Origin of the sequence: Frigoribacterium sp. 9N (assembly GCF_902506305.1) — a bacterium.
In the GTDB taxonomy this organism is placed as follows: domain Bacteria; phylum Actinomycetota; class Actinomycetes; order Actinomycetales; family Microbacteriaceae; genus Frigoribacterium.
This window is the reverse complement of the sequence record NZ_LR733390.1, coordinates 65,321-121,530: the sequence shown is the minus strand read 5'-3', so window position 1 is coordinate 121,530 and position 56,210 is coordinate 65,321. Positions and strand designations below refer to the sequence as shown.

The window sequence follows — 56,210 nt, the reverse complement described above, 5'->3', positions numbered from 1 at the left end:
GCACGACCCGCCCAGCCCCGAGGAGTCACCGTGAACACCACCGCCACGACCGCCCGCACCGCCGCCACCCCGCTCGGCGGCCGCTACGTCAGCAGCACCGCCGCCTCGACGGTCGGCAGCTACGTCGGTTCGCTCGCCGCCGACGTCGCGCCCGGCTCGTACGTGAGCACCTCGGCACGCCGCGACCTGTCGATCGGTCGCTACACCGCCAGCGCACGGCGTCGCCTCTCGGCCGCCACGGCGTCCGTCCGGACGGCCACGGGCTCGATCCACACCGCCACCGGCTCGATCCGCACCGCGTAGTCGGTGCCGGTCGGGGGCACCCCTCCCCGACCGACCCGGACGGGCCGCCCCACCAGACCCGGGCCCGCCGCGCGACCTGAATCCGCGCGGCGGACCCGTTCCTCTGGGCGATGTCACGACCTACCCGGTCCGCCCACCTCGCCCAGGAGACACGACGTGCCGCTCACCCCCGAAGGTGAGCGGCACGTCGTGTCTCCGGGACGACCGGGCCCGAGCCCGGCACGTCGGACTAGAGGGTCGCGGCGGAAGGGTCCCAGCTCTCGTCGAGCGGCACCGGCTGCTGCACGGCGGACTCGACGGAGACCGGCGCACCCTGCTCGGCGGCCGACGAGATCGCCAGCAGGACGTCGAGAACGTGCGAGGCCACGGCCCCGCTGGCACGCTCGGCGTCGCCACCGCGGATGGCCCGCGCCAGGTCGAGCACGCCCGAACCGCGTCCGTAGGTCGAGCCCGCGGCGGTGAGCGTCTCGGGCTCGTCCCGGCCGAACCGCCAGAGGCTCGAGTCGCCCTCGAAGGTGTTGGGGTCGGGCAGCACGAGGGTGCCCTCGGTGCCGCTGATCTCGACGAAGCCCATGCGGGGCAGCGCGTTCTGGAACGAGAACGTCGACTGGGCCGACTGCCCGCCCGCGAACTCGATGAGCGCCGCGTGGTGCGTCGGCACCTCGACCGGGAAGGTCTCGCCGGCCCGGGGACCGCTGCCGATGGTGCGGGTGTCGAACGACTTCGACGAGACCGCGCTGACGCGACTGGCCGAGCCGAACGCGTGCACGAGGGTCGTCACGTAGTACGGCCCCATGTCGAAGAGCGGACCGGCCCCGAGCGCGAACAGGAAGTCGGGGTTCGGGTGCCACGACTCGGGCCCGGGCACGTGGAACATCGTGGTCGCCGTGAGGGGCTGACCGATGTCGCCCCGGGCGATGGCGCGCATCGCGGTCTGGATGCCGGCACCGAGCACGGTGTCGGGGGCACACGCGACGCGGACGCCGGCCGCCTCGGCGGCGGCGAGCAGGTCGCGGGCCGACTCGTGGTCGAGCGCGAGGGGCTTCTCGCTCCAGACGTTCTTGCCGGCGGCGATGATCTGACGGCCGACCTCGGCGTGCACGGCCGGGATCGTGAGGTTGACGACGATCTCGATCTCGTCGATCGCGAGCAGCTCGTCGACCGTGCCGTGACCCGGGATGCCGTACGCCTCGGCCTGCGCCTGGGCGCGGTCGAGGTCGAGGTCGGCGACGAAGAGCACCTCGAGGTCGGCGAACTGCGTCATGTTCTCGAGGTAGGTGCCGCTGATGACGCCCGCGCCGATGACGCCGACGCCCACGCGTCCCGTGCGGCCGGCGGTCGTGTCGACGCCGCTCACTTGTCGTTCTCCTGCAGCCAGGCGAAGGACTCGGCGACGCCGTCGAAGACGTCCTTCGCGTAGTCGTCGAACTCGACGACGCGCAGCGCGTGCGGCGCGGCGGCGAGGACGGCGGCGACGTCCACGTCGCCCTGACCGGCCGGGGTCTGGTTCTTGAAGGCGGCGGCGAGCGCGTCGGGCACCTCGAGGGCGCTCTCGCTGCTGGGCAGGGCGGTCGCGATGTCGCCGGAGATCTTGCCGTCCTTGACGTGCAGGAACTGCACGCGGTCACCCAATGAGCGCAGCAGCGCCGGGGTGTCCATGCCGCCGACGGTCGACCAGAAGGTGTCGATCTCGAGGACGACGTCGTCGTTCAGTCGCTCGAGGAAGAAGTCGTAGACGGGGCGGCCGTCGACCTTGTTCGCGAACTCCCACTGGTGGTTGTGGTAGCCGAACTTCAGGCCCGACGCGGCGGCCAGCACCTGCAGCTCGTTGACGCGGTCGGCGATCTTCGCGGCGTCGTCGGCGGTCTGCCAGCGGTCGCTCGGGATGAACGGGTCGATCACGGTGCCGATGCCGAGCTGGGCGGCGGCGGCGAAGGCGCGCTCGGGCTCGTCGGAGTCGATGACCGGGGCGTGGCCCGAGGGCGCGGTGACGCCGGAGGCGGCGAAGGCCTTCTCGAACTCGTCGGCACGCTCGACGAACGAGTAGGGCTCGACCTTGGTGAAGCCGATCTCGGCGATGCGGGCGACGGCGCCCTGCAGGTCGGCCGAGACGGCGTCTCGGACCGTGTAGAGCTGCACGGAGGGTGACGAGGTCATGGGAGTGACTCCTTTGTCGTGAGGGGTTCAGGTGGTCTGAGCCCAACTCTGCCACTTATGTCGACCGATGACAAAAGTTCGTCCCGAATCGACACCAGAAAACTGGGCAGGACAGCCACGAGAGAAAACATAAACGGGACATTTTTCATTGAAGATGCCATAGTTCCTGCAGGGGGATTCACCCCCGATCGGGCCCACGGTTCGACCCAACGCAGCAATCGGATCCTGGAAGATCCGAGAGCTTGCCACGAATATGAAAGTGATCTATGTCAATGAAGACGACCAGGAAACTCGTTGCTAGTGGTGTTGCGAGCGCTTTGCTCGCGGCAGGGCTGACCTTCGGCGGAGCATCTTCGGCACAAGCCGCCAGCAAGCCTTTCTACGGCTCGCCAACTTGTGGTGGAGCGAGCACGCAATTGAAGTACGCACCTCCCGGGGTCGCATATTGGCTCTGGCACAAAAAAGGTAGGAACTTCGTTGGTCAGTACTGGGTCTGGCAAGCACGGTTCGGTTACGTGCAAGCAGGAAACACCTATAACTTCTCCTGCTAGCGCAAGCCTTCGCCCCAGCAACACTGGGTCGAGCAACGAGACAGCGGTGCTCTGAGCTGTAGGAGGTGCGGCTCACCAGAGTCGCGCCTCCTGCGTTCTCGAGTGGCCTGGCTCGTCGCCGGGTCGGCCTGCGGGCGCACCGCAGTGCGACGGCCTACCGTCGCACACGTCATGACGCCCCCGACCGACCCCCCACCGCCTCCCCCCTGACTCCCCCGATGCTCCTCGGGCACCTCCCGACGCATCCCCACGCCGCGCCCGTCGAGGTGCACCTGCCCCGCTCGCGGTTCCCCGTGGCGATCAGCTTCGAGTCGTCGGACACGTGGTCGATCGCCGAGCGCTTCGGCGAGCAGCTCGTCAGCCACGGGCGACTGGCCTACCGCGCCGGCGCGTTCGTCGTCCGCACCGCGGCCGGCACCACCCGTTACGGCCACTCGTGGCAGGCCGCAGTCACCGCCCACCTGCTCCGCCGCGGCTGACCACGGCCGTCGTGATGTTCCGCCCGGGGAGCCCCGGCGGATCACCCGGGTGTTGGCGATCGGATCGGCCCCGTCCGCCCCGGCGGCCGACCATCACCACCCGGTTCAGCCCAACGTCAGCTGCCCGTCGGCCTCGAGCCACTCGAGGCCCTCGACGACGGCCTGGACCGAGGTGTAGCGCGGCGAGTAGCCCAGCAGACGGCGCGCCTTGGCGATGCTCATCGAGTGGCTGCGCGACGCGTGCTGCCAGGACGCGTCCGCGTTCTCGTCGGACGTCTGGTCTCGGAACTCGGCCCACGAGACGAACCGCAGCCGCGCCTCCTGACCGTGGTGCCGAGCGATCGCCTCGGCGAGACCGCGCAGCGTGATCGCCCGCTCGCTGACGACGTGGAAGGCCTCACCGACCACCTGCGAGTGCCGCTCGGCCGCGAGCTGGAACGCCTGCGCGACGTCGTCGGCGTGGACGTGGTGGACGGTCTCGAGCCCGAGGCCCGGCATCGCGATCTCGCGCCCGCCGGCGAGGGCCTCCCAGACGGAGAGGTCGAGGTTGCCGACCGCGTTGATCATCGGCCACCCCGGGCCGGTGATGTGCCCGGGGTGCAGCACGATGCTCTGCACTCCGCCCGGGCGCCGTGACTCGCGGAGCAGCAACTCTTCGATGGCGGCCTTCTGCGTGCCGTACTCGCCGAACGGGGTGCGCTCGTCCTCTTCGGTGATCGGCACCTCACGCGACGGACCGTGCACCCAGACCGTGCCGCAGTGCACCAGCACGGTGCCCGTGCCCTGCAAGGCGTCGACCATCTGCCGCGCCGACGCGACCGTGAAGCAGATCATGTCGATCACGACGTCGGCCCCGAGCCCGGCGATCTCGCCCGCGAACGTGCCGTCGGCGTCGCCCGCCTCGCGGTCGAGCAGGAGGCGCGTCACGCGTGACCACGCCGCGTGCGACCGGTAGGGCTCGGACTCCCCCCGGCTGACGGCGACCACCTCGTGGCCGGCCTCGACGAGTCGCGGGACGAGGAATCCGCCCACGTGGCCGGTGGACCCGATGACGACGATCTTCACGACGCGACCCCCGACACGATCGAGAGGGCCGGGAACGGACGGCGGGGACGAAGGGTGGCAGCTCTGCGCACGGCATCGGAGGACATGGCTCGACGCTACCCGGCGCCCCCGACAGCGGTGTACCCCGCATGGGGGTCACGCGGCGTCCCCTCAAGTGCCCACTGCGCCGTGGCCCCGGATTCTTCAGACTTCCTCTGAGGAGCACGGCGGCTCGTCGGATCATCGGGCACGGCCCGCGACGAGCCATCCGCTCCGCGCGTCCCATCCGGCACGCGCGACCCGACGAGGAGAACCATGACCTTCACCGACCCCCGCGCCCGCGGCACCCGCCGCCGCGTCACGACCGTCTGTCTCGCGGCGTCCCTGACCCTGGGACTCGTCGCCGTGGGCTCCGGCGCCGCCGTCGCCGCGCCTCCCACGGCCGCGCCCGGTGCACCCGCCGCACCCGGCAAGCCGGGTCCCGCCCCGACGCTGCCGGTCGTCGAGGGGCCGGTGATGAACTACGTCGTCAACGCGGGCAAGGCCAACCCCGGCGCGACCAAGCAGGTCGAGCGGGCGGTCGCCGCGGCCGGCGGCAGCGTCATCGCCGCGTACGCCGAGCTCGGCGTGGTCGTCGCGCAGTCGAGCAACGCGAACTTCGCCCCCTCGGTGCGGAGCGACAAGGCCGTCTCGTCGGCCGGTGCCACCCGCACCGCCGCGGTCGCCGAGACCGACCCGACCTACGGCGTCGGCACGACCGCCCCGGGCCCGGGCAAGCCCGTCAGGCCCGGCCACCCGGGCGGTCCAGGCAAGCCCGGTGGTCCCGGACACCCCGGCAAGCCGAAGGCCGCGACCTCGCCCGAGCAGCGGCTCGAAGAGGCCACGACCGTCGTCGCCGACCCCCTCGAGGCGCAGCAGTGGGACCTCACGGCCATCGGGGCCGACCAGGCGCACCAGGTCACCGACGGCAGCCGCGACGTGCTCGTGGCCGTGCTCGACTCGGGCATCGAGGGCGACCACCCCGACCTGCAGCCGAACATCGACGTGGCCGCCTCGGCGAGCTGCCTGACCGGGACGCCCGACTCGAGCTACGCCGCCTGGCAGCCCACGACGAGCGACCACGGCACCCACGTGGCCGGCACGATCGCCGCGGCCCGCAACGGCGTCGGCATCGTGGGCGTCGCCCCGGGCGTGACGATGTCGGCCGTCAAGGTCGTCAGCGACGACGGCTTCATCTACCCCGAGGCCGCGATCTGCGGCTTCATGCAGGCCGCTGCGACCGGTGCCGACATCACGAACAACAGCTACTACGTCGACCCGTGGCAGTTCTGGTGCGGCTCGGACGTCGACCAGGCGGCCGTGCTGGCCGCCGTCGACCGCGCCGTGCAGTTCACCCAGAAGAAGGGCATCGTCAACGTCGCGGCGGCCGGCAACTCGTCGATCGACCTCGCGAACAAGACGGTCGACACGGACAGCCCGAACGACACCACGCCGACGACCCGCCCGATCGACTCACGCTGCCTCGACATCCCGACCGAGCTCGACGGCGTGGTCACCGTGTCGTCGACCACCTCGGCCGGGGCGAAGTCGGGCTTCTCGAACTACGGCGAGGGCGTCGTCGACGTCGCGGCCCCCGGTTCGGCCATCCTCTCGACCGTGACCGGCGGGGGCTACGGGACCAAGTCGGGCACCTCGATGGCCTCGCCGCACGTCGCCGGCGTGCTGGCCCTGCTGAAGTCGACCCACCCGCGTCTCGGCGGCACGGACCTCGTCGGGTTGCTCGAGCGACAGGCGACCGACACCCCGTGCCCGACCGGCACGACCACCTGCACCGGCACGCCGGCCGACAACGGCTGGTTCGGTGAGGGGATCGTCGACGCCCTCGCCGCCGTGACGAAGTAGCCGACCCAGCAGGAGGAGCACCACAGAGCGAGCACCGCCCCGTCCTCGCGCGGACGGGGCGCCCGTTCGCCCCTAGGCTGAGCGAGTCCCAATCGGAGGTTCGATGCACACCTGGCCCGGCAACCCCTACCCCCTCGGCGCGACCTACGACGGCAGCGGCACCAACTTCGCGATCTTCAGCGAAGCCGCCAGCAAGGTCGAGTTGTGCCTGTTCGACGACGACGGCACCGAGACGAGGGTCGAGTTCACCGAGGTCGACGCCTACGTCTGGCACGCCTACCTGCCCACCGTGCAACCCGGTCAGCGCTACGGCTACCGCGTGCACGGCGAGTACGACCCCGCGAACGGCTCGCGTGCCAACCCGAACAAGCTCCTCCTCGACCCCTACGCCAAGGCCACCTGCGGCGAGATCGACTGGGACGAGGCGCTGTTCGCCTACACGTTCGGCGACCCCGACTCGCGCAACGACAAGGACAGCGGCCCGCACATGATGCTGGGCGTCGTCATCAACCCGTTCTTCGACTGGCAGGGCGACCGCGCCCCCAAGTACAGCTACGACGAGACCGTCATCTACGAGGCGCACGTCAAGGGCCTCACCGAGACGCACCCCGACATCCCCGAGGAAGAACGCGGCACGTACGCCGGCGTCGCGAACCCGGCGATCATCGACCACCTGAAGAAGCTCGGCATCACGACCCTCGAGCTGATGCCCGTGCACCAGTTCGTGCAGGACAACACCCTGCTCGAGAAGGGCCTCAGCAACTACTGGGGCTACAACACCATCGGGTTCTTCGCCCCGCACGCCGCCTACTCGGCCACCGGCGACATCGGCCAGCAGGTGCAGGAGTTCAAGACGATGGTGCGGGTGCTGCACGACGCCGGCATCGAGGTCATCATCGACGTCGTGTACAACCACACGGCCGAGGGCAACCACCTGGGTCCGACCCTCTCGTTCAAGGGCATCGACAACGCAGCCTACTACCGGCTGATGGACGGCGACCAGCAGCACTACATGGACTACACGGGCACCGGCAACAGCCTGAACGTCCGTCACCCGCACTCGCTGCAGCTCATCATGGACAGCCTGCGCTACTGGGTCACCGAGATGCACGTCGACGGCTTCCGCTTCGACCTCGCCGCGTCGCTCGCCCGCGAGTTCTACGAGGTCGACCGTCTCTCGACCTTCTTCGAGCTCGTGCAGCAGGACCCGATCGTCTCGCAGGTCAAGCTGATCGCCGAGCCCTGGGACGTCGGCCCCGGTGGCTACCAGGTCGGCAACTTCCCGCCCCAGTGGACCGAGTGGAACGGCAAGTACCGCGACACCGTCCGCGACTTCTGGCGCGGCGAGCCCTCGACGCTCGGCGAGTTCGCCAGCCGGATCACCGGCTCCGCCGACCTGTACGAACGCGACGGGCGACGCCCGGTCGCGAGCATCAACTTCGTCACCGCTCACGACGGCTTCACGATGCGCGACCTCGTCAGCTACAACGACAAGCGCAACGACGCCAACGGCGAGAACGGCAACGACGGCGAGAGCCACAACCGTTCGTGGAACTCCGGGGTCGAGGGCGAGACCGACGACGGAGAGATCCGCGCCCTGCGCGAGCAGCGTCAGCGCAGCTTCCTCGCCACCTTGCTGCTCAGCCAGGGCGTGCCGATGCTGCTGCACGGCGACGAGCTCGGTCGCACGCAGGGCGGCAACAACAACACGTACGCACAGGACAACCAGATCAGCTGGATCGACTGGCCCAACGCCGACCGCGAGCTGATCGAGTTCGTCGCCGAGGTCATCAAGCTCCGCCACGACCACCCGACCTTCCGCCGCCAGCGGTACTTCAACGGCCGTCCCGTCACCCGTGGCGAGGGCGAGCCCCTGCCCGACATCGTCTGGTTGACGACCGAGGGCGACGCCATGCAAGAGGGCGAGTGGAACGAGTCCTACGCCAAGGCGATCGGCATGTTCCTCAACGGCAACGGCATCCGTGGCCGTGACGCCCGAGGCGGTCGCATCACCGACGTCAACTTCGTCCTGTACTTCAACGCCAGCGCCGAGACGGTCACCTTCGTCCTCCCGCCCGACGAGTACGCCCAGGGCTGGGAGGTCGTCGTCGACAGCACCGTGACGGCGCCTCCGCCGCCCGCCAGCGCCGCCCCCCGCACCCCGACGGGTCACGGGCGGGGAAGTGCGAGACGGCGCCGGGGATGGCCACGCTGCCGAACCGTCCCACGGCGGGGAGGTCGGCGGGGGCCTTCCAGGCCGACCAGAGGGTCGGGTCGAAATCCGTCGAGCCGGGCGCCGCGGACGGAGGCGCGGCGGCGGTCGCCGGGAGGGCGGGCACCTCGTCCCGACCGAGCGCCTGGGACAGGTTCTGGTAGACGCTGCCGTCCCGGTTCAGGGCGAGGCCCCCGGCCAGGGCGAAGACCAGGACGGCCAGGACGGCCACGAGCTTCCGCCACCACCGGGTGCGGAACAGGTTGACGACGACGACAGCGACGCCGGCGACCACGGCGGCGACCCAGAGGCGATCCACCCAGGTGGGTGACAGGCCCAGCACGTCGCGTACGTCGCCGAGCCACCAGGTCGCGAGGGCGCCGAGGCCGGCCCCGAGCAGGACCGCGAGGGCGATCCACCGCCACCACGTGCGTCGGGTCCGCGGGCGGACGAGGAGCCCGACGGCGACGAGGGCGGCGACGACGTCCACCGTCAGCAGCATCGTCGTGGACAAGAGCGGAACCGACAGCAACCAGTCCATGCGAGAGCTTCTTTCGGCGGAGGATCGGGGTGATGGCCACCCAGGTGACACTCTGCCGCCTCGGAGTCTCTCGACACGAGCCGTGCCGCCCGGTCTCAGCAGCCTCATCAGGTGTGATCAGCCACCACACGGCACCGACACGTCGCACCGGGGCGCCCCGTCGGCGACGGCCGTGGCAGCCCGCTCCAGCCGAACTACTCGGCGAGCCCGTGTTCGTACGCGTAGACCACCAGTTGCACCCGGTCGCGCAGGGACAACTTCGACAGGACCCGACTGATGTGGGTCTTGACCGTCGCCTCGCTGAGGAACTCCCGCGACGCGATCTCGGCGTTGCTGAGGCCCCGCGCCGCGAGGTCGAAGATGTCACGTTCCCGGGTGGTCAGGGTGCCGAACGACGCGGGCACGGCCCGGGCGCGTGAGGCCCGGCCGTCGAAGTGCTCGAAGAGTTCACGCGTGGCCGACGCCGCGATGACGGCGTTGCCCGCGTGCACGGTGCGGATCGCGGCGAGCAGGAACTCGGGGTCGGCGTCCTTGAGGACGAAGCCGCTCGCGCCTCCCCGGATGGCGCGGGTGGCGGCCTCGTCGAGGTCGAAGGTCGTCAGCACGATGATGCGCGGCGGGCGACGGGAGGCCGTCTCGGCCTGCGCCAGGACGGCGGTGGTGGCCGCGATGCCGTCCATCACCGGCATGCGGATGTCCATGAGGACGACGTCGGGAGCGGTGCGCCCGACCATCGCCACGCCCTCCTCGCCGTTGCTGGCCTCGCCGACGAACTCGAGGTCGGGCTGCGAGCCGACGAGCATCTTGATTCCCGCACGGAACAGGGCCTGGTCGTCGACCAGGGCGACGCGGATGGGTGCCGTCGAACGGCCGGGCATGTCGATCATCGGATGCGTACCTCTTGGGTCAGTGCCAGGGTCGGCACGATGGCGTGGACGACGAAGCGTCCGTCGGCGTTCTGGGTGGTGAGCGAGCCGCCCGCCAGGGTGGCGCGCTCCCGCATGCCGTCGAGCCCGTGGCCGCCCCGTCGCTCGTCGCCGGACGTGTCGAGCGGACGCGTCGGCGGCCGCACGACGTTGGAGATCACGAGGTGCAACGCCTCGTAGCGCCAGTCGAAGTGGAGGCCGACGGGCTGGTCGACGGCACCGTGCCGCAGGACGTTGGTCAGGCTCTCCTGCACGATGCGGAACACGGCGAGCTGCCGGTTGGTCCCGAGGACCTGTGGTTCGCCGGTCACGAGCAGGTCGACCGTGAGACCCGACCCGCGCATCTGGTCGAGCAGACGGTCGAGATCGCCGAGGGCGGGCTGGGGCGCCTCGCCCTGGCTGTGCCGCAGTTGACCCAGCAGCACCCGGACGTCGCCAAGGGCCTCCCGAGCCGTCGTGGCGATCGTCGTGAGCGCCCCGTCGACCGAGGTCGGGTCGACCCGGGCGGCGTACCGGGCCCCGTCGGCCTGGGCGATGACGACGGCCAGCGAGTGGGCGACCACGTCGTGCATGTCCCGGGCGATCCGGTTGCGTTCCTGCTCGACGGCGATGTCCCGCTCGGCCCGGGCGGCCTCGCGTTCGGCCCGCGCGGCGTCGTTCTCGGCCCGGGCGGTCTCGCGCTCGGCGATGAGCCGCGCCTCACGGCTGAGCCGCTCGGACCATCGCGCCCGGGCCAGCAGTCCCCCGGCCCAGGGCAGACCGAGCAGGGCGAGGAATCCGAGGAGGCTGATCCCCAGCTGCAGGAGGATGCGGACGACGTCGGTCACCGCATAGATGTCGTAGTCGACGCCGAACAGGCTCTGCTGCACGAACGAGAGGTAGAAGGTGCCCAGGAGGGCACCCACGCCCACGGAGACCAGGCCCGACCACTTCACCCGGTTCGTCCCGTACGCCGCCGTGGAGTACAGCACCGCGCAGATCGCGAGGTTCGTGACACCGGGCGTGCTGCCCGTGATCATCTGGGACGCGGCGACCAGCCAGGCGAGGGTCAGGGCGAGCCCCGGCGACAGGCGGCGCAGGGCGAACGTGACCGTCATGCCCAGCACGACGAACGGAGTCGTCACGACGCCGTCGGACAACACCAGGCCGACCACGCCGAGCAGGAACGCCGCCGACAGGTCGACGGCGACCTGGTAGGGCGCGAGGCGTCGGAAGATCACCCGACCACCGTACGACCTACGGCGGCCGGTCCGGGGCGGCCGCCGTGCGCGAACGACCTCGGGACCACCACGATCATCCGCAGGGACGAGGACGACCCTCCTGCCCGGGACGGGCCCGGACGACCGGGAGGGGGCGTCAGAACCCCAGTCGACCGAGCTGCTTCGGGTCGCGTTGCCAGTCCTTGGCGACCTTCACCCGGATCGAGAGGAACACCTGCTTGCCGACGAGCGGCTCGATCTGCGCGCGGGCACGCTCGCCCACCTCGCGCAGGCGCTGACCGCCCTTGCCGATGACGATGGCCTTCTGGCTGTCCCGCTCGACGAAGAGGTTGGCGTAGATCTCGAGGAGGTCCTTGTCGTCACGCTCGACCATGTCGTCGATGGTCACCGCGAGCGAGTGCGGCAGCTCGTCCTGCACGCCCTCGAGCGCGGCCTCGCGGACGTACTCGGCCACGCGGTCGGTCAGGCCTTCTTCGGTGACCGCATCGGACGGGTAGAGGGGCTGGGACAGCGGCATGAGCTTGATCAGCTCGGCCGTGAGGACGTCGAGCTGCACGTCGCTGACCGCGGACAGCGGGATGATGGCCTCCCAGTCGCGCAGACGGCTGACCGCGAGCAACTGCTCGGCGACGGCCGGCCGCGACGTGGCGTCGGTCTTGGTGACGATCGCGACCTTCTTGGCCCGCGGGTACTGGTCGAGCTGCTCGTTGATGAACCGGTCCCCCGGCCCGAGCTTCTCGTCGGCCGGCACGCAGAACCCGATCACGTCGACGTCGCCGAGGGTGGTCTGGACGATGTCGTTGAGCCTCTCGCCGAGCAGCGTGCGCGGACGGTGCATGCCCGGGGTGTCGACCAGGACGAGCTGGCCGGTCGCCTGGTGCACGATGCCGCGGATCGCTCGTCGAGTCGTCTGCGGCTTCGACGAGGTGATGGCCACCTTCTGCCCCACGAGGGCGTTGGTCAGCGTCGACTTGCCGACGTTGGGCCGCCCGACGAACGAGACGAACCCCGCGCGGTAGGTCGACCCCCGAGGAGGCGCGGCCGAGGGGGTGAGGTCGTCTCCGGTGGTCGACATGGGGGCCTTTCGTGAACGTGCGGGAACGGGTGGGAGGTGGAGGGTCGCGACGACCGGACGCTCAGTCGTCGCGAGCGGCGTCGGCGAACGCGGCCTGGGCGTCCGCGAGGTCGGGATCGCGCTCGACGAGCACGGTCTGCAGGTCGTGCCGACGCCCCTCGGTGCGGTCGGCCGTGAGGACGAGGCCCGACACGCGGACGACCGAGCCCTGCTCGGGCAGGCGTCCCAGGACCTTGGTGAGCAGCCCTCCCACCGAGTCCACGTCGTCGTCGTCGAGTTCGAGGCCGAAGAGATCGCCGAGCTCGTCGACGGGGAGACGGGCACTCACCCGGAAGACCCCCGCGGAGACCTCGCGTTGCGGGGCGACCTCGCGGTCGTACTCGTCGCTGATGTCGCCGACGAGTTCTTCGATGAGGTCCTCGAGCGTGACCAGGCCGGCGATGCCGCCGTACTCGTCCACGACCATCGCGAGATGGTTCTTGTCGAGCTGCATCTGCCGGAGGGCGTCGTCGGCCTTCTTGGACTCGGGCACGAAGACGGCCGGGCGGGCGAGCGTCGTCACCGGGGCCGAGTCGTCGCCGCTGTGCTCGTGCAACCGCCGGGCGAGGTCGCGCAGGTAGACGATCCCGACGACGTCGTCGGAGTCGCGACCGACGACCGGGACCCGGGACACGCCCCGACCGAGGAAGAGGCTCATCGCCGAACCGACCGACGCCGTGGCGTCGAGGGTGACCATGTCGGTGCGGGGCACCATCACCTCGCGGACCACCGTGTCGCTGAACTCGAAGATCGAGTGGATGAGCTCGCGGTCGTCCTCTTCGAGGACGTCGAGCTCGGTGGCTTCGTCGACCATGCTGAGCAACTGCTCCTCGGAGGAGAACGACGCGCTGCGCGGACGTCCGGGGGTCACCCGGTTGCCGACCGCCACCAGGGCGTCGGCCAGGGGCCCGAGCACGACCCGGACGAACCGCACGAGACCCGAGGTCAGACGCACGAGGCCGCGGGCGTGGGCCCGACCGACGCTGCGCGGGCTGGAGCCCACGAGGACGAACGACACGACCGTCATGATGAGAGCCGAGAGCAGCAGGGCCAGCCACCACGGCTCGACCGAGAAGGCGAACGACAGCGACACGAGGACGGCCGCCGACGTCTCGGCGAGGATGCGCACGAAGTTGACGGCGTTGACGTGCGCCCCGACGTCGGCGGCGATGGCGGTCAACGCCGTCGCGTGACGCGGATCGTCGTCCGCCTCGTCGAGGAGGTCCTGGCGGCTGAGGACGCCTAGTGCGGAGTCGGCGGCGGCCAGGAGGCCGCCGAAGACCACCAGGAAGACCGCCACGACGACGAAGACCGTGACCATCACGGCGTCACCGACTCGTGTCGGACGCGGCGAAGGCCGCGAGGATCTCGCGCTGCAGACCGAACATCTCACGCTCGTCGTCGGGTTCGGCGTGGTCGAACCCCAGGAGGTGCAGGATGCCGTGGCAGGTGAGGAGCAGCATCTCGTCGAGCGGGCTGTGCCCCGCCGTGGCGGCCTGGGCCACGGCCACCTGCGGACACACGACGATGTCGCCGAGCAGGCCGGCCGGCGTGGGTTCGTCTTCGGTGCCGGGGCGCAGTTCGTCCATCGGGAAGCTCAGCACGTCGGTCGGACCGGGTTCGTCCATCCACTGGACGTGGAGCTGCTCCATCGCCGCCTCGTCGACGAACACGATCGCGAGTTCGGCCTCGGGGTGCACGTGCATCTGGTCGAGCGCGAAGGTGGCCAGACGTTGGATCGTGGCCTCGTCGACCTCGACGGCGGATTCGTTGGCGACCTCGATGCTCACCGGGTTCCCTTCTTCGGCAGGCGGTCGCGAGCGTCGGCCTGCTGGTCCGCCGCCTCGAGACGGCGGTGCTGCTGGGCCTGACGCTCGGCGTCGTAGGTCGTGTACGCGTCGACGATGCGGCCCACGAGCGTGTGCCGCACCACGTCGTCGCTGGTGAGACGGGCGAAGTGGATGTCGTCGATGTCGTCGAGCACCGTCGTGACGAGCTGGAGGCCGCTGGCACCGGTGGGCAGGTCGACCTGGGTGACGTCGCCCGTCACGACCATGCGCGAGCCGAATCCGAGACGGGTGAGGAACATCTTCATCTGCTCGGGCGTGGTGTTCTGCGCCTCGTCGAGCACGACGAACGCGTCGTTGAGGGTGCGACCGCGCATGTACGCGAGAGGGGCGACCTCGACGGTGCCGGCCGCGAGCAGCTTGGGCACGATCTCGGGGTCCATCATCTCGTTCAGGGCGTCGTAGAGCGGCCGGAGGTACGGATCGATCTTGTCGGTCAGCGTGCCGGGCAGGAAGCCCAACCGCTCGCCGGCCTCGACCGCGGGGCGCGTCAGGATGATGCGCTGGACCTCGCGGCGCTGCAACGCCTGGACGGCCTTGGCCATCGCCAGGTAGGTCTTGCCGGTGCCGGCCGGGCCGATGCCGAAGGTGATGGTGTGCTGGTCGATCGCGTCGACGTAGTCCTTCTGGCCCCGAGTCTTCGCCCGGACCCCCTTGCCGCGGCTGGTGACGATCGGCTGCCCGAAGACCTCGGACGGGCTGCCCTGCCCCGAGTCGAGCAGACGGGCCGACGTCGCGACCTCGGCCGGGCCGAGGTCGTGACCGCCGCGGACCATCGAGACGAGCTCGTCGACGAGGCCCTCGGCCCGGCCGACGGCCGACGAGGGCCCCTCGAGGGTGACCTCGTTGCCGCGGACGAGCACGCGCACGTCGGGGTACTGCTTCTCGACCGCACGCAGCAGGCGGTCTTGCGGGCCCAGGAGCTGGACCATGGCGACGCCGTCGACGGTCACGTCGACGCGACGGACGTCGTCACCCGTCGTCGGTGTCGAGGGGCCGGTGGCGTTCGTGTCGCTAGTGGGCAAGGGTGCCTTCCTCCAGGGGTCCACCGAGCACATGGGCGTGCACGTGGAACACGGTCTGCCCGGCGGATGCGCCGGTGTTGAAGATCAAACGGAACTCGGACCCGGAGTGTTCCCCGAACGCTGCCGGGTCGGCCGCGAGCCGGGAGGCGGTCGCCACCAGTTCGGCGAGCAACGCCGGGTCGCCCGCGGCGAGTTCGACGACGTCGCGGTACGCCTGGGTCTTGGGCACCACGAGCAGGTGGACGGGTGCCCGGGGCGCGATGTCGCGGAAGGCGACGACCGCGTCGCTCTCGAAGACGATGTCGGCGGGGATCTCGCGCGCGACGATGCGGCTGAAGACGGTGGGCTCGTCGGAGGTCTCGGACATGCTGCCCATCGTAGCGACGACCGCCGACACGGCCCCGGGGGGCGTCGAGGTCACCAGCGACCGAGTCGCGCGCTCAGCACGGACAGCGCGGCGGGCCCGGCCGTGGAGGTCCGCAGGACGGCGTCCCCGAGGCGCACGGCGCGGGCACCCGCCTCGGCGAGCTGGTGCAGCTCGGCGGGCGACACCCCGCCCTCGGGACCGACGACCACGACGACGCGGCCGGGCACCGCGCCTCCTGCGGTCAGGTCGACCGCCGTGAGCGCCTGCTCGGCCGACGGCTCGAGCACGAGGACGAGATCGCGGGAGGCGCGCTCGGCCAGCTGCCGCGTCGTCGCGAGCCCCGAGACCTCGGGCGACCAGGGACGGATCGACTGCTTGGTCGCCTCGCGCACGATCGACGACCAGCGGGTGAGGCCCTTGGCGACCTTGGGGCCCTCCCAGCGGGAGATGCTGCGCGCCGCGGCCCACGGGACGATCTCGTCGACGCCGAGCTCGGTCGCGGCCTGCACGGCGAGTTCGTCGCGGTCGCCCTTGGCCAGCGCCTGGGCGAGGACCAGCCGCGTCGTCGGCGGTTCGTGCCGGACGACCCGGGTCGCGAGCAGCACCAGCCGCTCGGGGGCCGCCTCGGACACCTCGCCCTGGACCACCAGCCCCCGTCCGTTGCCGAGGGTCAGCGGCTCGCCCACCCGCACCCGGCTGACCGTGACCGCGTGTCGGGCCTCGGAACCGGTCAGCTCGACGCTCGAGCCGACCTCGGCGGCGGCCAGGTCGTCGACCAGGTAGAAGTGCGCCACGATCAGAAGTTCAGGAAGCGGTCGCGCAACTTGCCGAAGAGACCCTGCTGGAAGTGCGACAGCTCGGGCGCCGGGGAGCGGCGACCCGAGGCGAACTTCTCGATCAGCTCGCGCTCCTTGTGGCTGAGCTTGGTCGGGGTGACCACCTGGACGCCGATCTTGAGGTCGCCGCGACCCGTCCCGCGCAGCCTGGTGATGCCGCGGTCCTTCACGGTGAGGATGTCGGCACTCTGGGTGCCGGGCTTGATCTCGACCTCGATCTCGCCGTCGAGCCCGGTGAGCGTCGTCGACGTGCCGAGGATGGCGTCGGCCATCTGCACCTCGAGCGTGGCCAGCAGGTCGTCGCCGTTGCGGCTGTAGGTGTCGTGGTGACGCACCTTGACCTCGAGGTACAGGTCGCCGTTCGGGCCACCGGCCTGGCCGACCTCGCCCTGACCGGGCAGCTGGAGCCGGAGCCCGGTGTCGACGCCCGCGGGGATGTCGATGGGGATCGAACGTCGCGCCCGGACGCGCCCCTGGCCCTGGCACGTCGGGCAGGGGTTGGGGATGACGGTGCCGTAGCCACGGCAGGTCCCGCACGGGCTCGACGTCATGACGTTGCCGAGCAGCGAGCGCACGGTGCGCTGGATCTGGCCGGAGCCACCGCAGATGTCGCAGGTCTGGGGCGAGGTGCCGGGTGCGCAGCACGAGCCGCTGCACGTGTCGCAGAGGACGGCCGTGTCGACCTCGATGTCGCGCTGCGTGCCGAAGACGATGTCCTCGAGGTCGACCTCGAGGCGCAGGAGCGCGTCCTGCCCGCGTTCCCGCCGGGACCGCGGACCCTGACGCTGGCCCTGGCCACCGCCGCCGAAGAACGCGTCGAAGATGTCGCCGAAGCCGGCGGCCCCGCCTCCGCCGCCGCCACCGAAGCCGGGCTGGGGGCCGAGGTCGTAGCGTTCGCGCTGCTGCGGGTCGCTGAGCACGTCGTAGGCGTGCGTGACGTCCTTGAACCGTTCGGACGCGTCGGGGCTGGGATTGACGTCGGGGTGAAGCTCGCGGGCGAGCTTGCGGTACGCCTTCTTGATCTCTTCCGGGGTCGCCTGACGGTCGACTCCGAGGACGTCGTAATGATCTGCCACTGGTTCTCGTCTGCCTCTGGTGTGGTGTGGTGGTCTTCCCGGCGGGGCCGGGCCCGGCGGACCGGGACGGGGATTGGGGGTCGTGGGACGGCCGGGGCCGTGGTGGTCGGCTACCGCTCGGTGAGCAGCGACGACAGGTACCGCGCGACGGCACGGACCGCCGCCATGTTGGTCGAGTAGTCCATGCGCATGGGCCCGAGCACGCCGAGCCTCGCGATCTCGCTGCCCTGCGTCGAGTACCCGCTGGCCAGCACGGACGCCTGGGACAACCCGAACGACGCGTTCTCGCGGCCGATGCTCGCGGCCACGTCGACGGCGTCGAGTTGCATCTCGCCGAAGAGCCGCAAGAGGGCCACCTGCTCTTCGATCGCCTCGAGCACGGGGAAGAGGTCGCCGCTGAAGTCGTCGCCCGTGCGCACCAGGTTCGCCGCACCGGCCATGACGAGGCGGTCCTGACGTCCGGCGGCGATCTGCTCGGTGAGACTCGCGACGACCACGCCGACGACCGCCGCGAGGTCGGGACGGAACCGCGCCGGCAGGTCGGTGAGGGCGGTGGAGGCCTCACCCAGGGGTCGACCGCCGACCGCGGCGTTGATGGCGGCCCGCAACTCGGACAGGAAGGACTCGTCGACGGCGGTGCGGATGTCGACGACCCGCTGCTCGACCTGGCCGCTGTCGGTGATCAGCACCGTCATGACGCGACCGTCGCCCAGGCTGACCAGCTCGACGTGACGCACGCGGGCCCGGGAGAAGGTGGGGTACTGCACCAGGGCCACCTGGTTGGTGAGTTGCGACAGGAGCCGGACCGTCCGACCGAGCACCTCGTCGAGGTCGGTGGAGTCGCCCAGGAACGTCTCGATGGCCTGACGCTGGGCCGCGCTGAGCGGGCGCAGGTCGGCGAGCTGGTTGACGAAGAGCCGGTAGCCCTTGTCGGTCGGCACGCGTCCCGACGAGGTGTGCGGTGCCGCGATGAGCTCTTCTTCTTCGAGCAGCGCCATGTCGTTGCGGATGGTCGCCGCCGAGACGCCGAACTGGTGTCGCTCGACGATGGACTTCGACCCGACCGGCTCACGGGACGCGACGTAGTCGTGCACGATGACGCGAAGCACTTCGAGACCGCGTTCGGAGACCATGACGCACCTCTCTTCGCTCGACGTCCCCCGGGTCGTCCGCACGCCGGGCGACCGGGCCTGGCACTCGACGTGCCGGACTGCCAATCGTACGACACCTCCGTCGCGAGGCCTACTCGGGCCGCACCCGGCTGCCCTAGGGTGGCGGGGACATCCGCAGGACACTCACGAACAGGTGCAGCCATGACCGAGAACCCTCCCGCCCAGCCGAACGGCCCGCAGAACGGCCAGCCCGGCCAGAACGGTCAGCCCGGCCAGCCGTACGGGCAGGGTCTGCCCGGCCAGGGTCAGCCCGGCCAGGGCCAGCAGTCCGGCCCCGGCTTCGGCCAGCAGCCCGGCTACCAGCCGCAGCCCGTCCAGCCGATGCGCCCCGAGGACGAGAAGCTCTGGTCGACGCTCATCCACCTCGGCGGGATCCTCTTCGCGTTCGTCCCCGCCCTCGTCGGTTACCTCGTGTTGAAGGACCGCGGCCCGTTCATCCGGGAGCACACCAGGACCGCGCTGAACTTCCAGATCACGGTGGCCATCGTCTACGTGATCTCGGCGATCCTGTCGATCATCGTCATCGGAGGGGTGCTCGCCCTCGTCGCCGGCATCCTCGTGATCATCTTCTCGATCATCGCCGCCGTCGCGGCCAACAAGGGCGAGTGGTATAAGTACCCGCTGACCATCGAGTTCGTCAAGTAGACGGTCGACCGGCCCGGACGGGCACCACGCGAGGCGCGACTCCCCCGGGAGCCGCGCCTCCTGCGTTCCGGGCCCGCGCCTCCTGGTCGCCACCGCGGGGCGCGGCGGCGATCAGGACGATCGGGACGATCGGGACGCTCAGTCGGGCAGCAGACGCCGCACGACGGCGTCGGCCATGAGCCGCCCCTCGCGCGTGAGCACGACGCGACCCTGCAGGGCCGGACGCCCCTCGACCCAGCCGTCGGCGATGAGGCCACCGACGGCCCGGCGTCCGTCGTCGTCGAGCTCGGAGGTGGGCAGCCCCTCGCGGATGCGCACCCCGAGCAGGACGCGCTCGACCCGACGGGTCTCGTCGTCGAGGGTCTCGCGCCCGGCGGCCGGCGACTCGCCCGCGGCCATGCGCTGCTGGTAGGCGGCCGGGTGCTTGACGTTCCACCAGCGGACGCCACCGACGTGACTGTGCGCGCCCGGGCCGACGCCCCACCAGTCGTGGCCCTGCCAGTACGCCAGGTTGTGGCGGGAACGGTGCTCGACGCCACGCGACCAGTTGCTGACCTCGTACCAGTCGTAGCCCGCGCCGGCGAGCCGGTCGTCCGCGATCTCGTACATGTCGGCCGCGGTGTCGTCGTCGGGCATCGGGACCTCGCCCCGCTTGATCTGGCGGGCGAGCTTCGTGCCGTCCTCGACGATCAGCGAGTACGCGGAGAGGTGGTCGGGCTCCTGCTCGAGGGCGACGTCGAGCGAACGCCTCCAGTCGTCGAGGGTCTCGCCGGGTGTGCCGTAGATGAGGTCGAGGCTGACGTCGAGCCCCGCGTCACGGGCCCAGCGCACCACGAACGGGATGCGCTCGGGGTCGTGCGTGCGCTCCAGGGTGGCGAGAACGCTCGGGACGGCCGACTGCATGCCGAAGCTGACGCGCGTGAAGCCGGCGTCGGCGAGCTGCTGCAGGTACGCGGCGTCGACCGAGTCGGGGTTCGCCTCGGTCGTCACCTCGGCGCCGGGCTCGAGACCCCAGGTGTCGACCATCGCGTGGAGCATCGACGTGAGGTCGCTCGACGGCAGCATCGTCGGGGTGCCCCCGCCGAAGAACACCGAGGAGGCGCGGCGCGGCGGGAGCCCCGCCTCGCGCAGCACCCGGCCCCCGAGCTCGATCTCGGTGACGGCCTGCCCGGCGTAGTCGTCGCGACGAGCGCCTCGCAGCTCGTCGCCCGTGTAGGTGTTGAAGTCGCAGTACCCGCAGCGCACGCGGCAGAACGGGACGTGCAGGTAGACCCCGAAGTTGCGGTCGTCCGCGCCGACGGCGACGGTCTCGGGCAGGCGTCCGTCGACGGGGGCAGGATCGCCGAGGGGAAGGGCTCCGGGCACCGTCAGGCGCCGGTTCCCGCGGCGTCGCCGCGCAGGCCGGTCGGGGGGCGCTCGTCACCGCGGGGGTCGCCGACGCCGGCCTCGGTGTCTTCGACGACGACGACCTCGTCGGTCTGCTCGCCCTTCTCGTTGAGGCTCAGTGCCCTCAGGTACCGCTTCGTGTACTGCGCCTGCGTGCGTCGCAGGAACGGTGCCACGAGGCGCCACTTCGCGCTCGACGGCTTCGAGAACGACCGGATGGAGAGCCACACCGAACCGTCGTCGGTCTGGTCGACGATCCAGGACTCCTCGCCGCTCTCGGGGTGGCCGTCGAGGGTTCCATACGCGAAACCCTTGCGCTTCGGTTCGTCGATCACGTAGACGACGCGCACCGGGGCCTCGACCGTGCGCCCGTAGGCCTCGATGCTCAGCGTGGCCGTCGTGCCCGCCGTGAGGAAGGGCGTGCCGTCGGGCGAGTAGCGCGACTCGTCACGCGCGGTCGCCCATTCGGCGGCGTCGACCGGTTGCCCGTGCTCGTCGAACTGGACGGGCGTGTACTCGCTCTCGTCGGCCGGCGGCACGGTGTCGACCCGGACGCGGATGCCGCTGCGCTCCTGGATCTGCCAGGTCATGGTGGCGATCCAGGCCGCGGCGAAGCGGGCGTCGCCGTGGCCGACGCGGGCCCGGTACTCGGCCGGCTTGAACCCCTTCGGCGGGTACTGCATGAGGTCGGGGGCCTGCGTCGCCCCGACCTCGCCGTAGGTCGTGCGGGTCTCGGTGTGGGTGGCTCGACGCATGGACCCTACTTCTTGTCTTTCTTCTCGACGTCGCCGCTGAGGGCGGCGATGAAGGCCTCTTGGGGCACGTCGACCCGACCGATGGTCTTCATGCGCTTCTTGCCCTCCTTCTGCTTCTCGAGGAGTTTGCGCTTGCGCGAGATGTCGCCGCCGTAGCACTTGGCCAGGACGTCCTTGCGCATGGCCCGGATGCTCTCGCGGGCGATGATCCGGGCACCGATGGCGGCCTGGATGGGCACCTCGAACTGCTGCCTCGGGATGAGTTCGCGCAGCCGGCCCGTCATGAGCACCCCGTAGGCGTAGGCCTTGTCGCGGTGCACGATCGCGCTGAAGGCGTCGACCTGCTCACCCTGCAACAGGATGTCGACCTTGACCAGGTCGGCCTCTTGATCGCCGATGGGCTCGTAGTCGAGGCTGGCGTAGCCCGCCGTCTTCGACTTGAGGCTGTCGAAGAAGTCGAACACGATCTCGCCGAGGGGCATCGCGTAACGGATCTCGACCCGGTCCTCGCCGAGGTACTCCATGCCCAGCAGGGTGCCGCGGCGCTGCTGGCAGAGCTCCATGATCACGCCGACGTAGTCCTTGGGCGCGAGGATGCCCGCCTTGACCATGGGCTCGCTGACGCTCGCGATCTTGCCGCCCGGGAACTCGCTCGGGTTGGTGACCGTGACGGTCTTCTTGTCTTCGGTGGTGACCTCGTAGATGACGCTCGGGGCCGTCGTGATGAGGTCGAGGCCGAACTCGCGGTCGAGTCGTTCGGTGACGATCTCGAGGTGGAGCAGGCCGAGGAACCCACAGCGGAAGCCGAAGCCGAGGGCCACCGAGGTCTCGGGCTCGTAGACCAGCGCGGCGTCGGACAGCTTGAGCTTGTCGAGGGCCTCGCGGAGGAGGGGGTAGTCGCTGCCGTCGATCGGGTAGAGCCCCGAGAACACCATCGGCAGCGGTTCGGTGTACCCGCTGAGGGCCTCGGTCGCGGGCTTGGCCGACGTCGTGACGGTGTCGCCCACCTTCGACAGGCGGACGTCCTTCACGCCGGTGATGAGGTAGCCGACCTCGCCGACCGACAGCCCCTGGCTCGGGACGGGCTCGGGTGACGACACGCCGATCTCGAGGATGTCGTGGGTCGACTTCGTCGACATCATCTGCACCTTCTCGCGAGGGTGCAGGGTGCCGTCGATCATGCGGATGTACGTCACCACGCCGCGGTAGCTGTCGTAGACCGAGTCGAAGATCATCGCGCGGGGCGGTGCGTCCTTGACGCCGACGGGAGAGGGAATGCGGTCGACGACACGGTCGAGGAGCTCTTCGACGCCCATTCCGGTCTTGCCGCTGACCCGCAGCACGTCGGCGGGGTCGCCGCCGATCAGGCCCGCCAGCTCGGCGGCGTACTTGTCGGGGTCGGCCGCCGGGAGGTCGATCTTGTTGAGCACCGGGATGATCTCGAGGTCGTTCTCGAGCGCCAGGTAGAGGTTCGCCAGGGTCTGCGCCTCGATGCCCTGGGCCGCGTCGACCAGCAGGATCGCCCCCTCGCACGCGGCCAGCGAGCGGGAGACCTCGTAGCTGAAGTCCACGTGGCCGGGGGTGTCGATCATGTTGAGCGCGAAGGTCTCGCCGTTGCGCTCCCACGGCATGCGCACCGCCTGGCTCTTGATCGTGATGCCGCGCTCGCGCTCGATGTCCATGCGGTCGAGGTACTGGGCACGCATCGCACGCGACTCGACCACGCCGGTGATGCCGAGCATGCGGTCGGCGAGGGTCGACTTGCCGTGGTCGATGTGCGCGATGATGCAGAAGTTGCGGAGGGACTCGGGCTCGGTCGACGCCGGCTCGAGTGCGCGGGTTGCTTGGGGACTCACACGATCCTCTGGGGGTGGTGGGCGGGGGTACCGCACGATTCTCCCACGCCGGGGCGACGGATCGGGCGTCGGCCCGCGCAGGGCCGCCCGTCGGCAACTCCTGCCCGGTGTCGCGACCGGCACCGCGCCTCCCCGGTCGACGGCTCGTGCCGTGACGGCGGGCAGGACTTGCCCATACCGTGGCCGCACCGGATGCCGTGCGCGCGGGACGCCGCGGTGCGGGCGAGCGGGTGGGCCGGTCGGCGGGTGGGCCAGAGGGGGGCGCGAGCCAGCGGGGCGGTGCGGGCAACTCCTGGCCGGTGCCGCTCGGGCGGTCGGACTCCCCGGCGTCGCGACGGGCGTGCGACGGCAGGCAGGAGTTGCCGACGCGAGCCGGACCGCGAGATGAGCGCGGGACGAGCGCGAGCGCGGGAGGCGCGAGCCGGAACGCGGGACGGGACCGCCGGGCGGGACTGCCGGGCCGAGGGTCAGGCCGCGGTGCCGGGAAGGAGCGCGAGGACGCCGGCGCCCCCGACGACGGCGAGGCCGATCGCCAGGGCGATCAGCGTGCCCACGAGCATGACGGCGGACGAGACGATGCCGACGAGCGCCATGGTGCGACCCTGGGGCTCACGGCGGCGGGACAGGATGCCGAGGACGAGGCCGGCGATCGGGACGACGAAGGTGAAGCCGAAGCCGATCGAGGCGAGGCCGAGGACGAGGCTCCAGACGGCGAGGGGCGAACGGACGCCGGTGCTGGAGGCGGAGAAGGTCGTGTGTACGGGTTGGTTCGTCATGCTCCGAGCCTAGGAAGCCCCTCGCGTCGACCCCAGGGGGCTGACCCCCGGATCTCAGCGGGGGTCGCCCGGCGCCGGCAGTTTGCCGAGCCCCCGGGTGATCACCTCGGGTGACGACGCGAGGCAGACGCGGATCCACCCCTCGCCGCTCCGGCCGAACGCACTGCCCGGCGCGACCGCGACGCGCTCCGACAGCAGGAACCGCTCGGCCCACGCCGCCACGTCGCCCTGCGACGCGTGGCTGACGTCGATCCAGAGGTAGAAGGCGCCGGTGGGCTCGAGGTACCGGATGCCCCGCTCGTCGAGCAGCGTCGTGGCGAGGTCGAGGTTGCTCCGATAGTGCTCGCGGGCGTCGGCCACGGGCTGGTGGTCCCCCACGACGGCGGCGAGGGCGGCGTGCTGGTCGGGCTCGGCGACGCAGCTGATGGCCGCCTCCTGGACCGTGCGCATCGTCTCCGCGAGGCCCTTGGGCGTCACGAGGTAGCCGACTCGCACGCCCGTCATGGCGTAGGTCTTGCTCATCGAGAAGACGCTGAACACCCGGTCGTCGCCGTCGAGCGACGCCAGGCTGACGTGCTTCGGCCCGTAGGTGAAGTACTCGTAGACCTCGTCGCTGATGACCCAGAGGTCGTGCCGGCGGGCGAAGTCCAGCAGGCGCCGCAGCGTCTCCTCCGGATAGACGACGCCGAGCGGGTTCGACGGGCTGTTCACGATGAGGGCACGGGTGCGGTCGCCGACGAGGTTCTCGAGTTCGTCGAGGTCGGGGTGGAAGCCGAGCTCGGGGGCCAACGTGTAGGGCACGGGCACGGCGTCGAGCATGTGGGCGTTCATCGTGAACGTCGTGTAACCGGGGTCCGGCACCAGCACCTCGTCACCGGCCGCGAGCAGCAGTCCCATCGTCTGGTGCAGGGCCTGCGTCCCCCCGACGGTGACCCAGACCTGCTCGAGGTCCACGTGCACGTCGTTCTCCCGGGCGAGTTTGTCCACGAGCGCCTCGCGCAGGGCCGGGATGCCGCCGTTCGGCGTGTAGTCGGTGCGGTCGTCGGCCCAGGCGCGGCGTGCGGCGTCGGCGATGTGGCGGGCGACGGGCACGTCGGGTTCGCCCACCACGAGCATGTCGACGCCGTCGAGCTGCGCCGCGAGCTCGTAGACCCGACGGATTCCGGAAGCGGGCACGGTGGTCATGTGGGGTGCGAGCTGAGGCATGATGGCACGGTACCCCGCACGACACGGCACGCCGACCGCTCGACGTTCGTTGAGAGTCGGGCTCGCTGCTGGTAACGTTGCCTGTTGGCTTGCGCGTTACGTCTGCAGTGGCGGAACGCGATCGCAGCCGAGAGCCGCTCCGGTGGCCATCACCGGCGGCAGCACCGGGTCGACCGATTCACGTCGGTCGGACGCTCGGCTGGCGCACATCGTCCGATACTCAGAATCCAGAAAGTAGTTCACGTGGCAAACATCAAGTCGCAGATCAAGCGCATCGGCACCAACAAGAAGGCCCAGGACCGCAACCGCGCCGTCAAGAGCGAGCTCAAGACCGCCGTCCGCGCCACCCGCGAGGCCATCGCCGCCGGCGACAAGGACAAGGCCACCTCGGCTCTGCTCCTCGCGTCGAAGAAGCTCGACAAGGCCGCCAGCAAGGGCGTCATCCACCAGAACCAGGCCGCGAACCGCAAGTCGTCCATCGCGAAGCAGGTCGGCGCCCTCTAGGCTCCCCTCCCCCGAGCCCCCGGGCTCGACGACGAAGGCCCCGTCTCGATCGAGACGGGGCCTTCGTCGTCCCCGTTCGCCCGCAGGACAGGCGACCGGACGGTCAGGAGGCGCGACTCACGACAGCAGCGAACCGCGCGTCGAGATCATGGTCACCATCCGCTCGAGCGCGTACACCGGATCGCGCTCGGCGCCCTTGACGGCCGCGTCGGTCTCGGCGAGCAGCTCGATGCACCGGCCCAGCCCGTCCTCGGTCCAGCCCCGGAGGTCTCGTTGTGCCCGTTCGACCTGCCACGGGGCGAGTCCGAAGCGCGAGGCGAGTTGACCCGAGCCGCCGTAGGAGCCCTGCACCTTGGCCATGGTGCGGATCTTCATCGCGAACGCCGCCACCACGGGCACGGGATCGGCCCCGGTCGACAACGCGTGGCGGAGCAGGACCAGAGCCTCGCCCTGCTGACCTGCGATGGCCGCGTCGGCCACCTTGAAGGCGTTGGTCTCGACCCGACCCGAGTAGTACTTCTCGACCGTGGCCTCGGTGATCTCGGCCGCGGCGTCGCTGATCAGCTGCTGGCACGCGCTGGCGAGCTCGGCCAGGTCGTCGTTGAAGGCCGTCACGAGCGCCCGGAGGGCCCCCTGCGAGATGCGACGCCGTTCGGCGGCGAACTCGGCGGCCGCGAACTCGAGCTTCTCGGTGTCTTTCTTGAGTTCGGCGCAGACGACCTCGAGCCCGCCGCCGGTGCCGCCCCGGACGGCGTCGAGCAGCTTCTTGCCGCGGACCCCGCCTCCGTGGCGCAACACGAGGGTCGTGTCGTCGGCGGGCGTGTCGAGGTAGCGCAGCGTCTCGGTGAGGAAGGCGTCGGTGCACTTCTCGACGTTCGAGACGCGGATGAGACGTGGCTCGGCGAAGAGCGACGGGCTCGCCAGCGTCACGAGCTCGCCGGGCTGGTAATGGTCGGCCTCGAGGTCGTGCACCTCGAGGCTGGGGTCTTCGGCGACGAGCTGGTCGCGCAGCTGGCGGGAGGCACGGTCGGCGAGGAACTGCTCGGGCCCGCTCACCAGCACCACGGCCGCGGGACGGATCTTGTCCCACCCGACCTGGTCGATCGCGACCGAGGCCTTCTTCGCCGTCTTGCCACTCGCTCGCGCTGCCATGCTGCCTCTCGGACGTCGTCCCACGGACGCGGGGCCCGCCGCGCCTCCTCCGATGCTAGAGGACGCCACCGACGTGTCGGACGCGCGATCTCGACCCGCGGACCCCGCGTGCTCCCGCCAGATCCGCAGGCCGACGTCGCCGCCGTCACGGCCGACGGGCGTGACCGCGGCCTGACCGGCCTCGTCGCTGCGGACCACGACTCCCCCGCCGTCCCGGACCAGGTCGAGCGCGACGTCGGTGGGGTGTCCGTAGGAGTTCTCTGCCCCCACGCCGACCAGGCCGACGCGGGCCGACACCCGCTCGTACAACTCGGCGTGCTGGTCCGCCGACCCGTGGTGCGACACCTTCAGGACGTCGACCCGCCCGAGCCCCTCCTCGCCGTCGGGTGACGAGGCCAGACGGCGTTGGGCGGTCTCACCGAGATCGCCGAGGGCCAGCAGGGAGAGGCACCCGACCCGGCAGGACCCGCCCGGGTCGAGGCGCACCACGAGGCTGGCGTCGTTGCCCGCCGGGGTCGCGGAGGGCGGCCAGAGGAGCCGCCACGTGTGGTCGCCGAGGCGTCCCCGGGTGCCGACCCGCGCCTCCTGGACCTCGGCGCCACCGCCGCGCAGGGCGGTCACGACCTCGGCGTCGTCCGAACGCCCCACGGGCCCGACGAGGGCCGTGCCGACCCGGCCGACGACCGAGCCGATCGCCCCGACGTGGTCACGGTCGAAATGGGTGAGCACGAGCAGGTCGACGTGGCGCACGCCGAACGTCGAGAGGCAGCGGTCGACGGCGGCCTCGTCGTCACCCACGTCGATCAGGGCGACGGCCCGCGCGCTGCGGACGAGCACGGCGTCGCCCTGCCCCACGTCGCACTGGGCGACGACCCAGTCGTCGGGAACGGAGGCGCGGGTCACCACGGTGCGCCCGCCCACCACCCCGACGGTGGCCACCAGCACGCCCACCAGCAGCGTCGTGACGACGGCCCGCAGGCGGCCCCGGGCCCGGGCCACCACGGCGACCACGACGAGGGCCGTCACGCCGACCAGGGAGGCGACGCCGAGCGCCGAGGCGTCCCACCCGACTCGCGTGCCCGGCCAGGTCGACGCCGACCGGGCGACGGCCGCGACCCAGGACGACGGCAGCCACGAGGCCCACGCGACGGTCGCCGCCGTCGCGGGCGCCCAGGGCGCGAGCACGCAGACGACGAGCCCACCCACGGTCGCCACCGGAGCCGCCGGGCCGGCCAGCACGTTCGCGACGACGCCGTGCAGGGCGATGCTCGGTTCGAGGGCGAGCAAGACGGGCTGGCAGGCGAGCTGCGCGGCCGTGGGGACGGCAAGGGCCGCCGCCACGGGTTCGGGCACGAGGCGCGCCAGCAGGGCGGTCAGCGGCCCTCCGAGCACGACCAGCCCCGACGTCGCGAGGACCGACAGGACGAAGGCGAGGTCACGGGCCAACCACGGGTCCGCGAACAGCAGCCCGGCGACCGCCAGCGCGATCACGGGCACACCGGCGATCGGCCGGGCGACGGCGAGGTGCACGAGGACGAGCACCGCCATGACGGTGGCCCGGACGATGCTCGGCTCGGGCGTGACGAGCACGACGAAAGCGACGAGCACGACGACGGCCATCGCGAGCCGCAGCAACCGCGGGACCCTCAGCACCGACCCGACGAGCACCACGAGGGCGACCAGCACGGCGCAGTTCGAGCCCGACACGGCCGTCAGGTGGCTGAGCGACGCCTGCGTCATGTCGTCGTCGAGGTCGTCGGGCACTCCCGACGTGTCGCCGATCGCGAGCCCGGGCAGCAGGGCCCCGCCGTCACCGGGCAGGTCTGCGGCCACGGCGCGGAAGGCCGATCGCAGCCCGTTCGACCAGGCCGACGCCCGCCCGGGCTCGGCGCGGACGCCGAGCGGCTCGACCGCCCGCCCCTCGAACGCGACCGACTCGCCGTACCTCACCGGGCCCAGGACGAGCCGGGCCGACACCCGGGCCCCGATCTCGGCCGACCGGCGACCGTCGAGGCGCGCCCCGAACACCCGCACCGGGACGCGGTCCCCGAGGGCCACGGTCCCCGAGCCGACGTCGAGTCGGTCGACCGACATCGTCAGGACGTCGGCCCGCGCCTCGACCCGGTCGAGCAGGCGCCCCTCGACGGTGACCGCGTGCCCCACCGACGTCGTGAGCCCCGACGGGTGACGACGGTCGTCGCGCACCGCCGCCTGGCCCGTGAGCCCGGCGCACGCCCCGGCGCTCAGGGCCACCACCAGCAGGACCTGCCCGGCCGCGAGGGAGCCCACCCGCGCCACGAGCACGAGGCCGACCGCGACGACGCAGACGACGAGGGCGACGGCGGCCACGACGGGCGACAGCCCCGGCCGGGTCGAGCCCACGGCGAGCCCGACCCACGCCACGGCCACGGGCACCCCGAGCCGCAGGTCGAGGACGCGACCGGGCGTCACACCCGCACCCGGTCGCGCAGCGTCTCGAGCGTCTTCGGACCGATGCCCGGCACCCCGAGCAGGTCGTCGACGCTGCGGAAGCGGCCGTTCTCGTCACGCCAGGACAGGATCGCCGCGGCGGTCGCCGGCCCCACCCCGGGCAGCGTCTGCAACGCGGCGTCGTCCGCGAGGTTGAGGTCGACCGTCCCGCCACCGCCTGCCACCCCGTCGTCCGCGGTCTCACCGACGGCCGGCACCCGCAGCTGCTCGCCGTCGACCAGCACCCGCGCGAGGTTGACCGCTGCCTGGTCGGCCTCGTCCGTGAACCCGCCGGCCGCCGCGACCACGTCGACGACGCGGGCGCCGTGCGGCAGTTCGTACAGGCCGGGCGCCGCCACCCGGCCGTGCACGTGCACGAAGACGACCGAGGCACCCGCGGGAGGTGCGGTGCCGGCCCCTGCCCCGGCCTCGGCCCCGGTGCCCGGCTCGACGGTCACGAGCTCGTCCGCCGCGCCTCCTCGGGTGGCGAAGGCCGACACGGCGACGCTCACCGCCAGCACGACGAAGAGCAGGACGACGACCGCCCCGACCCCCACGCGCCACCGCGGACCACCCGGCTCGGACGGGTCGACGGCGGTGCGGAAGCTGACGGTCATGACCCGTCACGGTACGAGCGGGTGTCCGCCCGCACGGACGACGACGGCCGCCCTGGGGAGCCAGGGCGGCCGTCGACGAGTGGGGACGAGACGCCCCGAGTGACCTACTTCACCGCGATGTTCACCAGGCGCGGCGCCCGCACGATGACGTTGACGATCTGCTTGTCGCCGATCGCGCGCTGCACGGCCGCCGAGTCGCGGGCCATCGCCTCGAGCTCGTCGGAGGCGATCTTGGGCGACACCTCGAGCCGGTCGCGCACCTTGCCGTTGACCTGGACGACCGCGGTGACGCTCGTCTCGACGAGCAGCGTCGGGTCGGCCTTCCGCCAGCCGTACGTGGCGAGGGCACCGCCGTCGTAGCCGAGCTTCTCCCACATCTCGGAAGCCGTGTAGGGAGCGAACAGCGACAGCCCCAGCGCGACGGTCTCGGTCGCCTCGCGCACCGCCGGGTCGGACGCGCCGGGACCCGAGTCGATCGCCTTGCGGACGGCGTTGGTGAGCTCCATCAGGCGAGCGACGACGACGTTGTACTTGAACGCCTCGCTCAGCCCCGGGGCCTCGGCGAGGAACCGGTGGGTGACCCGGCGCAGGGCCTGGTCGCCGTCGGCCCACACCACGTCGCGCGAGCTGTCGACGTCGCTCGCGAGACGGAACGCCCGGGCCAGGAACTTGGCCGAACCGGCGGGCGAGACGTCGGCCCAGTCGATGTCGTCCTCGGGCGGGCCGGCGAAGGCCATCGTCAGGCGGATGGCGTCGACGCCGTGCTTCTCGATCTCGTCGGAGAGGCTGACGACGTTGCCCTTGCTCTTGCTCATCTTGGCGCCGTCCTGCAGCACCATGCCCTGGTTCAGCAGCGCGCTGAAGGGCTCGGTGAAGTCGACGTGGCCGAGGTCGAAGAGCACCTTGGTGATGAAGCGCGCGTAGAGCAGGTGCAGGATGGCGTGCTCGACGCCTCCGACGTACTGGTCGACCGGCGCCCACCTGCTGGCCTGGGCCGGGTCGAAGGCCCGGTCGGCGTCGGTGGGATCGAGGAACCGCAGGAAGTACCACGAGCTGTCGACGAAGGTGTCCATCGTGTCGGCGTCCCGACGCGCGGGCGACCCGTCGCGCGGGTCGGGCACGTTCACCCAGTCCTCGGCCGCGCCGAGCGGCGAGCTGCCCTTCGGCTTGAGGTCGAGGCCCTCGGTCGACGGCAGTCGGACCGGCAGCTCGTCGTAGGGCACCGGCACCTCGACGCCGTCGGCGCCGTGCACGATCGGGATGGGCGTGCCCCAGAAGCGCTGGCGCGAGATCAGCCAGTCGCGCAGACGGTACGTCTTGGCCGCCCCGCCGTCACCGGACGCCTCGAGCAGTTCGACGACGCGCTTGATCGCGTTCGACTTGCTGAGGCCGGTCAGGGCGCCCGAGTTCATCAGCCGGCCGTCGCCGGTCAGGGCCACGCCCGTCTCGCGGGGGTTCAGGTCGGGCAGGTCGTCCGGCAGGATCGCCTGGCCGTCCTCGTCGAGCTCGAGCTTGGGGATCACGCCCGTGACGGGCGCGTTCGTGTCGACCACGACGCGCACCGGGAGGTCGTACTTGCGGGCGAAGTCGAGGTCGCGCTGGTCGTGCGCGGGCACGGCCATGACCGCGCCGTGGCCGTAGTCGGCCAGCACGTAGTCGGCGGCCCAGACCGGCATCGGGTCGCCCGTGAGCGGGTTGACCGCCACCCGGCCGAGCGGCACGCCGGTCTTGGGGCGCTCGCTCGACTGGCGCTCGATCTCGGTCGCCTTCTGCACCTCGACGAGGTACTCGGCGAAGGTCGCCTTGACGTCGTCCGTCGCGTCGGCGACGAGTTCGGCCGCGAGGTCGGAGTCGGGTGCGACGACCATGAACGTCGCGCCGTAGAGGGTGTCGGGACGCGTGGTGAAGACCGTGACCTTCTCGTCACGGCCCTCGATGGCGAAGTGCACGTCCGCACCGATCGAGCGGCCGATCCAGTTGCGCTGCATGTTGAGCACCTTGGTCGGCCACCGGCCCTCGAGCTGGTTGAGGTCGTCGAGCAGGCGGTCGGCGTAGTCGGTGATCTTGAAGTACCACTGCGTCAGCTTCTTCTTGACCACGACGGCACCCGACCGGTCGCTGGTGCCGTCGGGCAGCACCTGCTCGTTGGCGAGCACGGTCTGGTCCACCGGGTCCCAGTTGACCCAGCTGTCTTTGCGGTACGCCAGGCCCTTCTTGTACATCTCGAGGAACAGCCACTGGTTCCACTTGTAGTACTCGGGATCGCTCGTATGCAGCACCCGGCTCCAGTCGAACGACGGGGCGTAGAGCTTCATGCTCTGCTTCTGCTGCGCGATGTTCGCGTAGGTCCACTCGCGGGGGTCGACGCCGCGCTTGATGGCCGCGTTCTCGGCGGGGAGCCCGAAGCTGTCCCAGCCGATCGGGTGCAGCACGTTGAAGCCCTGCTGGCGCCAGTAGCGCGTCACCATGTCGCCGAGGGCGTACTGCTCGGCGTGGCCCATGTGCAGGTCGCCCGAGGGGTAGGGGAACATGTCGAGGATGTACTTGCGCGGCCGCTTGTCGTCGGGGTCGACGACGAACGGCTGCTCGGCGTCCCACCGGGCCTGCCACTTCTCTTGCAGGCGGGCGACGTCGTACTCGCGTTCGGGCACGCCGTCGTGGGGCGGGATGGCCGAGGAGGCGTCGGTCGCGGTCGTGTCGTGCTCGTGTGCCACGGGGCTCTCATTCACTGCTGGCAGTCGGTGCGGTGGGGGCGGACCGTCCGTGCGAGGGCACGGCGACGTGCGCCGGGCTCGGCGATCCTCGCCAAGGCTACCGAACGGCACGCGCCGTCACGACATGCGGACCGGGGCCCCGTCGGCGGTACGGACGCCGAGCACGGCGAGCAGGGCCGCCGCCTTCAGCTCGACCTCGTCGCGTTCGTCGACCGGCACCGACGAGATGGTGATGCCGCCGCCCACCCCGACGCGAGCACCCGCCGGTCGCACGGGCCGTCCCGCACCCGCCGCCCGGGCCCCGTGCACGACGATCGAGCGGATGGTCATCGCCAGGCTCGCCGAGCCGTCGCGCCCGAGCCAGCCGGTCGCACCCGAGTAGATCCCCCGGGGCGCTCCTTCGAGGTCGGCGAGCAGTTCGACGGCCCGTCGCTTCGGGGCACCGGTCATCGACCCGGCGGGGAAGGCCGCCTCGACGACGTCGGCCGCGGTGCACCCCGCCCCGAGACGGGCCCGCACCGTGCTGACGAGCTGGTGGACGTGCTCGTACGAGTGCACGGCGAGCAGCTCGGACACCTCGACCGTGCCGAGCAGGGCCACCCGGGCGAGGTCGTTGCGGACCAGGTCGACGATCATGACGTTCTCGGCGCGCTCCTTCTCGCTCTCGACGAGCTCGCGCGCGAGCACCGTGTCGTCGGCGCCCGACCCGCGGCGTCGCGTGCCCTTGATCGGCGCCGACGACACCCGGCCGTCGGCCGTCACCTCGACGAACGACTCGGGCGACGCCCCGACGACGGCCACGTCGCCGATGCGCACGAACGACGCGTGCGGCGCCGGCGAGGACCGACGGAGGCGCGCGAAGGCCTCGAGCGCGTCCACCGGCCCCACGACGTCGACGGCCGTGGTCAGGCAGAGCTGGTACGCCTCGCCGGCCGCGATGGCCCGCCGACACCCCTCGATCAGGTCGAGGTACTCGTCGGGGCGGTGCCGCCAGCGGGCGATGGGCGGGGCGGCGCCCCCCGAGGAGGCGCGGGTCGGCCCGGGCACCGGAGGCTCGGGCGGCACGTCGGCCCAGGTCTCGACCAGGGAGGACGCCCACGGGTCGCCGGCCCGCGCGACGGCCTCGACCGAGCGTGCGGCGTGGTCGAAGACCAGGGCACGGTCGACGTCGAGCAGGGCGAGGTCGGCGGGGTCCCCGTCGGCGGCGACGGTGGAGGCGGTGGCTGCCCGCCGGTGCCCCTCGGTGGCGTCGCGGTCGAGCAGCCGGCAGCCGAAGCCGTAGCCGAGCCAGCCGGCCCAACCGAGGGGATGGCTGTCGGGCTCGACGTCGACCAGGTCGTCACGCACCGCCTGCCAGAGCCGGTCGGCGCCGCCGTCGCGGACGTCGCCCGTCCACGCCGGGCCGAACCCAACGACGGACCGGCCCCGAACGGCGCCCACCCCCGCGTCGCGCCAGACCACGTCGCCGGTCGCGGCCAGGTGCCGGACGACGGCCTCGGGGTCGCGCCACGGCAGGGAGGAACGGACGACCGCGGGACGCATACCCTTGATCCTATGAGCGGAGACCCGACCCGATGAGTGGCGAGCGGCCGGGTGGTGACGTGCTGCACGTCTGGCAGGGCGACGAGCTGGCGACGCGCGGGGGCGGAGGGGCGGCGGACGCCGACCCGCGCCTCCTCGTGGCGGACTCGTGGCTGGTCGACGACGGCTCGGTGCTGGCCCTCGACGTGCACCGCGACCGGTTCGCCGGGTCGGTCGCCGAGGTGCCCGGGGCGCCCGACGCGGACGAGGTGTCGGCGTTCTGGACGGCGGCCCTCGCGGTCCTCCCCCGGACGGGAGCCTGGTTCCCCCGCGTCGAGCTCGTCGCAGGCGACGGAGCCGAGGACGGCGACCGGGCACGGCTGCGGCTGCGCCTCCGTCCCGCTCCCCCGCGCCACCGCTCGGTCGTCCTCGCCACGGCCGACCGGGACCCCCGCACGCGACCGACGGTCAAGGGGCCCGACCTCGCCGCCCTCGGCTCGCTCGTCTCCGAGGCGCGGTCCCGAGGGGCCGACGAGGCCGTGCTGCTCTCGCCCGAGGGACACGTCGTCGAAGGCGCCTGGAGCTCGATCGTCTGGTGGCGCGGGGACGCCCTCTGCCTCCCGTCGGACGACCTGGCGCGCCTCCCGGGCGTCACGGTCCGCAGCCTGACGACGCTGGCCGCCGTCCTCGGCGTCGACGTGCTGCACGACCGCACCCGGCCGGACGAGCTCGACGGGTTCGAGGTCTGGGGCCTCGGCGCACTGCACGGCATCCGCATCGTCACCGGCTGGATCGACGGCCCGGCACCCGCCGAGGAGCCGGGGCGCCTGGCGCTCTGGCGCGGCCGACTCGACCGCCTGCGACGACCGGTCGACGGCTGACCCCCACCGGGCCGCGATCGGTGCCTCGACGCGTCAGGCGCCGGCCCCGTCGTCGGGCGTGACCTCGGACCCGACCTCGGAGCCCACCTCGACCTCGCCGAGGCGGCCCGCCTCGAGGCGCACGCGCCGCGTCACCAGCTCGGCCGGCACCTCGACGTGCGAGATCACGACGACCGTCGAGCCGTCGTCGCGGGCGGCGGTCAGGACGTCGTGCACGAGCCGACGGGAGGTCTCGGCGTCGAGTCCGGCCGTCGGCTCGTCGAGCACGAGCACCGGGAACCCCCGCAGGAGGGCACGCGCGAGCGAGATGCGCTGGGCCTGACCACCCGAGACGAGGACGCCGCGCTCGCCCACCGGTGCGTCGAGCCCGCCGCGCTCGGCGGCCCAGCGGCCCAGCCCGACGCGGTCCAGGACCGCGAGCAGGTCGTCGTCGGTGGCCGTGTCGCGGGCGAAGAGCAGGTTCTGCCGCAGGGACTCGTCGAAGAGGTAGGGCGTCTGCTCGATCAGGCCGACCGTGGCCCGGACGGCGGCCGGGGCGAGGATCGCCGTGTCGACTCCCCCGACCTCGTAGCGACCCGTGTGCTCGACGAAGCGGGCCAGCACCCACGCCAGCGTGGTCTTGCCGGCGCCGCTCGGCCCCTCGACCACGAGGCGGTCGCCGACGGCCACGTCGAGGTCGACGCCGCGGAGCGCGGGGCCCGCCGCCCCCGGCCAGGTCGCCGAGACTCCCCGCAGGCGAAGCGCGGGCACGGAGGCCGGCACGGCGGGCCCGTGGGCTCGGAGAGGGTCGGAGGCGGTGACGTCCGCCTCGCCGGACACGTGGTCGTCGTCGACGACGCCGGCCGGCACGTCGACCGGCACCGCCGAGTCGACGCGGTCACCGCTCGCCCGCACGCGACGCCAGGCCAGCACGGCCGTCGGGACGGCACCGACGACCTCGAAGACGGCGAGGGGCACGAGGGCGACCAGCGCGAAGGCGGGACCGGTCAGCCCGCCCGAGGCGACGTCGGGCGCCACGACGGGGATCGTCGCGAACACGGCGGCACCCGACAGCGCCGAGAGCACGGCGGCGACCACGCCCCCGGTCAGGGCCCGACGCGAGGAGGCGCGGCGCAGGTCGTCGTCGAGTCGAGCGACCCGGGCGAGCTGACGGTCCACCGCCTCGAACGCGACGAGCACGTCGAGGTTCTGCACGAGGTCGACGACGGCAGCCGAGAGCGCCCCCCGCCGGTCGGCGAGGGTGCGTTCACTGCGGCGGGCGAGCCGGTCCGCGGCGACGCAGCCGACGACGAACGCGATGACGAGTGCGCCTGCCAGGACGACCGCCGCCATCGGCGACACGAGGGCGACGCCGACCACCGCGACGACCGAGGTCAGGCCCGACACCACGAGCGGCTGCACGACCCGGAGGGGAAGGTCCTGCAGGGCGTCGACGTCACCGACGACGCGCGCCAGCAGGTCGCCGCGATCGGTGCGGCCGAGACCCGCCGGGGCCACGCGGATCAGTCGGCGGTAGAGCTCGGTGCGGACCACGGCCAGCTGACGGAAGGCCGCGTCGTGGCTCGACAGCCGTTCGAGGTAGCGGAAGACCGCGCGGGTCAGGGCGAACGCGCGGACGCCCACGACGGCGAGCGAGAGGTAGAGGATCGGCGGCTGCTCGGCGGCCCGCGTGATGAGGTACGCCGACGCCGCGAGCAAGGCCACCGCCGAGAGGGCGCTCAGCGACCCGAAGACCAGGCCGGGGGCGGCGCGGCGTCCGGCGGGCTGAGCCGTGCGGAGCAACGAGCGGGTCACGAGGGGCCTCCGATCGGGACGACGACGTCGGCCGCGTCGCTCACGGCGCGGCGGTGCGTGACGACGACCACGGCGACGCCCGTGGCCGCGATGCGACGGAGGCCCTCGACGACCCGGGCCTCGGTGACCCGGTCGAGGGCGGACGAGGGCTCGTCGACCAGCAGGAGGCGCGCCCCGACCCGGTCGAGCCGGTACAGCGCCCGGGCCACCGACACCCGCTGCGCCTGGCCGCCGGACAGTCCCTCGCCGCCGGCCCCGAGCACGAGCGCCGGGTCGAGGCCGGCCGCGCCGGCCAGGTCGAGGGCGCGGACGACGGCCTCGGTGTCGGGCCCGTCCTCGTCGCCGAGGCCGACGTTCTCGGCGACGGTGCCGGACGACAACTGGGCGGACTGGCCCGACCAGGCGATCTCGTGGCGGGCGGGCGCGCGGCCCGACGAGCGCCAGACGGCGCGTCCCTCGCACGGCTCGAGCCCCAGCACGGCGTCGAGCAGGGTGGACTTCCCGGCACCGCTCGGTCCGACGACCGCGGTGACGCGACCCGTCTCGGCGACGAAGGAGGTCTCGGCCAGCCGCACCGCCCCTCCTCGGCCGACCGACACCCGGTCGACGACGAGCGCGTCGGCCTCGGTGAGGGCCGCGGCCGGATCGGCGTCGGTCGTCGCCCGGGACGACCGGGGCGTGACGTCGCCGTCCTCGTCGTCCAGCAGCTCGAAGACGTCGTCCGCCGCCGCGACCCCGTCGGCCGCGGCGTGGTAGTTGGCTCCGACCTGGCGCAGGGGCAGGTAGGCCTCGGGGGTGAGCAACAGCACGAACAGCCCGGCGGTCAGCCCCAGCGACCCCTCGACGAGCCGGATGCCGATGGACACGGCGACGAGTGCGACGGACAGCGACGCCGCGAGCTCGAGCACGAAGCCGCTGAGGAACGACACGCGCAGCACCGTGACCGTCTCGACCCGGTAGTCGTCGGTGATGCGACCGATCCGCTCGACCTGGCGCCGCTCGCGACCGAAGGCCTTGAGCGTCGACGCCCCGCCCACGGCGTCGGCGAACGACGAGGCGAGGCGCGTCAGGCGGTCCCACTGCCGGGTCTGGGCGGCCCGCGTGGTCCACCCGATCAGGACCATGAAGACGGGGATCAACGGCAGGGTCAGCACGACGATCAGGGCCGACAACCAGTCGTGGAGCGCCATGACGACGATCAGCAGCGGCGTCGCCAGGGCCGTCAGCACCAGCTGCGGCAGGTAGCGCGCGAAGTACTCGTCGAGGGCGTCGAGCCCGGGGCCGACGAGCGTCGCGACGCGCGCCGAGGAGTGGCGGTCGACCCAGGCGCGCCCCCGGTCGGCGACCGCGCGGACGACCCGGGCCCGCAGCTGGCTCTTGACCTGCGCCGCGGCCCGCGCGGCCGTCACCTCGAGGGCCCAGGCGACGAGCGATCGTGCCGCCACCGAGACTCCGAGCCCCAGCAGGGTGGTCGAGAGACCGGAGACGCGCCCGTCGACGACCTGGACCACGGCCGTCGTGGTGAACCAGGCCACGGCGACGATCGCGAGGGTCTGCGCGAGGCCGAGCACGGCACCGAGCCCCAGGAACACCCGGGCGGCGGAGGCGTAGCGCAGGAGGCGCGGGTCGAGCGGCTTCACGGACGTCGCCTCAGTGCGCGGCCGGGATGGTCGCCCGGGTGATCCGCTTGCGGAAGATCCAGTAGGTGAAGCCCTGGTAGCCGAGGATGAGCGGGACGAAGACGAGGGCCACCCAGCTCATGATCGTCAGGGTGTAGGTCGAGCTCGACGCGTTGGCGATCGTGAGACCGTTCGCCGGATCGTTGCTCGCCGGCATCACCCAGGGGAAGAGCGCGGCGAACAGGCTCGACACCGCCAGGGCGATCGTGAGGGCCATGAGGCCGAAGGACCGGCCCTCGCGACCGCGCAGGTTCGCGACGAACGAGGCGATCAGGCTGACGGCGGCCCCGGCCGAGAGGACCACCGAGGCGAGGGTCCCGTGCATCAGCGAGGTCAGGACCAGGAAGGACGCCGCGACGACGATCGTCACGAGCCCCGCGCGGGTGGCCAGGCGCCGGGCCCGGTCACGGATCGCCCCCTCGGTCTTGAGCGTGACGAACACGACGCCGTGCGTGAAGAAGAGCAGCAGGGTCGTGAGACCGCCCAGCAGGGCGTAGGGGTTCAACAGGTCGACCAACGTCCCGGTGTAGTTGTGCCCCTCGTCGAGCGGCACGCCCTGCACGACGTTAGCGAACACCAGCCCCCAGACGAACGCCGGCACGGCCGAGCCGACGACGATCATGAGGTCGAAGCGGCGCTTCCACGAGGACTCGGGACGCTGGTGGCGGTACTCGAACGAGACGCCCCGCGCGATCAGGGCCAGCAGGATGAGCAGCATCAGGAGGTAGAAGCCGCTGAACAGCGTGGCGTACCACTCGGGGAAGGCCGCGAACAGGAACGCACCGGCGACGATGACCCAGGTCTCGTTGAGGTCCCAGACCGGACCGATGGTGTTGATCAGCACGCGCCGGTCGGTGTCGTCGCGACCGAGGAAGGGCAGGGACATGCCGACCCCGAAGTCGAAGCCGTCGAGCACGAAGTAGCCGACGAAGAAGAACCCGAGGATCACGAACCAGAGGGTGGGGAGGTCCATGGTCAGAGCCTTTCTCGCATCGGTTCGGTGGGGGTGGTGGGCATCAGTAGACCGTCGCCTCGTGGCGGATCTCGCCCGACACGGGGTCGGGCTCGGGGGCGTCGGCCGGACCCTTCTGGGCGGCCCTGACGATGAGCTTGAACTCGACGACCGCGAGCGTGCCGTAGATCAGCGTGAAGGCGACGAGCGAGATGAGCACCGTCAGGCCGGTGACGCCCGGCGAGACGCCGTCCTCGGTCTTCAGCAGCCCGAAGACGAGCCAGGGCTGTCGACCCATCTCGGTGAAGACCCAGCCGACGATCATGGCGAGGAGGGGCATCGGGTAGCTGAAGACCGCGGCCCGCCAGACCCACCTGTTCTGCGGCAGGCGTCCTTTGCGGGTGATCCAGAGGCCGACGAGCGAGACGAGCACGCTGACCATGCCGAGGCCCATCATCCAGCGGAAGGACCAGTAGGTGACCCAGATGATCGGGGTGTAGTCCCCCGGACCGTAGAGCTGCACGTACTGCGCCTGGAGGTCGTTGATGCCCTCGACCGTGCCGTCGAAGGTGTGCGTCGACAGGAACGACAGCAGGTACGGCACCCGGATGCTGAAGAGCTCGTGCACCCCGTCGGGCGTGCCCAGGGTGAAGATCGAGAACGAGGCGTCGGCGCCGGTGCTGGTCTTGTACAGGGCCTCCGCGGCCGCCATCTTCATCGGCTGGGTCTCGACCATGGCGAGACCCAGCTGGTCGCCCGTGATGAAGGTGAGCGCGCCGGCGGCCACCATCGTCCAGAGACCGAACCGCAGGGCCGGTCGCATCGTCTCGAGGTGCTGGTTGCGCGAGAGGTGCCAGGCGGCGACGGCGACGATGACCGCGGCCGAGACCATGAAGCAGGCGAAGATCGTGTGCGGGAACGCGGCGAGGGCGACCTTGTTGGTCAGCACCTCCCAGATGCTCGTGAGCTCGGCCCGCCCCTTCTCCTCGTTGATGTCGTAGCCGACCGGGTTCTGCATGAAGGCGTTCGCGGCGATGATGAAGTACGCCGAGAGGATGCTGCCGACCGTCGCACCCCAGATGCTCAGCAGGTGGAGCTTCGGCGGCACCTTGTCCCAGCCGAAGATCCAGATGCCGATGAAGGTCGCCTCGAGGAAGAACGCGAGCAGGCCCTCGAGCGCGAGCGGGGCGCCGAACACGTCGCCGACGAACCGCGAGTAGTCGGACCAGTTCATGCCGAACTGGAACTCCTGGACGATGCCGGTCACGACGCCCATGGCGAAGTTGATCAGGAAGATCTTGCCGAAGAACTGGGTCAGCTGCAGGTAGTGGACGCGGCCGGTGCGCACCCAGGCCGTCTGGAAGACCGCCACCGTGAAGGCCATGCCGATCGTGAGGGGCACGAACAGGAAGTGGTAGATCGTGGTGAGCCCGAACTGCCAGCGGGACAACAGCAGCGGGTCGAGCAGCTCGTTCATCGGGATGTGCCTTCTCCCTCGGATGGTGGTGGTGGTCGTGCGTCGCTCCGTCGGGACGTGTCGAGCCTAGATCCGGAGATGAACGACACCTGTCGTTTAGGGCACCCGGGCGCCGTGCACTCGCTGTGAATAGGCTCGGGCGGGTGAACGACGTGCTGACGACCCTGCTCGACCTGGTGCAGTCCGTCGATCCCGTGCTGAGGACGGTGCTGGCCGGCATCGCCATGGTGCTCGAGACGTCGGTGCTGCTCGGCCTGATCGTGCCGGGCGACACGGTGGCGATCGTGTCGGCCACGGCGGTGGGGTCACCCTTCGAGTTCGGTGCGCTCGTGGTCGCCCTCGTCCTCGGCGCCCTGGTGGGCGAGAGCATCGGGTTCGCCCTCGGCCGGTTCTTCGGACCGAGGATCCGCGCGAGCGCGCTCGGACGACGCCTCGGCGAGGCGAACTGGGTCCGGGCCGAGAACTACCTCGCGCGACGGGGCGGCATCGCCGTCTTCGTCTCGAGGTTCCTGCCGGTTCTGCACTCGCTCATCCCGTTGACGGTGGGCACGAGCCCCATGCGCTACCGGACGTTCCTCACCTGGACGGCCCCCGCCTGCCTCCTCTGGGCCCTCGCCTACGTCTCCGTCGGCGCGGCGGCCGCGGGCGGCTACCGCGAGCTGGCGGACCGACTGCACCAGGCCGGGTACGTCTTCGTCGGCATCATCGTCGCGTTCGTCCTGCTGGTCGTCGTCGTGAAGAAGGTCCTGCACCACCGCGAGGAGCGCCACATGACACGCCCCGACGGGGACGCGGGCGACGGGACGTCCTGACCCGCGCCTCCTCGGGGTCGCCCTCCGGGCGGGGCCCGGACGACGGAGAGCCCCGTTCCGCGGACGGAACGGGGCTCTCGACGAGGGGGCCTAGCTGTCGAGCAGGCCCTTCTCGGTCAGGTAGTCCTTGGCGATGGTGGCCGAGGACTCCTTGTCGGTCTGGCTCTTCGAGTTGAGCTTCTGCAGGTCGGAGGCGCTCAGGACCTCGTCGACGCTGTCGATGACGTCCTGCGCGTCGGAGTCGACCTTGTCGGACACGATCGGCACCACGTTCTGCGGCAGGATCATGTTCTCGGGGTCTTCCAGGGTGACGAGGTCGTTCTCGGCGATCAACGGGCTGGCCGTGTAGATGTCGGCCAGCTGGACGCTGCCGTCGGTCAGGGCCTTGACCGTCAACGGGCCACCGCCGTCGTCGATCGGCGTCGAGGTGACGTCGACACCGTAGATGCTCTTCAACCCGGGAGGGCCGTAGGGACGTTCGGCGTTCTCGGGCGGAGCACCCAACGTCAGCGTGCCGGAGTAGTCCTTGAGGTCGGCCAGGCTCGTGATGTCGTTGTCCTCGGAGAACTCCTTCGTCACGTTGTAGCTGTCCTGGTCGGACGCAGCAGCGGCCTTCAGCGCGGTCAGACCGGAGGGCAACGCGGCGGCGAGGGCCGTCTCGACCTCTTCAGGCGACTTGGCGGTCTCGTCTTTGTCGTAGTACTGCAACAGGTTGCCGGTGTACTCGGGGAAGACGTCGATCTTGCCGGACTCGAGCTCGGGCAGGTAGACCTCGCGCTGACCGATCTGGTACTGACGGTCGACCGTATAGCCCTTGGCCTCGAGGGCCTGGGCGTACAGCTCGGCGATGATCTCGTTCGAGTAGTACTGCTGCGAGCCGATGACGAGCGTGTCGCCGTCGCTCGACGCCGACGAGTCGCCGGAGCTCAGCGGGTCGCTCGACGCGCACCCTGCCAGGGCCACCATGGCCCCGATCGCGACCGCGCCGAGAACGGTGAGCCGGCCTTTCTTGTTCGCTGTGATCACTGTGTGCCTTTCGTGAGGGGTGTTGCCGTGACCGCCCCGGGCCGGACGGCCCTGGAGCGGATGTCGGTGGGGCGCCCGGCCGTGACCCCGGCGGGGACGACGAGGCGCTGGACGATCGAGAAGAGGATCTCGAGGACGACCGCGAGGGCGATGACGAGGATGGAGCCCGCCAGCATCTTCGGGTAGTCGTTCGCCCGGAGGCCCGTGATGATGTAGCTGCCGAGACCGCCCGCGCCGACGAAGGTGGCGAGGGTCGCCGTCGCGACGACCTGGAGGACGGCGGACCGGATGCCGCCGATCAACAGGGGCAGGCCGAGGGGCATCTCGACCTTGGTCATGATCTGCCACTCGGTCATGCCGACGGCCCGTGCGGCGTCGACGGTCTTGCGGTCGACGGCCTCGAACCCCGAGTAGGCACCGGCGAGCACCGACGGGATCGCCAGGATGACGAACGAGATGATCGGCGCGGTGAGGCCGATGCCGACGGACAGGGCGATCAGGGTGATGACGCCGAAGGAGGGCAGGGCACGCGCGCCGCCCGAGATCGAGACGGCGATCGAGCGACCACGGCCGGTGTGTCCGATGAGGTACCCGACGGGAACGGCGATCACCGAGGCGATCACCACCGAGAGGGCGCTGTACCAGAGGTGCTGGCCCAGCCTCGTGGGGATGCCGTCGGCACCCGTCCAGTGGATCGGGTCCGCGAGCCAGGCGAACGCCTCGACGAAGAAGTTCACGGCAGCACGACCTTCTGGCGGGCCGGGACGGGAGCGACGGGCTTGATCTTGGCGTCCTTGCGGCTCCAGGGCATGAGGACCCGCCCGAGGAGCACGAGCAGGAAGTCCAGCACGAGGGCCATGACGATGGTGAGCACGATCCCCGCCACGATCTCGGCGGTGATGTCGCGCTGGAAGCCGTCGATGAAGAGGAGTCCCAGACCGTTGACGCCGAGCACCCCTCCGACCGTGGCGAGGCTGACCGTGCTCACCACGACGACCCGCAGACCGGCGAGCATGACCGGACCCGCCAGGGGGAACTCGACCCTCCAGAACCGTTGCCAGGACGAGTAGCCCACGGCCGTCGCCGACTGCGTGACGTCGGCCTCGACGGCGGCGAGGGCGTCGGCCACCGATCGGACCATGAGGGCGATGCCGTAGAGGGTGAGGCCGATGACGATGTTGACGGGACTCCGCAGCGAGGTGCCGAAGACCACCGGCAGGGCGATGAGGAGGGGCAAGGACGGAATCGCGTAGAACAGACCGGCGACCGTGAGTATCCCCCTCGACACCCGGTACCGGTTCGCGAACCAGCCGATGGGCAGCGAGATGACGAACGCCAGGATGACCGGCGGCACGCTCAGGCCGAGGTGCACGATCGTCTTGTCGAGGATGTAGTCGCTGTTGGACCAGATCCAGTTCACGACGCCTGCCCACCTCGGACCGACTCGGTCAGCACCCCGGCGGTGCGTCCGTCGCCGTCCACCACCACCTGCCCGGTCGGCGTCTGCTCGACGTGGAGGGCACGCTTGCCCCGGTTGGCTCCGATGAACTCGGCGACGAAGTCGGTCGCGGGTGCCGAGAGGATCTCGGAGGGGCTGCCCTGCTGGGCGATCTGGCCGCCCTTCTCGAGGATCACGACCTGGTCGCCGAGGTAGAAGGCCTCGTCGATGTCGTGCGTGACGAAGACGACGGTCTTGTCGAGTTCGCGCTGCAACCGGATGAGCTCTTGCTGCAGGTCGGACCGGACGAGCGGATCGACGGCACCGAAGGGCTCGTCCATGAGCAGGATGTTCGGGTCGACGGCGAGGCCACGGGCCACGCCGACGCGCTGTTGCTGCCCTCCGGACAGCTGGCTCGGGTAGCGCTGGGCCAGGTCACGGTCGAGACCGACGGTGTCCATGAGCTCGAGGGCGCGGTCGCGGGCGACCTTCTTCGACGTGCCCTTGAGGACGGGGACGGTCGCGATGTTGTCGACGACCTTGCGATGCGGAAGGAGGCCGGAGTTCTGCATGACGTAGCCGATGCTGCGGCGGAGCCCGACGGGCTCGAGGTCGCCGATCGACTTGCCGTCGATCTCGATGACACCGGAGGTCGGGTCGACCATGCGGTTGATCATCCGCAGGATCGTCGTCTTGCCGCAGCCGCTCGACCCGACGAAGACCGTGGTCTTCCGGGACGGGATCACCAGGCTGAAGTCGTCCACCGCCAGGGTGCCGTCGGGGTACTGCTTCGTCACGGAACGGAACTCGATCATGGGTGGCTCATTCCTCGTGGGCAGCACGAATCGACACTTGCCAGGGCGTTCACCCAACCACAGATCCCGACGAAGCGTCACCGACCCCGCCGGGGCCCCCGACGCCGGCCGTCACGCGGCCGACGAGGTCAGTGCGCGCCGACGAGGGGCTCGAGGTAGCCCGTCAGGACCGTGCGGCACTGGTCGACGAAGCGGCCGTCGCCCTCGGCGTCGTCGATGAAGGCGCGCGCCAGCAGGGCGTTGGCGATCTCGACCGCCACCTGGAGGCCCAGCTCGAGCTCGTCGGTGCGCGGCACCGAGCAGTGGTCGACGAGCACGGCGAGCAGCTGCTCGGCCAGGGGGCTCGTGTACTGGCGCGTCTCGGGCGTGCGCACGTCGGGTGCGTCGCCGAAGCGGATGGCCCGGAAACCGGGCTCGCTGCGGTACATCTCGGCCTTGGCGTCGACGAACAGGTCGACGGCACGACGCCAGTCGGTGACGGCGTCGTCGGACACGGCCTCGTCGACCCGGACGGTCAGACGCTGGACGGAACGCAGGGCGAGCGCGTCGACGACGGCGATGCGGTCGGGGAAGTAGCGGTAGACCGTGCCGATCGAGGCGCCCGCCCGCTCGGCGACCATGGCCGTCGTCAGACGCTCGTAGCCGATCTCGTCGATGATGGCCGCGGCCGCGTCGAGCAGCCCGGTGAGCCGCGCGGAACTGCGAGCCTGGACCGGCTCGTTCCTCAGCAGCGGTGAACCCCCGGGCAGTGCGTCATTGACGTCGGTGACGAGCAACGTTTCTCCGTTTCGTGGCGATGCCTCGACGGGGTCGGGCACGGTGCGATGACGTCGGAAGGGGGACCGAGGTGGCGGTCACCGGATGTCGGCGGCTGCCACCAGAATGGATCGCATGTGCGGACGATTCGTGATGGCACGCGCCTCGAGCGACCTGGTGGCCCTGTTCGACGTCGATGTATCAGGAGACACTCTCCCAGAGCCTTCCTGGAATATCGCTCCGACCCGGCCGGTGAGTCTGCTCGTCGACGCGGCTCCTCGGGGCGAGGACGCCGGCGGCCCGCCGGTCCGACGGCTCGCCGCGGCGCGGTGGGGTCTCGTGCCCGGTGGCTCGGCAGGGCCCGACTCCGGTCCCCCGCTGTTCAACGCACGGTCCGAGTCGGTCGCCGAGAAGCCGTCGTTCCGCGACGCCGTGGTCTCGCGCCGCGGCCTGGTCCCGGCCACGGGGTGGTACGAGTGGCAGACCCTGCCCGACGGCTCGAAGCGCCCCGTCCTCGTGCGGCTGCCCGACGACGAGGTGGTGCTGTTCGGCGCGCTCTACGAGTGGTGGCGAGACCCGTCGGCCGAGGTGGGCGCCCCGTCTCGGTGGCTGTTGTCGACGACCGTGTTGACCCGCGCCTCCTCGGGTCCGGTGTCCGAGGTGCACGACCGCATGCCGGTGCTCGTCGGCACCGACGTCATGGACGACTGGCTCGACCCCGAGACCGAGGGCGACGACGACCTGGTGCAGGGCATCGCCGGCCTCAGCGACGAGATCGCCGCGCGCCTGCTGCACCACGAGGTCGGCCCCGAGGTCGGCTCGTCGTCGGTCGACCACCCCGGTCTGCTGGCCCCCGTCGGCTGATCCGGTCCGCCGGCGGTCCGTCCGTCCGTCCGACGACCCATCGTGCGAGACTGACCGGATGCCCGACACCCGCAAGGCACCGCCCGCCGCCGTCGAGCCCTTCCTCCACCGAGCGGCCCGCATCGAGAACTCGGTCCACCGCTTCCGCGAGAAGCGGGCCCGACGCCGCGGCCTCCTGCCCACCGTCGTGCCGTACACCGGCTACGGCGCTCCCGGATGGGCGCGGGTGCTGTCCCGCGTCCTGCTCACCCGGACGGGCACGCTGTCGGGCGTGGACCGCCTCAACGTCCGGGGGTGGCGCAGCTTCACCAGCGTGCCTGTCGAGAAGGCCCTGGTCGAGGTCTCGCTCGGCGGTCGCGTCCAACGCGTCCAGGCCGACCGCGGTGGCGTGCTCGACGCCCGCATCGCCGTCGACCTCGAACCCGGCTGGCACGTCGCGACCCTGAGCACCGAGGGGTCCGTGCCGGTCGAGGCACCGATCTTCGTCATCGATCCGGAGGCGCGGTTCGGCATCGTCTCGGACATCGACGACACCGTGATGGTCACCTCGTTGCCCCGGCCGCTGCTCGCGGCCTGGAACACCTTCGTGCTCAACGAGCACGCCCGGCGCCCGGTGCCCGGCATGGCCGTGCTCTACGAGCGCCTGAACGCGGCGAACCCCGGGTGCCCCGTCATCTACCTCTCGACGGGCGCCTGGAACGTGGCGCCGACGCTGTCCCGCTTCCTGTCCCGCAACCTGTACCCGAGCGGCGCACTCCTGTTGACCGACTGGGGCCCCACCCACGACCGGATCTTCCGCAGCGGTCGCCTGCACAAACAGGAGTCCCTGCGCCGCCTCGCCGACGAGTTCCCCGAGCTCAAGTGGCTGCTCGTCGGCGACGACGGGCAGCACGACGAAGAGCTGTACGGCACGTTCCTGCACGACCACCCCGAGAACGTGGCCGCCGTGGCGATCCGTCAGCTGTCGCCGAGCGAGGCCGTGCTGGCCGGTGGACGGTCGCGGTCGGAACACGCCGAGGGCAGCGACGTCGTCTGGGTGTCGGCACCCGACGGCGCCGGCCTGTGGGAACAACTCCTCGACAACGGCGTGATCGACTGACCCTGGTAGCTCGTGGTGATCCTGTGATAGTGGGATAGTCCTGTTTTGTAGGTCGACATGGCTGCTATCGTGGATCATCCCGAGATTGGAGCATCGTGTTCGACGACGACCAGGCCGCACGAGTGCCGGTGCCCCCGCTCGTGTCGACGGACGAGCGTGAACGCCAGGTCGGCGAGCAGGTCCGTCGCCTGCGGCTCGACCGGGGACTCGACCAACTCGAACTCGCCCGACGGGCCGACCTGTCCCCCAGCACGGTGCAGTCCCTCGAGGCCGGCCGCGGCAGCACGTTGCGCACGCTCGTCCGCGTCCTGCGGGCCCTCGGTGCCGACGACGTCCTCGGGGGCATCGCCCCGGCGAGCGCCGTCAGCCCGCTCGACGTGCTGCGGTCGGCGGGCGACGAGCCACGACGTCGGGTGTATCGCCCGCGGGGCGGACGATCGCCGGGCGGCGACTCGTGAGCTGGGTCCCGGTCCGTGCGGTCGAGGTGACGGCGTGGGGTCTCCGGGTGGGGGCCGTGGCGCTCGACCCGGGGATCGGGGCGTACGTCTTCGAGTACTACCCGGACTGGGTGGCGCGCCGCATCGAGTTGGCGCCACTGACGATGCCGGTGCGTACGCGGCGGCACGTCTTCCCGCAGTTGCCCGAGGCGACGTTCCATCGCCTGCCCGCCGTGCTGGCGGACGCGATGCCGGACGACTTCGGCAATGCGGTGATCGACGCCTGGTTGGTGCGCCAGGGGGTGTCACGGCAGCAGGTGAGCCCGCTCGACCGGTTGGCGTACATGGCGGACCGGGCCATGGGGGCGTTGGAGTTCCGGCCGGCGCGGGGACCGCGTCAGCGGACGACGAGCGCGGTCGAACTGAGTGCGCTCGTCGAGGGGGCACGCAGCGTGCTGGACGCCAGCTTCGGCGACGACCGCGAGGCGGAGTCGGCGATCAGGTCGTTGATCCAGGTGGGGACGTCGGCGGGTGGGGCGCGGGCGAAGGCGGTGGTCGCGTGGAACCGTGGCACGGGCGAGATCCGGTCGGGCCAGGTGGCGGCGCCGGACGGGTTCGAGCACTGGTTGATCAAGCTGGACGGGGTGGGCCCGGACTCCGAGCTCGGGTCGGGAGGTCTCGCCGGACGGGTCGAGTACGCGTATTCGCTGATGGCGGGGGCGGCGGGGATCGACATGGCCGAGTGCCGGTTGCTCGACGAGAACGGACGGTCGCACTTCATGACGCGTCGGTTCGACCGCCGGGCCGAGGGCAAGGCCCACGTCCTGACGCTGTGCGGGGCGGCCCATCTCGACTTCCGGCAGCGACAGGCCCACGACTACGGGCAGCTGTTCGACGCCGTCCGTCGGATGGGGTCGGGCGACGAGGCGATGGCGCAGGCGTTCCGCCGGATGGTCTTCAACGTGCTGGCGGCCAACAACGACGACCACACGAAGAACTCGTCGTTCCTGTTGGCGGGGCCCGAGGCGTCGTGGGGGCTGTCGCCCGCGTACGACGTGACGTTCGCGCACAACCCGACCGGGCGGTGGACGTACCAGCACCTCATGGGGGTGGACGGCGTCTTCCGTGACGTCTCGCGGGCCGACGTGATGCGCCTGGCGGATCGTTTCCTGGTGCGGGACGCATCGGGCATCGTCGACGAGGTGCGCGACGCGGTGGGGCGGTGGCGGTCGTTCGCCGACGAGGCCGGCCTGCCCCGCGAGGCGGTCGTCCACGTCGAGGAGGCGCTGCCCGGCTGGTGAGGACGCCGGCGCCTCGGCACCCGGGCCTCGGCCCCGCACCGGGGGGGTGGCCGATGTCGGTGGGGGTTCGTAGACTCCGTTCGAACACACATTCGAACGAGAGGTCGGCAGATGAGGGTGGACGAGAAGGTCCCGGTCGAGACGACCGCCGACGGGGCGCCCCTGCGCTTCGAGTGGCGGGGGGTCGTGTACGGCGTCGTCAGTTCGCCCGAGCTCTGGGTCACTCGGACCGACTGGTGGCGATCGGCGACCCGGGCACCACGCGGGGCGAGCGCGCACCTGCTCGAGATGACGGTCTGGCGGGTCGACGCCGTGCCGCTCACGGACGGCGCCCACCGGGTCGACGGCACCTTCGACCTGGCGCTCGACGGCCGAGGCGACTCGTGGTTGCTGCTCGGGGTGTTCGACGACCGGGTCGAGCAGCAGCTGTTCGCCTGACCCGGGGCATCCGTCGGACGACGATGGCGGTGAGCCGTGCGACGTCGGGAATTCCCCCCGTGCCACACTCGTTGACGCACCAGGCGCCCTGCGCCCCGGGGACGCCGTGGTCCCGCACCACCCGCCTCCCCGACCGAAGAGAGCCTCCCGATGAATCCGTTGCTGTGGTTGTTCGACGCGCAGGTGCACATCGGCGACCAGACGATCCTCTGGCGCGAGGTGGTGGGCAACGTCTTCGGCCTGCTCAGCGCCCTCGGCGGCATGAGGCGCAAGGTCTGGGCCTGGCCGATCGGCATCGTGGGCAACGCGCTGCTGTTCACCGTCTTCCTCGGCGCGGTGTTCGACACCCCCAACCCGGTGAACCTGCTCGGGCAGGCCGCACGCCAGGTGATGTTCATCGTGGTGTCGATCTACGGCTGGTACCGCTGGAAGCACGCCGACGACGCCGGCGGTGCGGCCGTCGAGCCCCGCTGGGCGGGGTGGAAGAACCGGGTGCTGATCGTCGTCGTCCTCGTCGGCGGCACCGCCGCGTTGACCCCCCTGTTCCGCCTGCTGGGGTCGTACGAACCCGTGTGGGCCGACGCCTGGATCTTCACCGGGTCGCTCCTCGCCACCTACGGCATGGCCAAGGGGTGGGTCGAGTTCTGGTTGATCTGGGTCGCGGTCGACCTCGTCGGCACTCCCCTGTTGTTCAGCGCCGGCTACTACGCGTCGGCGTTCATGTACGTCTTCTACGGCGCCTTCACGCTCGCGGGGTTCGTCGTCTGGGCTCGCACCCGGCGGCAGAAGCCCAAGGTCGAGACGCTCTGGCCCGATCCGACGCTGCAACGCTGATCCCGGCTCCGGGGCGCGCTGGTTTGATGAGCGCATGCCCCTGCCCATCGAGAACTACGCACTGATCGGCGACCTGCACACCGGAGGCCTCGTCGGCTCCGACGGCAGCATCGACTGGCTCTGCCTCCCCCGCTTCGACTCCGCGTCGACCTTCGGTGCCCTGCTCGGCGACCACGACGCCGGACGCTGGCTCGTGGCCCCCTCCGACGCCGCCGCCACCTCGACCCGGCGATACGTCGACGACACCTTCGTGCTCGTCACCCGCTGGACGACGCCCACCGGCGTGGTCGAGGTCACCGACCTCATGCCCTACGGCGACCGGCGGGCCGACGTCGTCCGCCGGGTGACCGGGGTCTCGGGCACCGTCTCGATGCACGTGGACCTCGCGATCCGGTTCGGCTACGGGACGGCCCTCCCCTGGGTGCGGCAGATCCCCGAGGGCGACGAGACGGCCCTGGTCGCCACGGCCGGGCCCGACGCCGTCGTGGTCCGCGGCCCCCGGCTGACCGCCACCGACCACACGCACGAGGCGACGTTCGACGTCTCCCCCGGCGAGACGATCGACCTCAGCCTCACCTGGTACCCGTCCCACCGCGAACCGCCGGCGCCCCTCGACGTGCCGGCCGGCATCGACGAGACCGTCGCCTGGTGGCAGGAGTGGGCCTCACGCTGCTCGGCCCCCGAGGCCTACGCCCCCGAGGTGCACCGATCGCTCCTGATCCTCCGAGCCCTCACCAACGAGGACACCGGAGGCATCGTCGCCGCGGCGACCACGAGCCTGCCCGAACGGTTCGGCGGCTCGCGCAACTGGGACTACCGCTACGTCTGGCTGCGTGACGCGTCGATGACGCTGCAGGCTCTCATCCTGCACGGATACGCCGAGGAGGCCGACCGGTGGCGCGGCTGGCTGCTGCGTGCCATCGCCGGGGACCCCGCCGACGTGCAGATCATGTACGGCCTGGCCGGCGAGCGGTACCTGCACGAGAGCGAACTCGGGCATCTGCCCGGCTACGACGGGGCCTCACCGGTGCGCATCGGGAACGCCGCGTACCAGCAGTACCAGGGCGACATCTTCGGAGAGGTGATGGTGGCCCTGCACGAAGCCCGCCTGCTCGGCGTCGAGGAGAGCGAGTACTCGTGGCCCCTGCAGCGTGCCCTCATGCAGTACGTCGAGGACAACTGGACCCGGCCCGACAACGGCATCTGGGAGATCCGCGGCGAGTTGCAGCACTTCACCCACTCGAGGGTGATGATCTGGGCCGCTCTGGACCGGGCCATCAAGGGCATCGAGCAGTTCGGCCTCGACGGCCCCGTCGACCGGTGGCGCCGGCTGCGTGACGAGGTGCGCACCGAGATCGAGACCCGCGGCTGGAACGCCGACCGCGCCTCCTTCACCCAGCACTACGGCACGACCGAGGTCGACGCGTCCCTGCTGCAGCTGCCGCAGGTCGGCTTCGTCGCCGCCGACGACCCCCGGATGCTCGGCACCGTCGCCGCCATCGAGCACGATCTGCTGCAGGACGGCCTGCTCATGCGTTACCGCACCGAGAGCGGCATCGACGGCCTGGACGGTACGGAGAACCCGTTCTTGACCTGCTCGTTCTGGCTGGCCGAGCAGTACGCCGCCTCGGGGCGCGTCGACGACGCCGTCGCCCTGATGGACCGGCTGGTCGGCTACTGCAACGACGTCGGGATGCTCTCGGAGGAGATCGAGGTCGCGACGGGGCGCCACGTGGGCAACACCCCGCAGGCGTTGTCGCACCTGGCGCTGGTGCGCGCGGCCGACGCGATCGGGAAGGCGCACGACCGCGGGTGACCCGACCCGCGCCTCCTCGGCTGCCGGACGCGACGACGGCCGCCCTGCTCGGGAGAGCGGGGCGGCCGTCGAGGTCTGCTGGTCAGGAGTGCGCGACCAGGATCAGGCGGGCCAGTCCGACGGACCGGTCGACCCGGCGGCGTAGGTGTCGAGCGGCACCTGGTCGGCCTTCCAGGCCTCGATCACGGGAGCGACGATCGCCCAGCAGCGCTCGGCCACGTCGCCGCGGATCGAGAGCGTCGGGTCGTCGTGGAAGATGCCGCTGAGCACCTCGCCGTAGGGCGTGAGCTCGGGCTTGCCCAGGGTGACCGACATCGTCGACTTCTCGAGGTCGAAGGGGTTGCCCGAGCCGTTCGTGGTGACGCCGAGCTCCATCGTCTCGGGGCTGATCTCGATGCGGAGCGTGTCGGGCGTCGACGAGCCGTTGAGGCCCTCGGGAAGCGCGGGGACCGGCTTGAAGGTGATGAGCACCTCTTTGCGGATCTTGGTCATGCCCTTGCCCGACCGCAGGATGAACGGCACGCCCGCCCAGCGACGGGTCTTGACCTCGAACTCGACCTCGGCGAGGGTCTCGGTCTGGCGCTCGTTGTCGACGCCGTCCTCGTCGGCGTAGGCGGGGACGTCCTTGCCGTCGATCGTGCCGGCCGCGTACTGGGCGCGACGGCTCGAGGCGACCGGGTCGGCGTCCTTGACCCAGGTCGCGCGCAGGACGCGGGCGATCTCGCTGCGCAGCTCGACCGAGTCGATGCTCGACGGGGCGTCCATAGCGATGACGGCGAGCACCTGCAGCAGGTGGCTCTGGATCATGTCGATCAGTGCGCCGGCCTTGTCGTAGTACTGGGCGCGACCCTCGAGGCCGAGGACCTCGTCGTAGAAGATCTCGACCTTCTCGATGTTCTCGCTGTTCCAGACCGGCTCGAAGAGGCGGTTGGCGAAGCGCAGGCCGATCATGTTGAGGACCGTCGCGCGACCGAGGAAGTGGTCGGTGCGGTGGATGCGCTCCTCGGGGACGATCTTGAGGAGTTCGGCGTTGAGCTCGCGGGCGCTCTCTTCGTCCGAGCCGAACGGCTTCTCGAGGGCGAGGCGCAGGCCGTCGGGCAGGTCGATCTCGGCGAGCGCCTGGATGACCTTGGTGCTGATGGCGGGCGGCAGGGCGAAGTACATGACCGGCGTGCCCTCGCTGGCCTCGAAAAGGGCCTTCAGGTGCTCGACCGTGGTCGGGTCGCCCTGGATGTACCGGCTCGACGCCAGCGTCTTCTTGGCGAGGTCGCTGCCGGCGTCGCCGTTGAAGGCGGTCTTCACGACGTCGTCCCACTCTTCGGGGCTGCGCTCGCTGCGGCCGGTGCCGATGAGCTGGACGTCGACGCCGCGGTCGCTCTTGAGCAGGCTCGCGAGGCCGGGGAGCAGCAGACGCTCGGTGAGGTCTCCGCTGGCTCCGAGGATGATGAGGGTGGTGGTGTCTGTCACAGTGCAGCTTTCGTGGGAGGGCGACGATCGTGTCGTCGCTGGTCGATCAGGCGGCGGGGGTTCTCGGGGCCACGGGTGTCAACGCACAGGGGGGACGGACATTCCCGTCGACCGCCCCGGCCGCGGAGGGCACGGGTCGCGTCTCGGCGCCGGTGCCCGGTCAACCGTACTGCTCCCGGAGGGCGAGCGCCGTATCGGGGTCAGCGACCGGCGTCGGCCTCGCCGTCCTGCACGGTGTCGTGCGGGGCGGTGTCGCGGGGTGCGCTGTCGTCGTCGACCGGCCCCGTGCTGTCGGTGCCGCCCACCCGGCCGCCGGTGTCGTCGTCGCCGGCCGTGCGCCCCTCCTCGGCGGCGTCGTCCTCGGGGCGGGGCGCGGTGGTGTCGTCGGGGTCGAGCGCGGCGATGATGCGTCCGAGCGAGACGGCGATCGAGACGCCGCCGCTCGTGTCCGTGGTCGGGCGGTCCCGGTGGCGGTCGACGGCGTCCCAGAGGTCGGCGACGCGTCGCCGGGCGTCGGTGAAGGCGTCGACGTCGTCGGCCCCGTGGCGTCGGATGACGGTGGCGACGCCGTGCACGGCGTGGGCGACGTCGGGCGCGAGGTCGTCGGGCATGCCGATCTGCCGGCCGATCCGGCGACCGAGGATGCCCGAGACCTCGGCGACGTCCTGCAGGTGGAACGAGACGCGCTCGTACGTGGCGAGATCCGCGTACTCCTGGCCGAGGTCGCGGCGGCGGAGCAACCACCGCGGGTTCATGCGACGGGACTCGTCCGCGTACGCGACGGTCTCGCGGACGCGGCGGAGGGTGCTCGGCAGGACGCCCACGCGACGCTCCCATTCGTCGTCCTCGAGGGGCCAGGGGGTCTCGAACACGCCTGCGACCTCGTCGGCCCGGTCGGCCAGCGAGTCCTTCACCCGGAGGAGGCGCTCCTCGGCACGCGAGGCGTAGAGCGGCGGCACGAGCACCAGGTTGACGATGACGCCGACGACGACGCCGACCCCGATCTGCACGATGTAGCCCAGCGAGTAGGCCTCGGCGTTCGCGCCGCCGAGCAGCAGCACGAACAGCCCGGCCGTGAGCACCCAGTCGCGACCGGCGCCGAGCCAGCGGATGCCGGCCACGAGCACGCCGACCCCGACGACGAGCGCCACCGCCAACACGCCGGGCCGACCGTCCTGCAGCGAGAAGACCGCCGTGGCGAGGGCGATGCCGACGACCACGCCGACCAGCACCTGGAACCCCTGTCGCAGCGAGCTCTTGATGGTCGGGTACATCGCGATCACGGCGCCGAGCGGCGCGTAGTACGGGTAGTCGGCGGCGACGCCGGGCACCTGCGGCGCGATCCAGTAGGCGAGGGCGGCGGCGAGCGCCGTCTTCACGGCGAGCAGGAGGCGCGGTTGGGCCAGCAGGACGCGGGTCCAGTGGGTCGCGGTGCGGGCGTCGCGACGCAGGGCGGACCGTCGATCGGGCGAGGCGGGGCCTCGATCGGTCGGGGTGGGGCGTCGATCGGACATGCCCCGATGATGACAGGCCGTGGGACCCGAGGGACGGGCCACGGGGTGCGACGGCCGATCGGAGCGACGTACACTGGTCGAACACCTGTTCGAACGACCCGGCCGGGGGTTCAGCAGCCCGAGGTACCGACCATGAGCTTCACCCACCTGCGCGTCGCGTCGGCGTTCAGTGCCCACCACGGCACGGCGCACCCGAAGGCGCTCGTCGACGCCGCCGTCGCGGCGGGTGCCGACGCGGCGGCGATCACCGACCGGGACGGGCTGTACGGGGCGATCCGGCACGTCGGGGCCTGCCGGACGGCGGGCGTCGACCCGATCGTCGGGGTCGAGCTGGGCTGCCGGGACGACCGCGAGGGGTTCGTGGACGGTGGTGCCGACGGCGGCGGGGCCGTCGGCGGGGTCGACCGCATCGTGGTGCTGGCGCACGGGGCGCGGGG

The 56,210-nt window shown here is 71.4% G+C and carries 49 protein-coding genes and 1 pseudogene; 16 read left to right on the top strand and 34 right to left on the bottom strand.

Going from position 1 to position 56,210, the window contains the following annotated elements; all coding sequences use genetic code 11:
* Window positions 1-30 precede the first annotated feature (30 nt).
* Window positions 31-303: a hypothetical protein gene (locus ARTHRO9V_RS00535; RefSeq protein ID WP_056046919.1), complete on the top strand. Its 273-nt coding sequence runs from the start codon at window positions 31-33 to the stop codon at window positions 301-303.
* A 229-nt stretch (window positions 304-532) separates the two neighbouring features.
* Here the strand turns inward: ARTHRO9V_RS00535 and ARTHRO9V_RS00530 are convergent, their stop codons facing one another.
* On the bottom strand, window positions 533-1,660 hold the full coding sequence (locus ARTHRO9V_RS00530; RefSeq protein WP_159824852.1) for a Gfo/Idh/MocA family protein: 1,128 nt from the start codon (window positions 1,658-1,660) through the stop codon (window positions 533-535).
* A complete protein-coding gene (locus tag ARTHRO9V_RS00525; protein WP_123570674.1) occupies window positions 1,657-2,460 on the bottom strand; it encodes a sugar phosphate isomerase/epimerase in 804 nt (267 codons plus the stop codon). Before ARTHRO9V_RS00525 ends, ARTHRO9V_RS00530 begins: the two co-directional genes overlap by 4 nt.
* A 769-nt stretch (window positions 2,461-3,229) precedes the next feature.
* Here ARTHRO9V_RS00525 and ARTHRO9V_RS00520 point away from each other — a divergent pair.
* Window positions 3,230-3,490, top strand: coding sequence for a hypothetical protein (locus tag ARTHRO9V_RS00520; protein WP_159824850.1), 261 nt, complete (start codon window positions 3,230-3,232; stop codon window positions 3,488-3,490).
* 105 nt (window positions 3,491-3,595) lie between these two features.
* Here ARTHRO9V_RS00520 and ARTHRO9V_RS00515 read toward each other — a convergent pair whose 3' ends face one another.
* The gene (locus tag ARTHRO9V_RS00515) at window positions 3,596-4,555 is read right to left on the bottom strand and encodes an NAD(P)-dependent oxidoreductase (protein ID WP_159824848.1); all 960 of its coding nucleotides are present in this window, start codon (window positions 4,553-4,555) and stop codon (window positions 3,596-3,598) included.
* Between the two features lie 294 nt (window positions 4,556-4,849).
* Here ARTHRO9V_RS00515 and ARTHRO9V_RS00510 point away from each other — a divergent pair, with 294 nt between their 5' ends.
* Window positions 4,850-6,436: a S8 family serine peptidase gene (locus tag ARTHRO9V_RS00510; RefSeq protein WP_159824846.1), complete on the top strand. Its 1,587-nt coding sequence runs from the start codon at window positions 4,850-4,852 to the stop codon at window positions 6,434-6,436.
* A gap of 103 nt (window positions 6,437-6,539) precedes the next feature.
* The gene (glgX, locus tag ARTHRO9V_RS00505; protein WP_159824844.1) at window positions 6,540-8,915 is read left to right on the top strand and encodes a glycogen debranching protein GlgX; all 2,376 of its coding nucleotides are present in this window, start codon (window positions 6,540-6,542) and stop codon (window positions 8,913-8,915) included.
* A gap of 468 nt (window positions 8,916-9,383) precedes the next feature.
* Here glgX and ARTHRO9V_RS00500 read toward each other — a convergent pair whose 3' ends face one another.
* The 10 genes from ARTHRO9V_RS00500 to hrcA form a co-directional block, all read right to left on the bottom strand.
* On the bottom strand, window positions 9,384-10,076 hold the full coding sequence (locus ARTHRO9V_RS00500; RefSeq protein WP_369794374.1) for a response regulator transcription factor: 693 nt from the start codon (window positions 10,074-10,076) through the stop codon (window positions 9,384-9,386).
* A complete protein-coding gene (locus ARTHRO9V_RS15920; protein ID WP_123570181.1) occupies window positions 10,073-11,335 on the bottom strand; it encodes a sensor histidine kinase in 1,263 nt (420 codons plus the stop codon). Before ARTHRO9V_RS15920 ends, ARTHRO9V_RS00500 begins: the two co-directional genes overlap by 4 nt.
* Window positions 11,336-11,471: 136 nt before the next feature.
* Entirely contained in the window at window positions 11,472-12,410 is a 939-nt protein-coding gene (era, locus tag ARTHRO9V_RS00490; RefSeq protein ID WP_056045670.1) for a GTPase Era, read from the bottom strand.
* Window positions 12,411-12,471: 61 nt separating this feature from the next.
* Entirely contained in the window at window positions 12,472-13,770 is a 1,299-nt protein-coding gene (locus ARTHRO9V_RS00485; protein ID WP_052505052.1) for a hemolysin family protein, read from the bottom strand.
* Between the two features lie 7 nt (window positions 13,771-13,777).
* Window positions 13,778-14,239 carry an rRNA maturation RNase YbeY gene (gene ybeY, locus ARTHRO9V_RS00480; protein WP_056045671.1) on the bottom strand — a complete coding sequence of 154 codons (462 nt, stop codon included), beginning with the start codon at window positions 14,237-14,239 and terminating at the stop codon, window positions 13,778-13,780.
* On the bottom strand, window positions 14,236-15,228 hold the full coding sequence (locus ARTHRO9V_RS00475) for a PhoH family protein (RefSeq protein WP_216844210.1): 993 nt from the start codon (window positions 15,226-15,228) through the stop codon (window positions 14,236-14,238). The genes ybeY and ARTHRO9V_RS00475 overlap by 4 nt, the downstream gene beginning before the upstream one ends.
* An 82-nt stretch (window positions 15,229-15,310) precedes the next feature.
* A complete protein-coding gene (locus ARTHRO9V_RS00470) occupies window positions 15,311-15,688 on the bottom strand; it encodes a histidine triad nucleotide-binding protein (protein ID WP_159824842.1) in 378 nt (125 codons plus the stop codon).
* A gap of 50 nt (window positions 15,689-15,738) precedes the next feature.
* A complete protein-coding gene (locus ARTHRO9V_RS00465) occupies window positions 15,739-16,482 on the bottom strand; it encodes a 16S rRNA (uracil(1498)-N(3))-methyltransferase (protein WP_123570183.1) in 744 nt (247 codons plus the stop codon).
* Window positions 16,483-16,484: 2 nt separating this feature from the next.
* Window positions 16,485-17,600, bottom strand: coding sequence for a molecular chaperone DnaJ (gene dnaJ / locus ARTHRO9V_RS00460; protein WP_159824840.1), 1,116 nt, complete (start codon window positions 17,598-17,600; stop codon window positions 16,485-16,487).
* Window positions 17,601-17,710: 110 nt separating this feature from the next.
* Window positions 17,711-18,733 carry a heat-inducible transcriptional repressor HrcA gene (gene hrcA, locus ARTHRO9V_RS00455; protein WP_056045687.1) on the bottom strand — a complete coding sequence of 341 codons (1,023 nt, stop codon included), beginning with the start codon at window positions 18,731-18,733 and terminating at the stop codon, window positions 17,711-17,713.
* A gap of 180 nt (window positions 18,734-18,913) precedes the next feature.
* Between hrcA and ARTHRO9V_RS15680 the strand changes: the two genes are divergently transcribed.
* Window positions 18,914-19,417: a DUF4870 domain-containing protein gene (locus ARTHRO9V_RS15680; RefSeq protein WP_236556798.1), complete on the top strand. Its 504-nt coding sequence runs from the start codon at window positions 18,914-18,916 to the stop codon at window positions 19,415-19,417.
* Window positions 19,418-19,555: 138 nt separating this feature from the next.
* Here the strand turns inward: ARTHRO9V_RS15680 and hemW are convergent, their stop codons facing one another.
* The 5 genes from hemW to ARTHRO9V_RS00425 form a co-directional block, all read right to left on the bottom strand.
* Window positions 19,556-20,782: a radical SAM family heme chaperone HemW gene (gene hemW, locus ARTHRO9V_RS00445; protein ID WP_159824838.1), complete on the bottom strand. Its 1,227-nt coding sequence runs from the start codon at window positions 20,780-20,782 to the stop codon at window positions 19,556-19,558.
* 2 nt (window positions 20,783-20,784) lie between these two features.
* Entirely contained in the window at window positions 20,785-21,558 is a 774-nt protein-coding gene (locus ARTHRO9V_RS00440) for a DUF1990 family protein (RefSeq protein WP_201298892.1), read from the bottom strand.
* A 5-nt stretch (window positions 21,559-21,563) separates the two neighbouring features.
* Window positions 21,564-23,414 carry a translation elongation factor 4 gene (gene lepA / locus ARTHRO9V_RS00435; RefSeq protein WP_056045691.1) on the bottom strand — a complete coding sequence of 617 codons (1,851 nt, stop codon included), beginning with the start codon at window positions 23,412-23,414 and terminating at the stop codon, window positions 21,564-21,566.
* A gap of 467 nt (window positions 23,415-23,881) precedes the next feature.
* Window positions 23,882-24,190, bottom strand: a complete 309-nt coding sequence (locus ARTHRO9V_RS00430; protein ID WP_159824836.1) for a DUF4190 domain-containing protein — start codon at window positions 24,188-24,190, stop codon at window positions 23,882-23,884.
* Between the two features lie 54 nt (window positions 24,191-24,244).
* Entirely contained in the window at window positions 24,245-25,396 is a 1,152-nt protein-coding gene (locus ARTHRO9V_RS00425) for a pyridoxal phosphate-dependent aminotransferase (RefSeq protein WP_159824834.1), read from the bottom strand.
* 243 nt (window positions 25,397-25,639) lie between these two features.
* On the opposite strand from ARTHRO9V_RS00425, the gene rpsT reads away from it, so the two are divergent.
* Window positions 25,640-25,900, top strand: coding sequence for a 30S ribosomal protein S20 (gene rpsT, locus ARTHRO9V_RS00420; protein WP_043596189.1), 261 nt, complete (start codon window positions 25,640-25,642; stop codon window positions 25,898-25,900).
* Between the two features lie 117 nt (window positions 25,901-26,017).
* On the opposite strand, the gene holA is transcribed toward rpsT, so the two are convergent.
* From holA to ARTHRO9V_RS00400, 5 genes and pseudogenes are all read right to left on the bottom strand, one after another.
* Window positions 26,018-27,052, bottom strand: coding sequence for a DNA polymerase III subunit delta (gene holA / locus ARTHRO9V_RS15675; RefSeq protein WP_056047549.1), 1,035 nt, complete (start codon window positions 27,050-27,052; stop codon window positions 26,018-26,020).
* A 660-nt stretch (window positions 27,053-27,712) separates the two neighbouring features.
* Window positions 27,713-29,146, bottom strand: a pseudogene (locus ARTHRO9V_RS15915) (ComEC/Rec2 family competence protein); the annotation flags it as partial.
* Between the two features lie 353 nt (window positions 29,147-29,499).
* Window positions 29,500-30,138 carry a ComEA family DNA-binding protein gene (locus ARTHRO9V_RS00410; RefSeq protein ID WP_159824830.1) on the bottom strand — a complete coding sequence of 213 codons (639 nt, stop codon included), beginning with the start codon at window positions 30,136-30,138 and terminating at the stop codon, window positions 29,500-29,502.
* A gap of 104 nt (window positions 30,139-30,242) precedes the next feature.
* Window positions 30,243-32,789, bottom strand: coding sequence for a leucine--tRNA ligase (gene leuS / locus ARTHRO9V_RS00405; protein WP_370516151.1), 2,547 nt, complete (start codon window positions 32,787-32,789; stop codon window positions 30,243-30,245).
* Window positions 32,790-32,969: 180 nt separating this feature from the next.
* Entirely contained in the window at window positions 32,970-34,394 is a 1,425-nt protein-coding gene (locus tag ARTHRO9V_RS00400) for an anthranilate synthase component I family protein (protein ID WP_123570191.1), read from the bottom strand.
* Window positions 34,395-34,426: 32 nt separating this feature from the next.
* On the opposite strand from ARTHRO9V_RS00400, the gene ARTHRO9V_RS00395 reads away from it, so the two are divergent.
* Complete coding sequence (locus ARTHRO9V_RS00395) at window positions 34,427-35,254, top strand: aminotransferase class IV (RefSeq protein WP_123570192.1); 828 nt, start codon at window positions 34,427-34,429, stop codon at window positions 35,252-35,254.
* A gap of 33 nt (window positions 35,255-35,287) precedes the next feature.
* Here ARTHRO9V_RS00395 and cydC read toward each other — a convergent pair whose 3' ends face one another.
* From cydC to ARTHRO9V_RS00375, 4 genes are read right to left on the bottom strand one after another with little or no spacing between them, the layout of a single operon-like run.
* Complete coding sequence (gene cydC / locus ARTHRO9V_RS00390) at window positions 35,288-37,048, bottom strand: thiol reductant ABC exporter subunit CydC (RefSeq protein WP_159824826.1); 1,761 nt, start codon at window positions 37,046-37,048, stop codon at window positions 35,288-35,290.
* Window positions 37,045-38,688 carry a thiol reductant ABC exporter subunit CydD gene (cydD, locus tag ARTHRO9V_RS00385; RefSeq protein ID WP_123570194.1) on the bottom strand — a complete coding sequence of 548 codons (1,644 nt, stop codon included), beginning with the start codon at window positions 38,686-38,688 and terminating at the stop codon, window positions 37,045-37,047. The genes cydC and cydD overlap by 4 nt, the downstream gene beginning before the upstream one ends.
* 10 nt (window positions 38,689-38,698) lie before the next feature.
* Window positions 38,699-39,700, bottom strand: coding sequence for a cytochrome d ubiquinol oxidase subunit II (gene cydB / locus ARTHRO9V_RS00380; protein WP_056045711.1), 1,002 nt, complete (start codon window positions 39,698-39,700; stop codon window positions 38,699-38,701).
* A 43-nt stretch (window positions 39,701-39,743) separates the two neighbouring features.
* Window positions 39,744-41,156: a cytochrome ubiquinol oxidase subunit I gene (locus ARTHRO9V_RS00375; protein ID WP_123570195.1), complete on the bottom strand. Its 1,413-nt coding sequence runs from the start codon at window positions 41,154-41,156 to the stop codon at window positions 39,744-39,746.
* 143 nt (window positions 41,157-41,299) lie between these two features.
* Between ARTHRO9V_RS00375 and ARTHRO9V_RS00370 the strand changes: the two genes are divergently transcribed.
* Window positions 41,300-41,968, top strand: a complete 669-nt coding sequence (locus ARTHRO9V_RS00370; protein ID WP_123570196.1) for a DedA family protein — start codon at window positions 41,300-41,302, stop codon at window positions 41,966-41,968.
* Between the two features lie 90 nt (window positions 41,969-42,058).
* On the opposite strand, the gene ARTHRO9V_RS00365 is transcribed toward ARTHRO9V_RS00370, so the two are convergent.
* The 5 genes from ARTHRO9V_RS00365 to ARTHRO9V_RS00345 all read right to left on the bottom strand — a co-directional run bounded on the left by ARTHRO9V_RS00365 (window position 42,059) and on the right by ARTHRO9V_RS00345 (window position 46,023).
* Window positions 42,059-42,994, bottom strand: a complete 936-nt coding sequence (locus ARTHRO9V_RS00365; protein WP_233568333.1) for an ABC transporter substrate-binding protein — start codon at window positions 42,992-42,994, stop codon at window positions 42,059-42,061.
* On the bottom strand, window positions 42,991-43,731 hold the full coding sequence (locus ARTHRO9V_RS00360) for an ABC transporter permease (RefSeq protein ID WP_056045720.1): 741 nt from the start codon (window positions 43,729-43,731) through the stop codon (window positions 42,991-42,993). Before ARTHRO9V_RS00360 ends, ARTHRO9V_RS00365 begins: the two co-directional genes overlap by 4 nt.
* Window positions 43,728-44,414: an ABC transporter permease gene (locus ARTHRO9V_RS00355; RefSeq protein WP_123570197.1), complete on the bottom strand. Its 687-nt coding sequence runs from the start codon at window positions 44,412-44,414 to the stop codon at window positions 43,728-43,730. Before ARTHRO9V_RS00355 ends, ARTHRO9V_RS00360 begins: the two co-directional genes overlap by 4 nt.
* Entirely contained in the window at window positions 44,411-45,247 is an 837-nt protein-coding gene (locus tag ARTHRO9V_RS00350; RefSeq protein WP_159824824.1) for an ABC transporter ATP-binding protein, read from the bottom strand. Before ARTHRO9V_RS00350 ends, ARTHRO9V_RS00355 begins: the two co-directional genes overlap by 4 nt.
* A gap of 128 nt (window positions 45,248-45,375) precedes the next feature.
* Window positions 45,376-46,023 carry a TetR/AcrR family transcriptional regulator gene (locus ARTHRO9V_RS00345; RefSeq protein WP_056045731.1) on the bottom strand — a complete coding sequence of 216 codons (648 nt, stop codon included), beginning with the start codon at window positions 46,021-46,023 and terminating at the stop codon, window positions 45,376-45,378.
* A gap of 85 nt (window positions 46,024-46,108) precedes the next feature.
* On the opposite strand from ARTHRO9V_RS00345, the gene ARTHRO9V_RS00340 reads away from it, so the two are divergent.
* From ARTHRO9V_RS00340 to ARTHRO9V_RS00310, 7 genes are all read left to right on the top strand, one after another.
* Window positions 46,109-46,867 carry an SOS response-associated peptidase gene (locus ARTHRO9V_RS00340; RefSeq protein WP_082460251.1) on the top strand — a complete coding sequence of 253 codons (759 nt, stop codon included), beginning with the start codon at window positions 46,109-46,111 and terminating at the stop codon, window positions 46,865-46,867.
* A gap of 58 nt (window positions 46,868-46,925) precedes the next feature.
* Window positions 46,926-47,966 (top strand): App1 family protein, encoded by a 1,041-nt coding sequence (locus tag ARTHRO9V_RS00335; protein ID WP_056045734.1) that lies wholly within the window; start codon window positions 46,926-46,928, stop codon window positions 47,964-47,966.
* 95 nt (window positions 47,967-48,061) lie between these two features.
* A complete protein-coding gene (locus ARTHRO9V_RS00330) occupies window positions 48,062-48,424 on the top strand; it encodes a helix-turn-helix domain-containing protein (RefSeq protein ID WP_056045735.1) in 363 nt (120 codons plus the stop codon).
* Window positions 48,421-49,704 (top strand): type II toxin-antitoxin system HipA family toxin, encoded by a 1,284-nt coding sequence (locus ARTHRO9V_RS00325; RefSeq protein WP_159824820.1) that lies wholly within the window; start codon window positions 48,421-48,423, stop codon window positions 49,702-49,704. Before ARTHRO9V_RS00330 ends, ARTHRO9V_RS00325 begins: the two co-directional genes overlap by 4 nt.
* A gap of 111 nt (window positions 49,705-49,815) precedes the next feature.
* On the top strand, window positions 49,816-50,142 hold the full coding sequence (locus ARTHRO9V_RS00320; RefSeq protein WP_055972315.1) for a DUF6504 family protein: 327 nt from the start codon (window positions 49,816-49,818) through the stop codon (window positions 50,140-50,142).
* A 150-nt stretch (window positions 50,143-50,292) separates the two neighbouring features.
* Complete coding sequence (gene pnuC / locus ARTHRO9V_RS00315; RefSeq protein ID WP_159824818.1) at window positions 50,293-50,976, top strand: nicotinamide riboside transporter PnuC; 684 nt, start codon at window positions 50,293-50,295, stop codon at window positions 50,974-50,976.
* A 34-nt stretch (window positions 50,977-51,010) separates the two neighbouring features.
* Window positions 51,011-52,792, top strand: coding sequence for a glycoside hydrolase family 15 protein (locus ARTHRO9V_RS00310; protein ID WP_159824816.1), 1,782 nt, complete (start codon window positions 51,011-51,013; stop codon window positions 52,790-52,792).
* Between the two features lie 102 nt (window positions 52,793-52,894).
* On the opposite strand, the gene ARTHRO9V_RS00305 is transcribed toward ARTHRO9V_RS00310, so the two are convergent.
* Both ARTHRO9V_RS00305 and ARTHRO9V_RS00300 read right to left on the bottom strand, forming a co-directional pair.
* Complete coding sequence (locus ARTHRO9V_RS00305) at window positions 52,895-54,259, bottom strand: glucose-6-phosphate dehydrogenase (RefSeq protein WP_056045748.1); 1,365 nt, start codon at window positions 54,257-54,259, stop codon at window positions 52,895-52,897.
* Between the two features lie 200 nt (window positions 54,260-54,459).
* On the bottom strand, window positions 54,460-55,773 hold the full coding sequence (locus ARTHRO9V_RS00300; RefSeq protein ID WP_159824814.1) for an aromatic acid exporter family protein: 1,314 nt from the start codon (window positions 55,771-55,773) through the stop codon (window positions 54,460-54,462).
* A 132-nt stretch (window positions 55,774-55,905) separates the two neighbouring features.
* On the opposite strand from ARTHRO9V_RS00300, the gene ARTHRO9V_RS00295 reads away from it, so the two are divergent.
* On the top strand, window positions 55,906-56,210 hold a 305-nt coding region (locus ARTHRO9V_RS00295), incomplete at its 3' end, for a PHP domain-containing protein (RefSeq protein WP_159824812.1).

Excerpts from the sequence above, each read along its gene's own strand:
- ARTHRO9V_RS00410 (WP_159824830.1), bottom strand. The coding sequence starts at position 30,138 with ATGACCGTCAGCTTCCGCACCGCCGTCGACCCGTCCGAGCCGGGTGGT.
- glgX (WP_159824844.1), top strand. The coding sequence starts at position 6,540 with ATGCACACCTGGCCCGGCAACCCCTACCCCCTCGGCGCGACCTACGAC.
- ARTHRO9V_RS00340 (WP_082460251.1), top strand. The coding sequence starts at position 46,109 with ATGTCGGCGGCTGCCACCAGAATGGATCGCATGTGCGGACGATTCGTG.
- ARTHRO9V_RS00520 (WP_159824850.1), top strand. The coding sequence starts at position 3,230 with ATGCTCCTCGGGCACCTCCCGACGCATCCCCACGCCGCGCCCGTCGAG.
- era (WP_056045670.1), bottom strand. The coding sequence starts at position 12,410 with ATGTCGACCACCGGAGACGACCTCACCCCCTCGGCCGCGCCTCCTCGG.
- ARTHRO9V_RS00320 (WP_055972315.1), top strand. The coding sequence starts at position 49,816 with ATGAGGGTGGACGAGAAGGTCCCGGTCGAGACGACCGCCGACGGGGCG.
- ARTHRO9V_RS00440 (WP_201298892.1), bottom strand. The coding sequence starts at position 21,558 with ATGCGTCGAGCCACCCACACCGAGACCCGCACGACCTACGGCGAGGTC.
- cydB (WP_056045711.1), bottom strand. The coding sequence starts at position 39,700 with ATGGACCTCCCCACCCTCTGGTTCGTGATCCTCGGGTTCTTCTTCGTC.
- hrcA (WP_056045687.1), bottom strand. The coding sequence starts at position 18,733 with ATGGTCTCCGAACGCGGTCTCGAAGTGCTTCGCGTCATCGTGCACGAC.
- pnuC (WP_159824818.1), top strand. The coding sequence starts at position 50,293 with ATGAATCCGTTGCTGTGGTTGTTCGACGCGCAGGTGCACATCGGCGAC.
- ARTHRO9V_RS00475 (WP_216844210.1), bottom strand. The coding sequence starts at position 15,228 with ATGGTCCAGCTCCTGGGCCCGCAAGACCGCCTGCTGCGTGCGGTCGAG.
- ARTHRO9V_RS00310 (WP_159824816.1), top strand. The coding sequence starts at position 51,011 with ATGCCCCTGCCCATCGAGAACTACGCACTGATCGGCGACCTGCACACC.
- ARTHRO9V_RS00350 (WP_159824824.1), bottom strand. The coding sequence starts at position 45,247 with ATGATCGAGTTCCGTTCCGTGACGAAGCAGTACCCCGACGGCACCCTG.
- ARTHRO9V_RS15680 (WP_236556798.1), top strand. The coding sequence starts at position 18,914 with ATGACCGAGAACCCTCCCGCCCAGCCGAACGGCCCGCAGAACGGCCAG.
- ARTHRO9V_RS00425 (WP_159824834.1), bottom strand. The coding sequence starts at position 25,396 with ATGCCTCAGCTCGCACCCCACATGACCACCGTGCCCGCTTCCGGAATC.
- ARTHRO9V_RS00375 (WP_123570195.1), bottom strand. The coding sequence starts at position 41,156 with ATGAACGAGCTGCTCGACCCGCTGCTGTTGTCCCGCTGGCAGTTCGGG.
- holA (WP_056047549.1), bottom strand. The coding sequence starts at position 27,052 with ATGGCAGCGCGAGCGAGTGGCAAGACGGCGAAGAAGGCCTCGGTCGCG.
- ARTHRO9V_RS00300 (WP_159824814.1), bottom strand. The coding sequence starts at position 55,773 with ATGTCCGATCGACGCCCCACCCCGACCGATCGAGGCCCCGCCTCGCCC.
- ARTHRO9V_RS00485 (WP_052505052.1), bottom strand. The coding sequence starts at position 13,770 with ATGGTCACGGTCTTCGTCGTCGTGGCGGTCTTCCTGGTGGTCTTCGGC.
- ARTHRO9V_RS00510 (WP_159824846.1), top strand. The coding sequence starts at position 4,850 with ATGACCTTCACCGACCCCCGCGCCCGCGGCACCCGCCGCCGCGTCACG.
- ARTHRO9V_RS00335 (WP_056045734.1), top strand. The coding sequence starts at position 46,926 with ATGCCCGACACCCGCAAGGCACCGCCCGCCGCCGTCGAGCCCTTCCTC.
- ARTHRO9V_RS00525 (WP_123570674.1), bottom strand. The coding sequence starts at position 2,460 with ATGACCTCGTCACCCTCCGTGCAGCTCTACACGGTCCGAGACGCCGTC.
- ARTHRO9V_RS00400 (WP_123570191.1), bottom strand. The coding sequence starts at position 34,394 with ATGCGTCCCGCGGTCGTCCGTTCCTCCCTGCCGTGGCGCGACCCCGAG.
- ARTHRO9V_RS00500 (WP_369794374.1), bottom strand. The coding sequence starts at position 10,076 with ATGATCGACATGCCCGGCCGTTCGACGGCACCCATCCGCGTCGCCCTG.
- ARTHRO9V_RS00430 (WP_159824836.1), bottom strand. The coding sequence starts at position 24,190 with ATGACGAACCAACCCGTACACACGACCTTCTCCGCCTCCAGCACCGGC.
- ARTHRO9V_RS00395 (WP_123570192.1), top strand. The coding sequence starts at position 34,427 with ATGAGTGGCGAGCGGCCGGGTGGTGACGTGCTGCACGTCTGGCAGGGC.
- ARTHRO9V_RS00470 (WP_159824842.1), bottom strand. The coding sequence starts at position 15,688 with ATGTCCGAGACCTCCGACGAGCCCACCGTCTTCAGCCGCATCGTCGCG.